The 57,671-nt window shown below is 60.7% G+C and carries 48 protein-coding genes, 1 pseudogene and 2 riboswitches (2 of these 51 running past the window's edge); of the genes and pseudogenes, 27 read left to right on the forward strand and 22 right to left on the reverse strand.

Annotated features, from left to right (window positions below):
• The 5 genes from AC5SEM_RS09300 to AC5SEM_RS09320 form a co-directional block, all read left to right on the forward strand.
• On the forward strand, positions 1-251 hold the final stretch of the coding sequence (locus AC5SEM_RS09300) for a Y-family DNA polymerase (protein WP_495472762.1). It extends 1,165 nt beyond the left edge of the window; 251 of the gene's 1,416 nt are visible here — the last part of the coding sequence; the start codon falls outside the window, past its left edge; it ends in the stop codon at positions 249-251.
• Positions 227-3,325, forward strand: a complete 3,099-nt coding sequence (locus AC5SEM_RS09305) for an error-prone DNA polymerase (RefSeq protein ID WP_495472763.1) — start codon at positions 227-229, stop codon at positions 3,323-3,325. Before AC5SEM_RS09300 ends, AC5SEM_RS09305 begins: the two co-directional genes overlap by 25 nt.
• A 265-nt stretch (positions 3,326-3,590) precedes the next feature.
• Positions 3,591-4,277: a CsgG/HfaB family protein gene (locus AC5SEM_RS09310; protein ID WP_161986630.1), complete on the forward strand. Its 687-nt coding sequence runs from the start codon at positions 3,591-3,593 to the stop codon at positions 4,275-4,277.
• 28 nt (positions 4,278-4,305) lie between these two features.
• A complete protein-coding gene (locus AC5SEM_RS09315) occupies positions 4,306-4,677 on the forward strand; it encodes a DUF4810 domain-containing protein (protein ID WP_077573180.1) in 372 nt (123 codons plus the stop codon).
• Entirely contained in the window at positions 4,674-5,333 is a 660-nt protein-coding gene (locus tag AC5SEM_RS09320) for a DUF799 domain-containing protein (protein ID WP_038368878.1), read from the forward strand. Before AC5SEM_RS09315 ends, AC5SEM_RS09320 begins: the two co-directional genes overlap by 4 nt.
• A 137-nt stretch (positions 5,334-5,470) precedes the next feature.
• Here AC5SEM_RS09320 and AC5SEM_RS09325 read toward each other — a convergent pair.
• Positions 5,471-5,626, reverse strand: a pseudogene (locus tag AC5SEM_RS09325) (flavin reductase family protein); the annotation flags it as partial.
• A gap of 128 nt (positions 5,627-5,754) precedes the next feature.
• On the opposite strand from AC5SEM_RS09325, the gene AC5SEM_RS09330 reads away from it, so the two are divergent.
• From AC5SEM_RS09330 to AC5SEM_RS09340, 3 genes are all read left to right on the forward strand, one after another.
• Positions 5,755-6,444 (forward strand): GntR family transcriptional regulator, encoded by a 690-nt coding sequence (locus AC5SEM_RS09330; protein ID WP_495472764.1) that lies wholly within the window; start codon positions 5,755-5,757, stop codon positions 6,442-6,444.
• 134 nt (positions 6,445-6,578) lie between these two features.
• Complete coding sequence (locus AC5SEM_RS09335) at positions 6,579-8,690, forward strand: hybrid sensor histidine kinase/response regulator (protein WP_495472765.1); 2,112 nt, start codon at positions 6,579-6,581, stop codon at positions 8,688-8,690.
• A gap of 31 nt (positions 8,691-8,721) precedes the next feature.
• Entirely contained in the window at positions 8,722-11,355 is a 2,634-nt protein-coding gene (locus AC5SEM_RS09340) for an excinuclease ABC subunit UvrA (RefSeq protein ID WP_495472766.1), read from the forward strand.
• 55 nt (positions 11,356-11,410) lie between these two features.
• On the opposite strand, the gene AC5SEM_RS09345 is transcribed toward AC5SEM_RS09340, so the two are convergent.
• Genes AC5SEM_RS09345 through AC5SEM_RS09370 form a run of 6 tightly spaced genes read right to left on the reverse strand, consistent with a single transcriptional unit; the run spans position 11,411 to position 16,838 of the window.
• The gene (locus AC5SEM_RS09345) at positions 11,411-13,354 is read right to left on the reverse strand and encodes a PAS domain-containing hybrid sensor histidine kinase/response regulator (RefSeq protein ID WP_495472767.1); all 1,944 of its coding nucleotides are present in this window, start codon (positions 13,352-13,354) and stop codon (positions 11,411-11,413) included.
• A complete protein-coding gene (locus AC5SEM_RS09350) occupies positions 13,344-14,219 on the reverse strand; it encodes a sensor histidine kinase (RefSeq protein ID WP_034155678.1) in 876 nt (291 codons plus the stop codon). The genes AC5SEM_RS09345 and AC5SEM_RS09350 overlap by 11 nt, the downstream gene beginning before the upstream one ends.
• The gene (locus AC5SEM_RS09355) at positions 14,212-15,222 is read right to left on the reverse strand and encodes an ATP-binding protein (protein WP_495473456.1); all 1,011 of its coding nucleotides are present in this window, start codon (positions 15,220-15,222) and stop codon (positions 14,212-14,214) included. The genes AC5SEM_RS09350 and AC5SEM_RS09355 overlap by 8 nt, the downstream gene beginning before the upstream one ends.
• Positions 15,219-15,623 (reverse strand): anti-sigma regulatory factor, encoded by a 405-nt coding sequence (locus AC5SEM_RS09360; protein ID WP_003225570.1) that lies wholly within the window; start codon positions 15,621-15,623, stop codon positions 15,219-15,221. Before AC5SEM_RS09360 ends, AC5SEM_RS09355 begins: the two co-directional genes overlap by 4 nt.
• Positions 15,620-15,982 (reverse strand): STAS domain-containing protein, encoded by a 363-nt coding sequence (locus AC5SEM_RS09365; protein ID WP_007912539.1) that lies wholly within the window; start codon positions 15,980-15,982, stop codon positions 15,620-15,622. Before AC5SEM_RS09365 ends, AC5SEM_RS09360 begins: the two co-directional genes overlap by 4 nt.
• Before the next feature lie 4 nt (positions 15,983-15,986).
• On the reverse strand, positions 15,987-16,838 hold the full coding sequence (locus tag AC5SEM_RS09370; RefSeq protein ID WP_495472768.1) for an STAS domain-containing protein: 852 nt from the start codon (positions 16,836-16,838) through the stop codon (positions 15,987-15,989).
• Positions 16,839-17,086: 248 nt separating this feature from the next.
• Between AC5SEM_RS09370 and AC5SEM_RS09375 the strand changes: the two genes are divergently transcribed.
• A complete protein-coding gene (locus AC5SEM_RS09375; RefSeq protein WP_495472769.1) occupies positions 17,087-17,350 on the forward strand; it encodes a hypothetical protein in 264 nt (87 codons plus the stop codon).
• A 398-nt stretch (positions 17,351-17,748) separates the two neighbouring features.
• Here the strand turns inward: AC5SEM_RS09375 and AC5SEM_RS09380 are convergent, their stop codons facing one another.
• Positions 17,749-18,270 (reverse strand): DUF4142 domain-containing protein, encoded by a 522-nt coding sequence (locus AC5SEM_RS09380; RefSeq protein ID WP_095047850.1) that lies wholly within the window; start codon positions 18,268-18,270, stop codon positions 17,749-17,751.
• Between the two features lie 205 nt (positions 18,271-18,475).
• Between AC5SEM_RS09380 and AC5SEM_RS09385 the strand changes: the two genes are divergently transcribed.
• Positions 18,476-18,718 carry a DUF465 domain-containing protein gene (locus AC5SEM_RS09385; protein ID WP_064387680.1) on the forward strand — a complete coding sequence of 81 codons (243 nt, stop codon included), beginning with the start codon at positions 18,476-18,478 and terminating at the stop codon, positions 18,716-18,718.
• A 96-nt stretch (positions 18,719-18,814) separates the two neighbouring features.
• Positions 18,815-18,979 (forward strand): hypothetical protein, encoded by a 165-nt coding sequence (locus tag AC5SEM_RS09390; RefSeq protein WP_007912545.1) that lies wholly within the window; start codon positions 18,815-18,817, stop codon positions 18,977-18,979.
• 148 nt (positions 18,980-19,127) lie between these two features.
• On the opposite strand, the gene AC5SEM_RS09395 is transcribed toward AC5SEM_RS09390, so the two are convergent.
• The 4 genes from AC5SEM_RS09395 to AC5SEM_RS09410 form a co-directional block, all read right to left on the reverse strand.
• Positions 19,128-20,204 (reverse strand): SMP-30/gluconolactonase/LRE family protein, encoded by a 1,077-nt coding sequence (locus tag AC5SEM_RS09395; protein ID WP_495472770.1) that lies wholly within the window; start codon positions 20,202-20,204, stop codon positions 19,128-19,130.
• Positions 20,201-21,346 (reverse strand): sterol desaturase/SRPBCC family protein, encoded by a 1,146-nt coding sequence (locus AC5SEM_RS09400; RefSeq protein ID WP_495472771.1) that lies wholly within the window; start codon positions 21,344-21,346, stop codon positions 20,201-20,203. Before AC5SEM_RS09400 ends, AC5SEM_RS09395 begins: the two co-directional genes overlap by 4 nt.
• A 110-nt stretch (positions 21,347-21,456) precedes the next feature.
• Positions 21,457-22,320 carry a LysR family transcriptional regulator gene (locus tag AC5SEM_RS09405; protein ID WP_095121024.1) on the reverse strand — a complete coding sequence of 288 codons (864 nt, stop codon included), beginning with the start codon at positions 22,318-22,320 and terminating at the stop codon, positions 21,457-21,459.
• Between the two features lie 254 nt (positions 22,321-22,574).
• Entirely contained in the window at positions 22,575-24,293 is a 1,719-nt protein-coding gene (locus AC5SEM_RS09410; protein ID WP_495472772.1) for a hydrogenase maturation protein, read from the reverse strand.
• 297 nt (positions 24,294-24,590) lie between these two features.
• Here AC5SEM_RS09410 and AC5SEM_RS09415 point away from each other — a divergent pair, with 297 nt between their 5' ends.
• From AC5SEM_RS09415 to AC5SEM_RS09460, 10 genes are all read left to right on the forward strand, one after another.
• A complete protein-coding gene (locus AC5SEM_RS09415) occupies positions 24,591-25,097 on the forward strand; it encodes a sigma-70 family RNA polymerase sigma factor (protein ID WP_034152323.1) in 507 nt (168 codons plus the stop codon).
• Entirely contained in the window at positions 25,094-26,041 is a 948-nt protein-coding gene (locus AC5SEM_RS09420) for a FecR domain-containing protein (RefSeq protein ID WP_495472773.1), read from the forward strand. Before AC5SEM_RS09415 ends, AC5SEM_RS09420 begins: the two co-directional genes overlap by 4 nt.
• A 91-nt stretch (positions 26,042-26,132) precedes the next feature.
• Positions 26,133-29,042 (forward strand): TonB-dependent receptor domain-containing protein, encoded by a 2,910-nt coding sequence (locus tag AC5SEM_RS09425; protein ID WP_495472774.1) that lies wholly within the window; start codon positions 26,133-26,135, stop codon positions 29,040-29,042.
• Positions 29,043-29,312: 270 nt separating this feature from the next.
• Positions 29,313-29,789 carry an antitoxin Xre/MbcA/ParS toxin-binding domain-containing protein gene (locus AC5SEM_RS09430; RefSeq protein ID WP_176091739.1) on the forward strand — a complete coding sequence of 159 codons (477 nt, stop codon included), beginning with the start codon at positions 29,313-29,315 and terminating at the stop codon, positions 29,787-29,789.
• Positions 29,786-30,289 carry an RES family NAD+ phosphorylase gene (locus tag AC5SEM_RS09435; RefSeq protein ID WP_077573163.1) on the forward strand — a complete coding sequence of 168 codons (504 nt, stop codon included), beginning with the start codon at positions 29,786-29,788 and terminating at the stop codon, positions 30,287-30,289. Before AC5SEM_RS09430 ends, AC5SEM_RS09435 begins: the two co-directional genes overlap by 4 nt.
• 118 nt (positions 30,290-30,407) lie before the next feature.
• Positions 30,408-33,062 carry a TonB-dependent receptor gene (locus AC5SEM_RS09440; RefSeq protein ID WP_495472775.1) on the forward strand — a complete coding sequence of 885 codons (2,655 nt, stop codon included), beginning with the start codon at positions 30,408-30,410 and terminating at the stop codon, positions 33,060-33,062.
• 226 nt (positions 33,063-33,288) lie between these two features.
• The gene (locus AC5SEM_RS09445) at positions 33,289-35,130 is read left to right on the forward strand and encodes an extracellular solute-binding protein (protein WP_495472776.1); all 1,842 of its coding nucleotides are present in this window, start codon (positions 33,289-33,291) and stop codon (positions 35,128-35,130) included.
• Positions 35,117-36,181: a microcin C ABC transporter permease YejB gene (locus AC5SEM_RS09450; protein ID WP_495472777.1), complete on the forward strand. Its 1,065-nt coding sequence runs from the start codon at positions 35,117-35,119 to the stop codon at positions 36,179-36,181. Before AC5SEM_RS09445 ends, AC5SEM_RS09450 begins: the two co-directional genes overlap by 14 nt.
• Positions 36,181-37,203: an ABC transporter permease gene (locus tag AC5SEM_RS09455; RefSeq protein ID WP_495472778.1), complete on the forward strand. Its 1,023-nt coding sequence runs from the start codon at positions 36,181-36,183 to the stop codon at positions 37,201-37,203. Before AC5SEM_RS09450 ends, AC5SEM_RS09455 begins: the two co-directional genes overlap by 1 nt.
• Before the next feature lies 1 nt (position 37,204).
• The gene (locus tag AC5SEM_RS09460) at positions 37,205-38,824 is read left to right on the forward strand and encodes an ABC transporter ATP-binding protein (RefSeq protein ID WP_495472779.1); all 1,620 of its coding nucleotides are present in this window, start codon (positions 37,205-37,207) and stop codon (positions 38,822-38,824) included.
• A gap of 143 nt (positions 38,825-38,967) precedes the next feature.
• Here the strand turns inward: AC5SEM_RS09460 and AC5SEM_RS09465 are convergent, their stop codons facing one another.
• Complete coding sequence (locus AC5SEM_RS09465) at positions 38,968-39,285, reverse strand: SCP2 sterol-binding domain-containing protein (RefSeq protein WP_495472780.1); 318 nt, start codon at positions 39,283-39,285, stop codon at positions 38,968-38,970.
• 50 nt (positions 39,286-39,335) lie between these two features.
• Positions 39,336-40,046, reverse strand: a complete 711-nt coding sequence (locus AC5SEM_RS09470; protein WP_495472781.1) for a histidine phosphatase family protein — start codon at positions 40,044-40,046, stop codon at positions 39,336-39,338.
• Between the two features lie 205 nt (positions 40,047-40,251).
• Between AC5SEM_RS09470 and sohB the strand changes: the two genes are divergently transcribed.
• Entirely contained in the window at positions 40,252-41,283 is a 1,032-nt protein-coding gene (sohB, locus tag AC5SEM_RS09475) for a protease SohB (protein ID WP_158956599.1), read from the forward strand.
• Positions 41,284-41,350: 67 nt separating this feature from the next.
• Here sohB and AC5SEM_RS09480 read toward each other — a convergent pair whose 3' ends face one another.
• Positions 41,351-41,845 (reverse strand): DUF934 domain-containing protein, encoded by a 495-nt coding sequence (locus AC5SEM_RS09480; RefSeq protein WP_038368934.1) that lies wholly within the window; start codon positions 41,843-41,845, stop codon positions 41,351-41,353.
• Positions 41,829-43,487 (reverse strand): nitrite/sulfite reductase, encoded by a 1,659-nt coding sequence (locus AC5SEM_RS09485; RefSeq protein WP_034152311.1) that lies wholly within the window; start codon positions 43,485-43,487, stop codon positions 41,829-41,831. The genes AC5SEM_RS09480 and AC5SEM_RS09485 overlap by 17 nt, the downstream gene beginning before the upstream one ends.
• Before the next feature lie 524 nt (positions 43,488-44,011).
• Here AC5SEM_RS09485 and AC5SEM_RS09490 point away from each other — a divergent pair.
• The gene (locus AC5SEM_RS09490) at positions 44,012-45,085 is read left to right on the forward strand and encodes an ABC transporter substrate-binding protein (RefSeq protein ID WP_495472782.1); all 1,074 of its coding nucleotides are present in this window, start codon (positions 44,012-44,014) and stop codon (positions 45,083-45,085) included.
• A 5-nt stretch (positions 45,086-45,090) separates the two neighbouring features.
• On the opposite strand, the gene AC5SEM_RS09495 is transcribed toward AC5SEM_RS09490, so the two are convergent.
• Together AC5SEM_RS09495 and metH are read right to left on the reverse strand one after the other, a co-directional pair.
• Positions 45,091-45,309: a DUF2970 domain-containing protein gene (locus AC5SEM_RS09495; protein WP_008080467.1), complete on the reverse strand. Its 219-nt coding sequence runs from the start codon at positions 45,307-45,309 to the stop codon at positions 45,091-45,093.
• Between the two features lie 180 nt (positions 45,310-45,489).
• A complete protein-coding gene (metH, locus tag AC5SEM_RS09500; RefSeq protein WP_495472783.1) occupies positions 45,490-49,200 on the reverse strand; it encodes a methionine synthase in 3,711 nt (1,236 codons plus the stop codon).
• Positions 49,201-49,354: 154 nt separating this feature from the next.
• Here metH and AC5SEM_RS09505 point away from each other — a divergent pair, with 154 nt between their 5' ends.
• The 3 genes from AC5SEM_RS09505 (at position 49,355) to nfuA (ending at position 53,510) form a co-directional block, all read left to right on the forward strand.
• The gene (locus AC5SEM_RS09505; RefSeq protein ID WP_495472784.1) at positions 49,355-51,661 is read left to right on the forward strand and encodes a fatty acid cis/trans isomerase; all 2,307 of its coding nucleotides are present in this window, start codon (positions 49,355-49,357) and stop codon (positions 51,659-51,661) included.
• A gap of 184 nt (positions 51,662-51,845) precedes the next feature.
• Positions 51,846-52,868 (forward strand): acyltransferase family protein, encoded by a 1,023-nt coding sequence (locus tag AC5SEM_RS09510; protein WP_495472785.1) that lies wholly within the window; start codon positions 51,846-51,848, stop codon positions 52,866-52,868.
• A 57-nt stretch (positions 52,869-52,925) separates the two neighbouring features.
• Positions 52,926-53,510 carry a Fe-S biogenesis protein NfuA gene (gene nfuA / locus AC5SEM_RS09515; protein ID WP_007912592.1) on the forward strand — a complete coding sequence of 195 codons (585 nt, stop codon included), beginning with the start codon at positions 52,926-52,928 and terminating at the stop codon, positions 53,508-53,510.
• Between the two features lie 200 nt (positions 53,511-53,710).
• On the opposite strand, the gene cobM is transcribed toward nfuA, so the two are convergent.
• From cobM to AC5SEM_RS09535, 4 genes are all read right to left on the reverse strand, one after another.
• Positions 53,711-54,457: a precorrin-4 C(11)-methyltransferase gene (gene cobM / locus AC5SEM_RS09520; RefSeq protein WP_212622232.1), complete on the reverse strand. Its 747-nt coding sequence runs from the start codon at positions 54,455-54,457 to the stop codon at positions 53,711-53,713.
• Positions 54,458-54,536: 79 nt separating this feature from the next.
• Positions 54,537-54,950, reverse strand: a complete 414-nt coding sequence (locus AC5SEM_RS09525) for a cobalamin biosynthesis protein (RefSeq protein WP_137219332.1) — start codon at positions 54,948-54,950, stop codon at positions 54,537-54,539.
• Complete coding sequence (locus tag AC5SEM_RS09530) at positions 54,947-55,645, reverse strand: CbtA family protein (RefSeq protein WP_137219333.1); 699 nt, start codon at positions 55,643-55,645, stop codon at positions 54,947-54,949. The genes AC5SEM_RS09525 and AC5SEM_RS09530 overlap by 4 nt, the downstream gene beginning before the upstream one ends.
• Positions 55,646-55,656: 11 nt before the next feature.
• The gene (locus AC5SEM_RS09535) at positions 55,657-55,854 is read right to left on the reverse strand and encodes a CbtB domain-containing protein (protein WP_034152302.1); all 198 of its coding nucleotides are present in this window, start codon (positions 55,852-55,854) and stop codon (positions 55,657-55,659) included.
• Positions 55,855-55,978: 124 nt separating this feature from the next.
• Positions 55,979-56,200: riboswitch (cobalamin riboswitch) on the reverse strand.
• Positions 56,201-57,196: 996 nt separating this feature from the next.
• Positions 57,197-57,407, forward strand: a riboswitch (cobalamin riboswitch).
• Positions 57,408-57,506: 99 nt separating this feature from the next.
• Here AC5SEM_RS09535 and cobW point away from each other — a divergent pair.
• A protein-coding gene (gene cobW / locus AC5SEM_RS09540) for a cobalamin biosynthesis protein CobW (RefSeq protein WP_077573145.1) crosses the window boundary here: on the forward strand, positions 57,507-57,671 show its 5' portion. It continues 909 nt past the right edge of the window; 165 of the gene's 1,074 nt are visible here — the first part of the coding sequence; it begins with the start codon at positions 57,507-57,509; the stop codon falls past the right edge of the window.

A 57,671-nucleotide genomic window follows, 5' to 3' on the forward strand; every position in this document is an offset into this window, starting at 1 on the left:
TCGACAAACAACGCTGCGCAGGCTTGCCGAGCGTGCACCGTCCGGGCTGGTTGCTCGGCGAGCCGCAAAGTGTGGCAGAAGGTTCGGCGCGGATTCTCTTGGGTCCGGAACGTATCGAATCCGGCTGGTGGGACGGTGACGATGTGCGCCGCGATTATTACCTGATCCAGAACCGCGCCGGCCAACAGGGCTGGGCTTATCGCGCGGTGGGCGAGGGCGGTCCGTTGTGGCTGCAGGGCTGGTTTGCATGAATGACGGTTATGCCGAACTGCACTGCCTGTCGAACTTCAGTTTTCAGCGCGGTGCCTCCAGTGCGCTGGAACTGTTTCAGCGCGCAAAAAAGCACGGCTATCAGGCGCTGGCGATCACCGATGAGTGCACGCTGGCCGGGATCGTCCGCGCCTGGCAAGCGGCAAAATCGGTTGAGCTGCCGCTGATCATCGGCAGTGAAATTCGCATCGAAAATGGTCCGAAACTGGTGTTGTTGGTGGAGAACCTGGCGGGTTATCAGGCCTTGTGTGGTTTGATCACCCGCGCCCGACGGCGCACGCAGAAGGGCCAGTATCAGGTGCTGCGCGAGGACTTCGCCGAGCCGTTGCCGGGGTTGCTGGTGTTGTGGGTGCCGGATTCACTCGATGACGTGGAAGAGGGCCGTTGGTTGCAGCAGACCTTCGCCGAATGCCTGTGGTTGGCGGTGCAATTGCATCGCGGTCAAGACGATCAGCAACGGCTGGCGAGCTTGTTGAGTCTGGCCGCCGAGTTGCAGATTCCGGCAGTGGCCAGCGGCGATGTGCACATGCACGCCCGTGGTCGCCGCGCCTTGCAGGACACCATGACGGCGATCCGTCATCACGTGCCGGTGGCTGAGGCGGGGTTGCGTTTGCATCCCAATGGCGAGCGGCATTTGCGCAGTGTCGAGGTCGTGCGCGAGTTGTATCCGCAGGCCTTGCTGGATGAATCGGTGAAGCTGGCCCGACGCTGCACCTTTGATCTGGGCGAGTTGCGTTATCAATACCCGAAAGAATTGGTGCCTGAGGGGCACAGCGCCAGTTCCTGGCTGCGTCATCTGACCGAAGAAGGCATTGCTTGGCGCTGGCCCCAAGGCCCGCAAGCCAAAGTGCTCAAACAGATCGACGATGAATTGCAGCTGATCGCCGAACTCGGCTACGAAAGCTACTTCCTCACCGTACACGACGTGGTGCGTTTTGCCCGTGAGCAAAAAATCCTCTGTCAGGGTCGTGGCTCCGCGGCCAACTCGGCGGTGTGTTTTGCCTTGGGCATCACCGAGATCGACCCGGATCGCACCACGCTGCTGTTCGAGCGTTTCATGTCCAAGGAGCGCAATGAGCCGCCGGACATTGATGTCGACTTCGAGCACGAACGCCGCGAAGAAGTCCTGCAATACGTGTTTCGCCGTTATGGCCGTGGTCGCGCGGCGCTGACAGCGGTGGTCAGCACCTACCACGCTGCCGGCGCCGTACGCGATGTGGCCAAGGCTCTGGGCCTGCCGCCGGATCAGATCAATGCACTGGCCGATTGCTGCGGCCACTGGAGCGATGAAACCCCGCCGCTCGCGCGTTTGCTCGAAGGCGGCTTCGACCCGGACAGTCCGGTGCTGCGCCGGGTGTTGAGCTTGACCGGGCAACTGATCGGTTTTCCCCGGCACCTGTCGCAGCATCCCGGCGGCTTCGTGATTTCCGAGCAGCCGCTGGACACGCTGGTGCCGGTGGAGAACGCGGCGATGGCCGAGCGCACGATCATCCAGTGGGACAAGGACGACCTCGACGCAGTCGGCCTGCTCAAGGTGGATATCCTCGCCCTCGGCATGCTCAGCGCAATTCGCCGCTGTTTCGACCTGCTGCGCCGCCATCGCAATCTGGACTTGAGCCTGGCGACGATTCCGGCTGAAGACAAACCGACCTACGAGATGATCAGCCGCGCCGACACCATTGGCGTGTTCCAGATCGAGTCGCGGGCGCAAATGTCGATGCTGCCGCGCCTGAAACCGGCGAAGTTCTATGACCTGGTGATTGAAGTGGCCATTGTCCGCCCGGGGCCGATTCAGGGCGGGATGGTCCATCCGTATCTGCGTCGCCGGAACAAGGAAGAAAAAGAAACCTATCCGTCGCCGGAGCTGGAAGTGGTGCTCAAACGCACCCTCGGCGTGCCGCTGTTTCAGGAACAGGTGATGCAGATCGCCATCGTCGCTGCTGATTACAGCCCCGGTGAGGCCGATCAATTACGTCGCTCGATGGCCGCGTGGAAACGCCACGGCGGACTGGAACCGCACAAGGAACGCCTCGCCGCCGGCATGAAAAAGAACGGTTACACGCCGGAGTTCGCCGCGCAGATTTTCGAGCAGATAAAAGGCTTCGGCAGCTACGGTTTTCCCGAATCCCACGCCGCCAGTTTCGCCTTGCTGACTTACGCCAGTTGCTGGCTCAAGTGCCACGAACCGGCGGCCTTCGCCTGTGCGTTGATCAACAGTTGGCCGATGGGTTTCTACAGTCCGGATCAGATTCTCCAGGATGCGCGTCGCCATCAGTTGCAGATCCGCCCGGTCGACGTACGCGCCAGTGACTGGGATTGCAGTCTGGAAACCACCACGGCGGCGCAACCGGCGATTCGTATGGGTCTGCGCATGATCAAGGGCTTTCGCGAGGAAGATGCCCGGCGCATCGAAGCGGCGCGGGCGCGTGGGGCATTTGCCGATGTCGCCGATCTGGGCGAGCGGGCGGTGCTCGACAGTCGGGCGCAGGCGTTGCTGGCCGATTCCGGGGCGTTGCGCGGCTTGGCCGGACATCGGCATCGGGCGCGCTGGGAAGTCGCCGGGGTGCAGAAACAGCTGGGCCTGTTTGCCGGGTTGCCGAGTCAGGAGGAGGCCGAGGTGATGCTGCCCAAACCCAGCGTTGGCGAGGATCTGCATGCCGATTACAGCACCGTCGGCACCACGTTGGGGCCGCATCCGTTGGCGCTGTTGCGCGGTGAACTCAAAGCCCGGCGTTGTCGCAGTTCGCAGGAATTGCTCGACGTCGAACACGGTCGGCCGGTGAGCGTCGCCGGGCTGGTGACGGGGCGCCAACGACCGGGCACCGCCAGCGGTGTGACGTTCGTAACCCTGGAAGACGAATTCGGCAACGTCAACGTGGTGGTCTGGCGCGATCTGGCCGAGCGTCAGCGGCAAGTGCTGGTCGGTTCGCAATTGCTCAAGGTCGATGGCCGCTGGGAGCGCGAAGGCGAAGTGCGCCACCTGATCGCTGGCCGGCTGAGCGACCTCAGCCCACTGCTCAATGGCATCCGCGTGCAGAGCCGCGATTTCCACTGATCCCAGCCAAACACAAAACCCCTGTAGGAGTGAGCCTGCTCGCGATAGCGGTGTGTCAGACAACATCACCGTGAATGACACACCGCTATCGCGAGCAGGCTCACTCCTACAGGGTTTTGTATGCGCTCAAGACAGCCAATTCATTGGCGTCAAAAAACTCTGTCACGAATGATGGCACTTTGTCATAATGCCGCCCCTTTTCAGCTCCCGCCGCGCATTGCCGCGCCGGGACATCCCCGTTTTTCAAAAGGAATACTCAGTGAGAATGATCTCCCGGATGCTGGTCTCAGGCGTCGCGATTGCTGTGCTCGGCACGATTGCCGGCACGCTCGCCGGTTGCGCCACCGAAAGCTCCCGTGCATTGCCGGTGGCCAAGGTTGAAAGCGCCACACAAGTCTGGACCGGCGTTCGCGTGCCAATGGCCGTGGGCAAGTTCGACAACCGCTCCAGCTACATGCGCGGGATCTTCTCTGACGGCGTCGACCGTCTCGGCGGTCAGGCCAAGACCATTCTCATCACTCACTTGCAGCAGACCAACCGCTTCAGCGTGCTGGACCGCGACAACATGGGTGAAATCCAGCAGGAAGCCGCGATCAAGGGCCAGGCCCAACGCTTGAAAGGCGCTGATTACGTGGTCACCGGTGACGTCACCGAATTCGGCCGCAAAGAGACCGGCGATCACCAGTTGTTCGGCATTCTCGGTCGTGGCAAGACTCAAGTGGCTTACGCCAAGGTCAACCTGAACATCGTCAATATCAGCACTTCCGAAGTGGTCTATTCGACTCAGGGCGCCGGCGAATACGCCTTGTCCAACCGCGAAATCATCGGCTTCGGCGGCACCGCTGCCTACGACTCGACCCTCAACGGCAAAGTACTGGATCTGGCCATGCGCGAGGCGATCAATCGTCTGGTTGATGGCATGAACGCCGGTGCCTGGAAACCGGGCAACTGATCGACGCCCATTGCAAGGAGCAACACCCATGACTCTGACTTTGTCGCGCTCGCTGATGGCGCTGACGCTGGCCGCCAGCGCCTTGCTGACCGGTTGTGCCCCCGGCCCGCAAACCCTGTACCAATGGGAAGGCTACGAACCCCAGGTCTACGAATACTTCAAAGGCGAAGAGCCAAAGGAAGCCCAGGCCGAAGCGCTGGAACGTGACCTGCAGAAAATCCGCTCCACCGGCAAAGCCGTACCGCCGGGCTACCATGCGCACCTTGGCCTGCTCTATCTGAGCATGGGCAAGGACGATCAGATGGTGCAGCAGTTCAACACCGAGAAAACCCTGTTCCCCGAGTCCGGCACGTACATGGACTTTCTGCTCAAGAACGCCAAGAGCGGAGACGCGAAATGATTGCGCGTACCTTGAAACTGCTGGCCGCCGGTCTGGCCCTGACTGTGCTGGGTGGCTGCGTTGCGCCCAAGACCGTGGATTACTCGGCCTACAAACAGGCGCGGCCGAAGACCATTCTGGTGCTGCCACCGCTGAACACTTCGCCGGACGTGAAGGCGTCGTACAGCCTGTTGTCGCAGGTGACGTTCCCGTTGGCGGAAGCCGGTTATTACGTGCTGCCGATTACGCTGGTTGACGAGACGTTCCGCCAGAATGGCCTGACCACCCCGGACGATATCCATCAGGCACCGGCAAACAAACTGAGGGACATCTTCGGTGCGGACGCGGCGCTGTACATCACCGTGACCGAATACGGCACGCGCTACATGGTGATCAGCAGCGAAACTGCGGTCACCGCGACGGCAAAACTGGTTGACCTGAAAAGCGGCACGACGCTGTGGACCGGTTCGGCGCGGGCGTCAAGCGAAGAGGGCGGCAACAACGGCGGTGGCGGTCTGATCGGCATGCTGATCACGGCGGCTGTGAAGCAGGTCATCAACAGCGCCACCGATGCCGGCTACCCGATCGCCGGCGTCGCGAGCAACCGTCTGCTCTCGGCCGGACACCGGGCAGGCCTGCTGTACGGCCCACGCTCGCCGAAGTACGGCACGGACTGAATTATCAGCTGCGGCAAAAACCCCCTGTAGGAGTGAGCCTGCTCGCGATAGCGGTGTGTCAGACAACACATCGACACCTGACACACCGCTATCGCGAGCAGGCTCACTCCTACAGGGGAGTGCTTTTCCCTGCTGGGTTATTTGGCGGTGGGCCAAAACCGCTCGCCACCGCCCGGCGCTTCCGGCCACGCTTGCAACGAGCGGGTCGGCAGATCGGAGTAATCGCGGGTTCGCGCATAGCCATGGCCACCCATGCGCCCGATCGCATCCAGGCCCAATTGACCGATGTTCAGCGCCATCCTCCGTCGGTATGCAATATATGAATGCAATTTGCCAAGGCCCGGATTAACCTGCGTCTGCCGCCCTTTTCCATGGCCAGGCATCGCCGGGGCTGGTTGCCTGACGCTAAAGGAGTGTTCGAATGACCGAGAAGAAACCGGAAACCACGGTCGACCGCGTCTACCAAGGGGTTTACGAGGCGATCAGCAAGCGCTCGTTGCGCCCGGGAATGAAACTGGGCGAGGCCTCGTTGGCCGAGTTATTCAATGTCAGCCGCACGTCGGTGCGCGCGGCATTGAAGCAATTGGAGGCCGATGGGCTGGTCACCACCGAGCCCAATAAAGGGGCATCGGTATCGCTGCCGAGCAATGAAGAGCTTCGCTCGCTGTTTGAAACCCGCCGGCTGATCGAGATCGGCATCGTCACCGAACTGTGCCGGCGCAAGGACGGCGCGGCGATGCAGGATCTGCGCGAGCACCTGCTGCTGGAAGATGAAGCCCACGCGGCGGGCGATCATGAACGCTTGATTCACCTGCTCGGCGCGTTCCATATCAAACTGGCGCGCAGCCTGAACAATCCGGTGTTGCTCGACTGGTTCCAGAAGCTGATCTCCCGCGCCTCGCTATACGCCGCCGCGCTGGACGACGACAGCCATGAAGTCTGCCGCGACAACGAACACCTGCGCCTGATCGAGTACATCGAAGCCGGCAATCAGAGCGCCGCCATCGAGCTGACCTGCACGCATCTCAACGGTATCGAGAAGGCCATTCTCGACGTCGCCGCGAAAATGAAAACTGGCTACCATCCGCTCAAACACCTGATCGGGGTGTAGGTTCCGGGCAGGGATTAAATCGGCTATACCTCATATGAAACCAATACGACTGCAGACGCTCGAAACAGACGGGCGTCGCGTCGTTATGGCGTCGCGATTTATCGGGCAATCACCACAGGACACTGAGTCAGTCGATGCAGTTTTTATCCGATAGCCATGGTTGTGACGGCTGGAAAGGCGAGATGGCCGGGCGCATCTGTGCGTTCGACTGGGGCCCTACTGAACTGGGTCCGCTGGACACCTGGCCCGCCAGCCTGTGCAGCGCCGTGCAATTGATGTTGGCCTCGCCGCTGCCGATGGTCATGCTCTGGGGCCGTCTCGGCTACATGATCTACAACGACGCCTATTCGATATTCGCGGGCGGTCGCCATCCGTACCTGCTCGGTTCACCGGTTGAGCTGGGTTGGCCAGAGGTCGCCGAGTTCAATCGACATGTGGTCGACACTTGCCTGGCGGGCGGCACCTTGTCTTTTCGCAATAAAGAACTGGTGCTGTTGCGTGATGGCGTCCCCGAAGACGTCTGGATGGACCTGTATTACAGCCCCGTCGCCAACGATGACGGCGTGCCGGCCGGGGTCATGGCAATGGTGGTGGAAACCACTGAATTCGTGCACTCCGAACGCCGGCGTCAGGAAGCCGAAAGTGCTTACCGCGCCGACAACGAACGGGTGCGTCTGGCGCTGAATGCCGGTGCCTTGCTTGGCTCGTTTGTCTGGGATGTGAAAAACAACACGTTGTCGGCAGACGAACGATTCGCCCGTACGTTCTCGTATCCGCCGGATCATGACCTGAGCAATCTCGCCCAAGACGTTGCCGAGTCGCGTATCCATCCCGATGACCACGCTTGGGTACAAGAGCGTGTCGCCCATTCCGTGCAGACCGGCGAGCCGTATAACGCCGAATATCGCGTCCGGCGCAGTGACGGCAGTTATCTGTGGGTGCTGGCCAGTGGCGGGTGCGAGTTTGACGAACACGGCAAACCGTTGCGCTTCCCCGGCGTACTGATCGACATTCATGAACGCAAGATTGCTGAAGAATCCCTGCTCAAATTTACCCGCAACCTCGAACAGCGCGTGGGCGAAGAGGTCGAGGCGCGGTTGGTGGCGGAAGAGCAGTTGCGCCAATCACAGAAGCTCGAAGCCATTGGCGGTCTCACCGGCGGCGTGGCTCACGACTTCAATAATCTGCTGCAAGTGATCGCCGGCAATCTGCATCTGCTCGCCCGCCACGAACCGAACAACGCCAACGTGCAGCGCCGGGTCAGCGCGTCGCTGGCGGCGGTCGAACGCGGTGCCAAGCTGTCCTCGCAGTTGCTCGCGTTTGCCCGGCGCCAGCCGTTGTCGCCGGCGGTGTGCAACCCGCAGCAGATTTTCGAAGGCGTTGGCGAATTGCTGCAACGGGCGCTGGGCGAAACCATTCAGATCGACGTGCAGTTGCCGCAGCAACCGTGGCACATCAACGTCGACCGCAATCAACTGGAAAATGCCATTCTCAACCTGGCGATCAACGCCCGTGATGCGATGAAGGGCGAGGGCACCATTGCGCTCAGCGCTGCCAATGTGCGACTCGAACGCGAGTTCTGTGCCGGTAAAGGCATCGTTCCCGGCGAATTTGTCCGCGTTGCGGTCAGTGACACCGGCGCGGGTATCCCGCCAGAGATCCTCGAGCAAGTATTCGAACCGTTTTTCACCACCAAGGCCGATGGCCAGGGCACCGGGCTGGGCCTGAGCATGGTGTTCGGCTTCGTCAAGCAGAGCGGCGGGCATGTCGAGATCACCAGCGCTTTGGGCGAGGGCACGCGGGTGCAGTTGTACTTCCCGCGCAGCCTGCGCCCGATGCTTGATGAGGCGCCCAATCTGCAAAGGCAGCAGAGCGGCGGCCACGAGACGATTCTGGTGGTCGAGGACAACGACGCCGTGCGTACTTCGGCGGTGGAATTGTTGCGCGAGGAGGGCTATCGCGTGTTGACCGCCGGCCACGGCGATGCGGCCATGCAAATGCTCCTCGAAGGTGTCGAGGTCGACCTGATTTTCACCGACGTGGTCATGCCGGGGCTGATCAAAAGCTCCGACCTGTTCGCCTGGGCCAAGGTGCAGACGCCGCCGGTGGCGGTGCTGTTCACCTCCGGGCACACCCGCGACATCATTTCGCGCAATCACCAGTTGAGCCCTGACACCCATTTGCTGAGCAAACCGTATAGCCCGGAAGCCATGTTGCAGATGATTCGGGTGGTGCTCGGTAGCTGAGCGTTGAACATTCCTTCACCAAGGCAGGTCGATGACTTCCAAACGCACCTCCAAAGCACCCACCGGCATGGTCCGGGTGCGCGGCGCCCGTGAACACAACCTGAAGAACGTCGATGTCGACATTCCTCGCGACGCGCTGGTGGTGTTCACCGGCGTGTCCGGTTCGGGCAAATCCTCGTTGGCCTTCTCGACCTTGTATGCCGAAGCCCAGCGCCGCTACTTCGAATCAGTGGCGCCGTATGCGCGACGGTTGATCGATCAGGTCGGCGTGCCGGATGTCGACTCCATCGAAGGCTTGCCGCCGGCCGTGGCCCTGCAACAGCAGCGCGGCACGCCGAGTACGCGCTCGTCGGTGGGCAGTGTGACGACGTTGTCGAGCCTGATCCGCATGCTTTATTCCCGCGCCGGCAGTTATCCGTCGGGGCAACCGATGTTGTATGCCGAGGACTTCTCGCCGAACACCCCGCAAGGCGCGTGCCCGGAGTGCCATGGCTTGGGGCGGGTGTATGAAGTCACCGAGGCGCTGATGGTGCCGGACCCGAACCTGACCATCCGCCAGCGCGCCGTGGCGTCCTGGCCGCTGGCTTGGCAGGGCCAGAACCTGCGCGACATCCTCGTGACCATGGGCATCGACGTCGACATCCCGTGGAAAAAGCTGCCGAAAAAGCAACGCGAGTGGATTCTCTTCACCGAAGAAACCCCGACCGTGCCGGTGTACGCCGGGCTGACCCCGGAAGAAACCCGCGTCGCCCTCAAACGCAAAATGGAGCCGAGTTATCAGGGCACCTTCACCGGCGCCCGCCGCTACATCCTGCACACCTTTACCCATTCGCAAAGTGCGCTGATGAAGAAGCGCGTTTCACAGTTCATGCTCGGCAGCCCTTGCCCGTTATGCGACGGCAAACGCCTCAAGCGTGAAGCGTTGTCGGTGACGTTTGCCGGGTATGACATCGGTGAGCTGTCGCAGATGCCTTTACTGCAAGTGGCCGAAGTATTACGGCCGGTGGCGGCGGCCAGTTACCTCGAACACGCAGAAGAAACCGGCGAGACCTTGAGCCACGCGCAAACCCGCGAGGCCCGTCAACAACGCGTGGCCCATGGTGCCAGCGGCCACGGCAGCGCGCCGGATGTGCGCCACACGCCAAATCTGTCGCTGGAAAAACGCCTGGCGGCGCAGCGTATTGCCGAGGATCTGCTGGAGCGGGTCAGCACCCTGACCGATCTGGGCCTCGGTTATCTGGCGCTGGAGCGCAGCACGCCAACCTTGTCGTCCGGTGAGCTGCAACGCTTGCGCCTGGCGACGCAACTGGGTTCGCAATTGTTCGGGGTGATCTACGTGCTCGACGAACCTTCCGCCGGTTTGCACCCGGCCGACGGCGAGGCGTTGTTCGAGGCCTTGCAGCGCTTGAAGGCTGACGGCAATACGCTGTTTGTGGTCGAACACGACGTGGAAACCATGCGCCGTGCTGACTGGCTGATCGACGTCGGCCCGGCGGCGGGCGAGCAGGGTGGGCAGGTGCTGTACAGCGGCCCGCCCGCCGGTCTTGCGGAGATCGAAGCGTCGCAGACGCGCGCCTACCTGTTTGCCGAAACACAGCGCCAGGCACGCACCGCGCGCAAACCGACGGCGTGGCTGAAACTCGAGGGCATCACCCGTAACAACCTGAACAATCTCAGCGCCGAATTTCCGCTGGGCTGCTTTACCTCGGTAACCGGCGTTTCCGGCTCCGGCAAGTCGAGTCTGGTCAGTCAGGCCTTGCTGGAACTGGTCGGCGCACAATTGGGCCGTCCCACGCTGGACAGTGAACCGGAAGAACTCAGCCTCGAAGATGACGCCCCGCAGGTCAGCAGCGGTCAGGTTACGTCCGGGCTGGAGTCGATCAAGCGACTGGTGCAGGTCGACCAGAAACCCATCGGCCGCACGCCACGCTCCAACCTGGCGACCTACACCGGGTTGTTCGACAATGTGCGCAAGCTCTACGCCGCGACCGACGCTGCGCGGGCCGCAGGTTATGACGCCGGGCAGTTTTCCTTCAACGTCGCCAAGGGCCGTTGCGCCACCTGCGAAGGTGAGGGGTTTGTCAGTGTTGAATTGTTGTTCATGCCCAGTGTGTATGCGCCGTGCCCGACCTGCCATGGCGCACGCTATAACCCGCAGACGCTGGCGATTCTCTGGGAGGGCCTGAGCATTGCGCAGGTGCTGCAATTGACCGTCGAGGAAGCGGTGACGGTGTTTGCCGGGCAACCGGGGATTCGTCGGTCACTGGAGGTGCTGCGCGATATTGGCCTGGGTTATCTGCGCCTCGGGCAACCGGCCACGGAACTGTCCGGCGGCGAAGCGCAGCGGATCAAACTGGCCACCGAGTTGCAGCGCAACCAGCGCGGCGCGACCTTGTATGTGCTCGATGAACCGACCACCGGGTTGCATCCGCGTGATGTCGACCGGCTGCTGGAACAGCTGGATACGCTGGTGACGGCGGGGCACACGGTGATTGTGGTCGAACACGAAATGCGCGTGGTGGCGCAAAGTGACTGGGTGATCGACATCGGCCCGGGGGCGGGGGATCAGGGCGGCAGGATTGTCGCTGCGGGCACACCGCAGAAGGTTGCGGCGAGCAAGAAGAGCCGGACGGCGCCGTTTCTGGCCCGGGCATTGAACCGATAGGTGGGTTGGCAGGCCTGACGTCTTCGTCGGAACGCCGCCCGGAGCAAGCGGTTGATCAGGCACCATCAAGGGTGCGGCGGACCTTGTCGAGCAGTTCGCTGATCTGGAACGGCTTGACCAGCATGTCCATGCCACTGCCCAGAAACACCTGGCGATTGATCGCTGTCTCCGCATACCCGGTCATGAACAGGATCGGCAGCCCCTCACGCCAGCCCCGCGCCACATCCGCCAATTCACGTCCACTCATGCGCGGCAGGCCCACGTCGGTCAGCAACAGGTTGATCGACGGATCATTCTGCAGGCGTTCCAGCGCTGTCTCGATATCCGCCGCCTGGGTGCAGCGATAACCGGCGTCTTCCAGTACTTCAGTGACAAACATGCGCACCGACGGCATGTCCTCGACAATCAGCACATGCTCACCGCTGCCTTGCGGATCGACCACCGGCGCGGGGATGTCGGCGCCTGTCGGGTCAGTGGTGGCCGGCAACATGATGGTCACTTCGGTGCCACGCCGCGCAACGCTGCGGATGTGCGCATCGCCGCCCGACTGACGGGCAAAACCATAGATTGTCGACAGTCCCAGCCCGGTGCCCTGGCCCAACGGTTTGGTGGTGAAAAACGGATCGAAGACCTTGTCGATGACGTTGTGCTCGATCCCTGTGCCGTCGTCACGCACCGACAGCGCCACGTAAGCGCCATCGGCCAGATTCGGGTCGCCATGGGAGTAAGCGGCGTACGTGCTGACCCAGATATTGCCGCCCACCGGCAGCGCATCGCGGGCGTTGATCACCAGATTCAGAACCGCACTTTCCAGTTGCACCGGGTCGACCAGGGCGATCGCCGGTTTGTTGGTCAGCTCAAGCTTGAGGCTGATGCGTTCACCGATGGTGCGCATCAGCAGTTCTTCCAGCGAACGTACGTGCTCGTTGATGTCCACCGGCCGCGTGTCCAAAGGCTGCTGGCGGGCAAAGGCCAGCAGGCGGTGGGTGAGCGACGCCGCGCTCATCGCCGAATTCAGCGCCGCTTCGCTATAAAACTGCACCTTGTCCAGGCGCTCGTCGGCGACCCGTTTCTGAATCAACTCCAGGCTGGTGATGATGCCGGTCAGCAGGTTGTTGAAGTCGTGAGCAATACCGCCCGTGAGCTTGCCCAGCGCATCCATTTTCTGCACTTGCAGCAACTGCGCCTCGGCGCGCACGCGTTCGGCGGTTTCCTTGGCCAGTTGCGTGGTGGTGTCGTCGAGGCGCGCCAGATGCGAGCGTTCGCGGTGGCGGTGCTCGGTAACGTCTTCGACGAAGACCAGACTCAGTTCGGGCGTGCGGTACGGGGAAATCTGCCATTCGGTCTCGCGAATCTCACCCTGCACACGCATGTTCAGCGTGCCTTTCCAGCGCTCGCCATCGACCAGACGCAGGCGCAGTTCATTGAGGATGGCGCTCTGGTCCTCGGCGAAGCATTCACGCAGGGCCAGTGGGTCTTGATTGTCGAGAATCAGTTGGGCGAAGGCATGGTTGCACTCATGCACCTTGAGGCTGGCATCGAGCACCGCGATCGGCGCCGACACATTGGCGAAAATCTCGCGAAACCGCGCCTCGCTTTCGCGCAGGGCATTTTCCGTGTCGCGCACCCGTAGCAACGTGCGCAGGGTGGCCAGCAGCACGTCGGGGTCGACCGGGTGAATCAGGTAGGCATCGGCGCCGGCGTTGAGGCCGGTGATGATATCGCCGGTCTGGATCGACGCCGCCGACACATGAATCACCGGCAGCAGCGCGGTGCGGCTGTCCGCGCGCAGAATCCGTACGATGTCGAAGCCGCTCATGTCCGGCAGATTGACGTCGAGGATCAACGCATCGAGCGCTTCACTGTCGATCAGCGCCAGCCCCTCGCCACCGGTGCCGGCCTCCAGCACCTCATAGCCGTGACGCTCCAGCCGTCGGCGCAAGGCGTAGCGGGTGGCGACGTTGTCGTCGACGATCAACAGGCGGATGTCACGTTTCATCGACGTTCTCCAGAGCGATCGCCAGCGGAATGATCACGTAGAAGGTCGAGCCGACCCCCGGCGCACTGTCCATCCCGACTTCACCGCCGAGCAGCGCGGCGAAGCGTTTACACAGTGACAGGCCCAGCCCGGTACCGCGCAGGCGTTTCTGCAACGGCGAGTCGACCTGGGAAAAGTCTTCGAACAATGCGCCATGCAGCTCGGCAGCGATACCTATTCCGGTGTCGCTGACGGCAAAGCGCACCTTGTCCGCCCCTTCGAGCCGCGCGGAAACCCGCACTTCGCCACGGGTGGTGAATTTCAGCGAGTTGGAAATGAAATTGCGCAGGATCTGCGCGAGTTTCTTGTCGTCGGTGTACAGGCGTGGCAAACCGACCGGTTCTTCGAAGATCAGATCGACCGCCGAGGCGTCGACGATCGGCCGAAACATCCCGCGCAGGGCGGAGAACAGGTCGAACATGTCGAACCACGCCGGGGAAATGCTGATGCGTCCGGCCTCGATCTTGGCCAGATCGAGCAGATCATCGACCATGTCGCTGAGTTCGCGCGCCGCCGTGCTGACGAAGGCCACTTGTTTGTGTTGCTCGGGACTGAGCGGGCCGTCGAGTTCATCGGCCAGCAGGCTGTTGATGCTCAGGATCGAACCCAGCGGCGTGCGGAATTCATGGCTCATGTACGACAGGAAACGGCTTTTCAGATCCGAGGCCTGGCGCAGTTCCTCAGCCTGTACATCGAGTTCGGCGTACAGCGCCAGCACGCCCTGATTGGTTTCATCGAGTTCTTCGCGCAGGGCCGCGGTTTCGCTCTGCAACTGCGCAATCAGCGCAGCCTGCTCGGCACTGCTCAGGATCGGCGACTCAGCCATGGGCGGCCTCCAGGGCAACGACCAGCACCGTTACATCGTCGCGCCCGCGACAGAAGTCGCGGTGCAGGACGCCGGCTATCACGGCGGGATGGCGGTGCACCAGACCGGGGTAGTCTTGAAGATTCCAACGGGACTGCAAGCCGTCGCTGTACATGATCAATAGATGTCCGTTCACGTGAGCATAGTCAAAGGGCCGGGCTTTCCTGTATTGCACGCCGACGATGCCCGGGTGCGAGGCGAGGCCACGGGATTTGTCGGCGTTGATCAGGCTGGCGCCGATGTTGCCGACACCGGCAAAGGTCAGGCTGTCGCGCCGCGCATCGAACCGGGCGAACGCGACAGCGCCGCCGCGAGTACCGATCATGTCGCGGTGCATGTCTTCCATCAGCATCACTGGCTCGGAAAAGGGTGTCAGGGCGAAGGTTTGCGCTCCGGCGCGGCCGGCGCGTTCGGCGTCTTCACCGTGACCGAGGCCGTCGATGATCAGCGCGCTGATGCTGCCGCTGTCATACGCCAGGTGCCAGACATCGCCGCACGCCGGATCGTTGTGCAACGAGTGCTGGCTGACCCCAAAACGCATGTCTGGCTCGCGATCCGTGCGTGGATAAAATCGGGCCAATAACACCGCGCCACGGGCATCGGCGTACACATCAAACACTTCGGCCTGGCGTGATATCGAGCCGAGGCCGATGCCTTGGGTACCGCCAGTAGAAAACCCGTCGGCCAGACAGGCCTCCAGATCAAACCCCTGCGCACGGTCAATGGCGAGCAATTCAATGCCAAAACCATTGGCGCGCGGCAGCACCCGCAGGTGCATTTCACCGTGGCTGGCGTGCTTGAGCACGTTGCTCGCCAGTTCCGTGGCGACCAGCGCCACGCGTCCGGCATCGCGTTCGTCAAAGCCATGACGTTCGGCCAGTTGTTGCGCCGTGCGCCGGGCGTGGCCGATCTGGCTGCTGTCCTCGATCAGTAAAACCTGGGTCATCGACCCGCTGATATTCATGTCCATCGGGTAATCGTTATGCGAGTGCCCTTGCCGGGCTCGGTGTCCAGTTCGAACTCTTCGACCAGGCGTTTTGCCCCGGTCAGGCCCAGGCCCATGCCGCTGCCGGAGGTCCAGCCGTCGGTCATCGCCAGTTTGATATCGGCAATGCCCGGGCCTTCGTCGCGGAAGGTCAAGCGCAGACCGACCTTGTGATCCTCATCGAGGATCTGCCAGTCCATGTCGCCGCCGCCACCGTAAACCATGGTGTTACGCGCCAGTTCGCTGACCGCTGTGACCATTTTGGTCAGGTCGATCAGGCGCATCCCGCATTCGGTGGCCAGTTTGCGGGCGGTCTGGCGCGCGAGCACGACATCCTGCTCGATGTGGATGGGTTGAGTACCGCTGCTGCGTACGGTCATTGCCGGTCTACTCGTTCCTGCAGCAGTTTCATCCCGCGCTCGACATTCAGTGCCGTGCTGACACCGGGCAGGGTCAGGCCGAGTTCGACCAGGGTGATCGCCACGGCCGGCTGCATGCCGACCAGCATGGTTTCGGCGTCCATGATTTTCGACAGGCCGGAGATCGTGCTGATCATCCGGCCAATGAACGAGTCGACCATGTCCAGCGCCGAGATGTCGATCAACACCCCGCGCGCCGAAGTTTTGCTGATGCGCTCGGACAAGTCGTCCTGCAAGGTGAGGGCGAGTTGGTCATGCATGTCGACCTGAATGGTCACCAGCAGGAACTTGCCCATTTGAAGAATCGGAATTCTTTCCATGGGTTCAGACCGCTTTGCCGATGCTGATGCCCAGGCGGGTCAGGGCCAGTTTCAACGCATCCGCCAGATTGGCTTTGGTGACCACGCCTTGCAGGTCGAGGCCGAGGTGAACGATGGTTTGCGCAATTTGCGGGCGCACGCCGCTGATGATGCAGTCGGCGCCCATCAGGCGGATCGCGGTCACGGTTTTCAGCAGGTGCTGGGCAACCAGGGTGTCGACGGTCGGTACGCCGGTAATGTCGATGATGGCGATTTCCGAGCCGGTGTCGACGATGCGCTGCAGCAGCGATTCCATCACCACTTGCGTGCGCTGCGAGTCGAGGGTGCCGATCATCGGTAGCGCCAGGACGCCGTCCCACAGCTTGACCACCGGGGTCGACAGCTCCAGCAGTTCTTCCTGTTGACGCTTGATCACCGCTTCGCGGGATTTCTGAAAGGTGCGGATGGTGTGCATGCCGAACGCGTCCAGCAGTTCGGACACTTCCCAGAGTTGTTCGGCGAGCAGCGCCGGCTGGTCGTGGTAATGGTTCTGGAGCAGGTTAAACAGCGGGCCTTTGAGGGCGAAGATGAAACTCGCGGTCTGCTGCGAATCCTGGCCGAGCAGGGCGCGGCTGTGGGAGAGCTTTTCGAGGAACTGGCGGGTGGCTTCCCAACCCGGTGCGGCGATGTTGGTGCCGTTGTCGTTCTCGATGCCACTGACCACCAGTTGCAGGAATTCGGTGGTTTGTTGCTGCAGATCGTGATCTTTCAGATTGCGCGTGGCGCCGCTGGCTTGCAGGCCATTGATCCATTCGCCCAGCAGTTGTGCTTGTTTGTTTTTCATCGCATCGAGTGTGCTGTTCTGCAGTGCTGCCATGTGCCTGTTGCTCCGTCGCGAATTGGGGGGCGGTCGTGAAAATGATCGCCGCGAAGTGATCGACATTTGCCGTTCGAAATAGTTGTTCGTTCGCGCACGTATATTTTTGCTCTGGCGCAAGGAACGTCCCGGTAACTCTAGTCGGCGTGGCCGGGCGCGGCGAAGTTTTGAACGTTGGCGCGGGGCAGGCTTCGAATCTTTGACACCCGGCGGATGTGCGCCGGGGGTGTTTGACCAACGAGGTGGCCATGAACGAGCAAACGAAGCAGAGCCAATCTGGCGAACCGATCAATCGCAATGATCCGGCGATCGACCCGCAGGTGCCGGGGCAACTAGCGCCGACGCAGCAGCAGGGCGAGGATGGTCAGGCGCAGAGTGGCGATCCGGCGGTGGATCAGAAGAACAGGCATACGGACAACGACAACGAGTTCAGCCCGGGCTTCGAACCGCAGCCGGATCGGGCGAAACCGGGGGAGGAGACGGATGCCGATATTGATACGGATGGGGGTTGATTTCGGCGGATATGACAAGGCCGCATCTATTGGATGCGGTCTTTTTTTCGCTGGAGTCTGGTGGTGTGGCTGAGATCGATCCCCCTCACCCCAACCCTCTCCCCCAGGAGGGAGAGGGGGAAGGGAGCCGATCTCGGTGCTTTTCAAAAATCAGGTTCAACTCGAGATTTCAAGTCGGTGTAACTTGAACATCCAACCCGCCCGAATCCCTCTCCTCAGAGGGGGAAAGGGAGCTGATCTCAGTGCCTTTCAAAAGCTCAGTTCAACTTGAGATTTCATATGGGCGGCTGTTCAGAGCCTGAGTTCGACGCAAGACTTTCAGGTCGGCGTAACTTGAACATCCACCTCGGTCGGCTCCCTCTCCCTCCGGGAGAGGGCTGGGGTGAGGGTAAGGCTTTTTACTTGCTCGGATGTTTGGCCTGCAGTTCTTTAGCGGCGGCGAGGTGTTTTTCCAGCGCCGGCAGCATTTTCTGCGCAAACGCTTTCAGTTCAGTCGCGCCTTTGACCTTGTCATCGGTCACGGTATTGGCTTGCTTCTTGAACAGCTCAATAGTCTCTTCGTGCGCCTTCACCTGATTGTTGGCGTACGCCGCGTCGAAAGATTCATCACGCACTTCAAGGATTTTTTCCTTGGCCTGCTTGACCAATGTTGTTGTGTCCGGGACTTCGATATCGTTGGCCTTGGCAATAGTCGCCAGCTCATCATTGGCCTTGCCATGGTCGGTGATCATCATATTGGCAAACGCCTTGATATCAGCCGATTGGCTCTTTTCCAAGGCCAGACGACTGGTTTCGATTTCGGCAATGCCACCGGCCGCAGCGTTATCGACAAAGTCATTGTCAGTCGCAGCAAACGCGCTGCCCATGCCGCTGCTCAAAGCGACAGCCAAAACCAGATGACGCAGGTTGAATCCGTCCATTGGTGTATCTCCACGCAGTTATTGTTGGTGTTAACCAATGGAGGCAATGCGGTGAATAAAGGTTTGATCGCATTTGCGACAGGGCGACGAACGGGCACCGCTGGTCTGACAGGTGGTCGACAGAACCCTTCAACCGAGGCCATTCTGATAACTGGCCAGCGCAATCGGTCGCGCTGGCCAGCCGATCAACTGACGGAGGTGTTCCATGCCGGTTCCCCATGACCTGTTTCAGGACTTGAGTTGCACGAAGGAAGAGATCCAGCAAAAACGCACCCAGGATCCACGATTGGATTCACTGATCAACAAGTATTCCCAAGCCGACGCCGATGTGGTCAAAGCCGAAACGGCCACTTCAGATGCCCCCACCGATGACGCATTGAAAAAGCTCAAAGAGAAACGCCTGAAGGTCAAAGACGAAATCGTCAGCCATTTGCAGGCTCCGTCCTGATCCGCCGACCTGCGGTCGCGGATTGACGGGAACGACAGCCACGAGCGGCACCTCGAATGTACAGAGTCTTCCATCCGACTCATTGCGAGGTGCCTTATGAACGATCCCAAATTCCCCAGTGAAGAGCAGGGCGCATTCGACCCGGTTCCCACGCATCCCGAACCCAACAGCCCGGCGCATACCACGGCCAATCCCGAAGAGCCGGATGAGGATCTGCCTGAAGACGAAGATCCGGACAAGTTCGACAAGTCCAGCAACTGACAGACCGCCTGCGTCGGAACGCCGGCCGGAGCAGGCTCGCTCCCACAGTAGATATCTGTTGGCCACAAATGCTGTGACCAGCAAATAACCCTGTGGGAGCGAGCCTGCTCGCGAAGACTTCAGCCCCTTCACCACAAAACTTTCAGGCTCACTTCAGGGCCGCATCCAACGGCATCCGCGCCATATGTGTGGCCTTCAACGAGCCAAAATACAACCACGCCCCATACTCACGCACCGTGGTAATCGGCGAATAATTGCCACTGCTCGCGTCCTGCAAATTGGCAATCACCTTGCCCTCCAGATCCAGCCCCAGCACAAACCCGCGCTTCTCCACCGGCTTAGGCAAAACCGTCAACGCCCGCACGATCATCTTGCGCACGAACGGATGCCCGGCGGTGCCATCAAGCAGAGTATTGCGCGGCGCGTACAACGCCACCCAGAACCGGTTACTGCCATTGAACGCGAGGTTATCCGGCAGCCCCGGCAGGTTGTCGATAAACACATCGTGAGTGCCGGCTTTCGACCCGGTCAGCCAGTAACGGCTGATGCGATAAGCGCCGGTTTCATTGACCAGCACATAGGCGTCGTCGGGGCCGAGGGTCACGCCGTTGGCGAACTGCAGTTTGTCCAGCAGCACACTGGTTTTACCGCTCTGAAAGTCGTAGCGCAGCAGACGTCCGTCACCGCCGTGCTCGATGATTGCCTCGCCGTCATGGCCATAACCCCAGCGACTGGAAGCATCACTGAAATAGGCGTAGTGCCCGGACTTGTCGATGGCCACGTCATCGGTGAAACCGAACGCCAGACCATTGGCCTCCGTGGTCAAAGGGATCAACTGACCTTGCGCATCAAGGGACAGCAAACCCTTCACCCCGTCGGCAATCACCAGCAAGCCGTTCGGGTGCCGGGCCAGGCCCAGCGGACGGCCACCGGTGTCGGCGAGTACTTTGCGTTGCTGGCCGTCGAGGCTGGTACGGATCAGTCGGCCGTCGTGCAGCCCGGTGATCAGGAAATCACTCTCCAGCAGCAAGGCTTCCGGCCCTTCGATGTCGCTCGGCCCGACCTGCGCTGCGGCTTTGAGTTTCTGATTCTCGGCGTAAATGCCTTCTGTCAGCGAAGGTGCTGGAGGCGGCGTCCAGGCCACGGGTTCGACTTTGGTCGGCATCAACAATAAAAACGCGATGACGATGAGGATCAGCAGCAACAACAGATGCCGTAGCTTCACGCGCTGGCCCTCGCCGAGGCCAGGTACTGGGCGGCCATGTCGCGCAGCGCCAGCATCGATGCGGCGGATTCGCGCTCGATGCGGCGTTTCAGCAGCAGGTGATTGGCGATGCGCATGCCCAGACCGCCGAAGCGATAATCCAGCGTGCGCACAAATCGCGTGCCGCTGCCTTCCGCGCTGCATTCATAGGTCAGCAGCAGCGATAAGCCATGATCGCCCTGCGCCCGCGCGCACCAGCGTCGGCCGGGCAAATACTCGGTGACTTCCCAGCTCAAATGGCCTTCGCGGCCGCCGGCATGAATGTCCTCTTCAAAGCGCGCGCCGGCGTGCAACGGGCCGTGTGGGCCGTCGATTTTCAGCGACGAGGGGTGCCACTCCGGCCAGCGCCCGACACTGGCGGCATAGGCAAGTACGGCAATCGGGTCGCCAGCGATATCAATGCTGTGCTGCATGCGGGTCATGGGCATTTTCGAATGGCTCAAAGGGGTGGTTTCCGGCTCCCGGTAAAGGGTACCGAACAGGTAGTCCATCAGCGGCAGGACGATGTTGAAATTGCGCTCCTGCATGCGCTCGCGGCGGTGATGCAACTCGTGCAGGCGGCGCATCTGGCGGATCCATGGCAGGCGTGCCAGAGGGTTGTCTGCCGGCAAATGCTCGCAGGCATGGAACACTTCGTAAGTCAGATAACCCAGCACCATGCAACCGCCGAACAACCCGGCAACGTTGGCGTTTACCTGTGCCAATAGCCACCACAACGGTACGGTGATCACTAGCGTATGAAGCACAATCAGCCAGGCGGGGAACAGAATCACCCGCCAGTCACGCGCACTGTCGTAGGTCATATGGCCGGGGGTGAAGAAGCTGTGATGATCGCCGGCATGCCGGGCGTAGAACATTTTCGCGAAGGCTTTTTTGTGGTGGCCGAGATGGCGATGGACCATGTACACGCCGAAATTGAACAGCAGCAGGGTCAACGGCACCGTCAGCCATTCCAGCAGGCTGACCTGCCGCACGCTGCCCCAGAACGCAGCGATGGCCAGCACGCCGAACAGCAGCACGAAGGCACCGTGCAGCCACGGGTTGTACAGCGGGTGAATGGCCGCGCGGTAGCGGCTGCGAAATGCCTCGGTGGTCTGCCTCACTGCATCACCTGCGGGATTGTTGTTATACCCGGCAGATTAGCCGATCCGGCCGTTTGTGCAGGCCGGACCTCGGTGTCACATGTGCCATGCTCCGGTACGAAGCTGCCGCTTCAGCTCAGCGGGTTCCAGCGTTGCGACCAGTCGTCATCGGTGCGGATCACTTCGCGCAGTAGATGGAAGGCTTGTTGCAGCGTTGCCGAATCGCGGTCGCGTGAGTAGACCAGGTAAGTCGGGTAGCCGAATTCCGGGGCTTTGGTCACTGCTTCCAGGGCGCCGCTTTCCAGATACGTGCGTACCACACGGGTGCGGAAGTAGCCGCTGCCACCGTGTTCGAGAATGTATTGCAGGGCCAGTGGGCCGAGGTTGAAACTCAGCGCCGCTTTGGCTTTTTCCGGCAGGGCGGCGTCATGCTGGCGGCGGAAGTCCGGGCCCCAGTCGATGTAGACGTAGGGATCGGGGCGCTCGGGCGCGCGCACCAGAATCAGTTTTTCTTCCAGCACTTGCTCGACCTGCAAGCCCGGCCAGTATTCCGGCTGATAGACCAGCGCCGCGTCGAGCACACCCAGTTCGAGCTGGCGCAGCAGGTTTTCGCCGTCGCGGATTTCCATGCGCAGGGCATGCCCGGGAATCTTTTCGCGCAGCTCCGCCGCCCAACTGAGCATCAACGGGTTGCACAGGCTGACTTCGCCACCGATGTGCAGCACGTTGTGATAACCCTCGGGCAGCGGCAGATCGCGGCGCGCGGCTTCCCAGGTCTGCACCAGTTGATTGGCGTAGACCACGAAGGCCTCGCCATTGGGCGTCAGTTTGGCCCCGGCGCGGTTGCGCACGAACAGTGTGCTGCCCAGCTGACTTTCGAGTTTCTGCACCCGGGCGGTGATCGCCGTTTGCGTGACGAACAGCTTCTGCGCGGCCGCGGCGAGGCTGCCGTGGCGGACGATTTCCAGGAAGGTGCGAGCGAGATCGATGTCCATGGGCGGGCCGGTGTTTGAGGTGTCGGGCATTGTAAAGGCAAAAGCCCCTCATCGGATCGCCGCCCGCCTAACCCTCTCCCGGAGGGAGAGGGGACTGATTGGGGGATATTGAAGAAATGCACCGACTTGAACGATCAGCGTTGAATCCATAATCGACACGTTTTTTCAGGTCGATGCAGGGCGCCAGACACCTCGGTCAGTTCCCTCTCCTTGGGGAGAGGGCTAGGGTGAGGGGAAAGCAGTCACCGCCAAAATCAACTGGCCAACTCGCTCAAACGCACCCGCGCCCACTCCTCAATCAACCGCGCCGGCGTGCCGCACACCTTGCGCTTGTAGACAAAATTTCGGCACTTCTCGGCAAACTGATTGCGGTTGTAGAGCATGTCTTCCTGCATCTCCTGCAACTCGGTTTCGCGGCACTGCTGGATCAACACCTGATCAACACGCGCCTTGCGCTCGCGCACCGCAGCATAAGTCGGATCGCTCACCACGCCGTTGGCCCGTTGCAGCAACCACAGGGAAAACTCGTCCGGGCAGCGCGGGCCGATTTCCTGAACCATGCCCAGTTGCCACGCCTGCACCGCGCTCACCGGCAGACAGGCCTGGGTCAATTGCTCGGCCATGGCCGGGCCGACGGCGCGGGGCAGGCTGTAAGTCCAGTATTCGGAGCCATACAAACCCATGCTCTTGTAATGCGGATTGAGCACGACATCGGCTCGGGCAAAGACAATGTCGGCCGCCAGTGCGAGCATCACGCCACCGGCGCCGGCGTTGCCAGTAACGCCGCTGACCACCAGTTGCCGGGCCGTCAGCAGTTCTGCGCAGACATCGTCGATCGCCTGAATATTCGCCCAGGCTTCGGCGCCCGGATCCTGCGCCGCCTGAATCACGTTCAAATGCACACCGTTAGAAAAGCTGCCGCGCCCGCCCTTGATCAGCAGCACCTGCGTATCACGGGATTTGGCCCAGCGCAGCGCGGCGACCATGCGCTGGCATTGCTCGGTGCTCATGGCGCCGTTGTAGAACTCAAAGGTCAGCTCGCCGACGATGCCGGATTCGCGATACCGCAGCGGTTGATACGCTTCGTCACTGAACGGCTGCGTGGCAATCGACCAGTCCAGCACCGGCACATCGTCCAGTTGCCCGGCCAACAGGTGCCGCGCCGGTTGCTTGAAGGTTTCCTCGCCGGGTTGCGGTTTGCGTCGCAGTGCGCCGATCCACAGGCTTTGATCTCCGGCCGCGACCAGTACGGCATCGTCATGCACCGCGAGAATTTCGCCGGGCACGCCGCTGCGCGAATCGAGGTGTGCGTCGTAAACGTAATACTGACCGCCGGCCAGGCTCGCCAGCACACCGGGCTGGCCGTCGGCGGCATCGATGCAGCGTTTGATGAAGCGCGCGCAGTCGTGCCAGCTGAAACTGCGGTCGACCTGCTTCATGTTCGGCTGCAAGCGCCCACGCACTTTCGCATTGGCATAGTCGAGGGCAACCGGTTCAAAACCTTCGATGAATTTCTCCACCACTTCGCGTATGCAGCGAATCGCCGCGTCACTGACCCGGCCGTTATACAGCTCGGATTTGCGCAGGCCCGCCGGCAGGTTGAATTCACAAGTGGCCCACACTGGCCCGGCGTCCATTTCCTCGACCGCTTGCAACGCGGTGACGCCCCAGTTCGGCAGTTCGTTGGTAATCGCCCAATCGAGGGCGCTGGCGCCGCGATCGCCGACGATACCCGGATGGATGATCACCACCGGCCGTTCGGTATTGCTCCACAGCGCCTGCGGTACGCGGTCTTTGAGGAACGGGCAAATCACCAGATCCGCGCCGCTGCGTTCGATCTGCTCGCACACCGCTTGTTCATCGGTAAACAGCACGACGCTGGGTGAGTGCCCGGCCTCGCGCAGTTCCAGCCAGGCACGTTGGGTCAGGCCGTTGAAGGCCGATGACAGCAGAATGATGTTGAGTGGTCGCATGCTTGCTCTTCCTTGAGTGAGTTCAGCCTCGGGCTCTCGGTGAGCCGTCCCTGGCTTTCGATGGAGCCGCGAGATTAATCAGTGGCCGGCCACGCGCCAGTGACCGAGGTCAACGTTGTGTCAGCCAATGTTTCTGCGGCGACGAAGCGGCTTATGCTCAATGGTTTGCTTGTGCTGATTTTTTATTACTTCAAATGTCTTCGAGGCTATTGCACAGTCGCGCCTGATCAGAGCCGGACGATCCCGGCAGAACGATGGTTTTTCGCAGCGGGTGGGACCCGTTTCAGGGAGCAAGGCATGGGTGGGTACAACCCGCATTACCAGATCATCGGGCAGATGTTCCAAAAGGACTATCGCTGGCTGTGTGCTGCCGTTGGCCGCACGCTGGGTTGCCCGCACAGTGCGCAGGACATCGCTTCGGAAACCTTTCTGCGGGTGCTGGCACTGCCTGACCCCACGGCCATTCGCGAGCCACGCGCGCTGCTCACCACCATCGCCCGGCGGCTGGTGTACGAAGGCTGGCGCCGTCAGGACCTTGAGCGCGCCTATCTGGAAAGTCTGGCGCTGGCGCCCGAACCGGTGCATCCGTCTCCGGAAGAGCGGGCGCTGGTGATCGAAGCGTTGCTGGCAGTTGATCGCTTGCTCAACGGGCTGTCGGCCAAGGCCAAAGCGGCGTTTCTCTACCATCAACTCGACGGTTTGACCTACAGCGAGATCGGCGAGCGCCTCGGGGTGTCCACCAGCCGCGTGCAGCAATACATGGTCGAAGCGTTCAAGCGTTGCTATCAGGCAATGCAGGCATGAGGCCGGACGACGCGGTGATCGACGAGGCGGCGCAATGGCTGGCGTTGCTGCAGTCGGGCGAGGCGGGCATGGCTGAGCGGGCCGCGTTTGAGGCCTGGCGGGTTGCCGATCCTAGGCATCAGCAGGTCATCGAACAGATGGGCGGCGGCCTGAATTTGCTGCGCAGCCCGAGCTTGCGCAACGTGCCGCGTAATAGCCTGCTGCACAGTCTCAATGCGCCGTCGAGTCGTCGACGCTTTATCAGCGGCAGTTTGAGTGTGCTGGGTGTTGCGCTGTTAGCCGGATTACTCGGACGGCGCTACGGCTGGCTGCCGGAGGCGGGGGAGTTGTCGACTGGGACCGGTGAACGACGTGACTTCACCTTGGCCGACGGCAGTGCGCTGACCCTGAATGCGCGCAGTCGTGTGGTGCCGTTGTTCGATGGCCAGCAACGCTTGCTCGCGTTGCGCAGTGGCGAGTTGCTGGTCGACGTGGCAAAAGAACCGACGCGGCCCTTCGTGGTCGAGACCGAACATGGGCGCATGCGGGCGCTGGGGACGAAGTTTGTCGTGCAGTACAGCGAAGATACGACGCGTTTGGTGATGCTCCATTCGCAGGTCGAAGTGGTTACGGCGGGTGGCGAGCGGCAAGTGGTGCAGGCCGGAGAAAGTCTGTTATTCAACGGCGCTGGAGTGCTGTCGCTGGAACGCAGCACCGGTCAGGAAAGTGCCTGGGTGCAAGGTCGCCTGGAAGTGCGTGACCGGCCGTTGTACGAAGTCATCGACAGCCTGCGTCGCTACCGTCGCGGCATCTTGCATCTGAGTCCGGAAGTCGCCGACCTGCGCCTCAGCGGCCTCTATCCGCTCGACGACAGCGATCGTACGTTGCAACTGCTGGAACGCTCGCTGCCGATCCGCGTGACCTGGCACACCCCGTACTGGGTCAGCATCGACGTGCGGTTATAAACCCATAACTTCTTGGCCTAATCGCCGCCCTATAAAAAGCGCCGGCCCGCTGCTCATTCCCTGCAGATGCCTTCAACAGGGAAACCCTTCGATGTTCTCGATCAAACAACAATTACCTCGATTGACCCTCGCCGCTGCGTTGGCGATGGGCATCAGTCCATGGGCGGCGGTTGCCCAGGAACCTGCTGCAGCGGTGTTTACCTTCGACATCGCCAGCGGACCGCTCGACGAAGTGCTGCTGGGAATCTCGCGGCAGAGCGGTGTACCGATTTCCTTTAGTCAGGAGCTGGTGCAGGGCAAACGCAGCGCGGCGGTGCGCGGTGCGTTGGGCGGCCGCCAGGCGGTAGAAAAAGCCTTGCTCGGCAGCGACCTGCAAGTCGAGCAAAGCGCTCAGGGCCTGACCGTTCGCGCAGCCGATGCGCCGGCGAAAGTCACTGCCGTGGCACCGGTCACCAGCGCCGATTACCGCATGGAAAAAGTCACCGTCACTGGCTCACGCATCGCCCGCGCGCAGAGCGATGGTGCCACGCCGGTCAACGTCATCACCCACGAGGAAATGGAGGCGCGCGGCTACAAAAACGTCTACGACGCCCTCGCGACGCAGACGCAAAACACCGGCATGACCCAAGGCGAAGATTACGGCAACACCTGGCAACCGGCGGCCAGCGCGCTCAACCTGCGCGGCCTCGGCCCGAACCATACGCTGGTGTTGATCAATGGCCGTCGCGTCGCCGACTACCCGACGCCGTACGACGGCAAGGTCAACTTCACCAACCTGGCGAACATTCCGTCGGCGGTCATCGAACGCATCGAAATCCTCAGCAGCGGCGCCTCGGCGATTTACGGTTCGGACGCGATCGCCGGGGTGGTCAACATCATCCTCAAGGACAAGATCAACGGCGTCGACGTCAACCTCAAGGGCGGCACCAGTGAGCGCGGCGGCGGTGACAACCAGCGTTTGCAGATCAGCGGCGGCGGCAGTTGGGGGGATTTTGACGGTTTGTTCGGTCTGGAACTGACCAACCGCGATCCGATCTGGGCCGATGACCGTGGCTTTATGCAAAACGGCCCGCTGGCGGACGTCGGTTACCGCCGCGACCTGAGCAACAGTCGTTATCTGGGACCGGGTTGCGGTGCTTATCAGGGCACCTTCGACAACAAACTGGTCAACAGCGGCGGGCGCTGCCGCACCGATCAGATGTACAACGATTACTGGACCGTGCAGACCCAGAAGGAAAACTACGACGGCTACACCCGTGGCACCTGGCATTTCAGCGACAGCGGCCAGGTCTTCGCCGATTTGATGTACGGCCTCGACCATATCCAGAACAACACGCGCGGGCCGACCTTCACCTCGCCGGATTTCATCAATCAGAACAGCGGCAATCTGGAGCGCTGGTATCGACGCTTCGGTGAAGAGGAAATCGGTGGCCGGACCAGCAACAACAGCAAGTGGCGCGACACCTCGTGGACCGGCACCCTGGGGCTCTCGGACAAGATCGCCGACACCGGCTGGAGTTACGATCTGGCAGCCAATCGCTCGGAATATCGCAGCGTCAGGACCACGCGCTACACGCCACTGGCATCGATTCAGGATTTCTACCTCGGCCCGCAACTCGGTGTCAGCGGCGGTTATCCGGTGTTCGCCCCGGATGCCTCTAGGCTGGACCGGCCGCTAACGCCGCAGGAGTGGCAGCAGTTTCGCGGCAACCTGACCCAGAGCAGCAAATCGGTGTCGACCAGTTACAACGCTTCGGTCAACGGTGATCTGTTCGACTTGCCGGCCGGCCCGGTGGGTTTCGCCGGTGTGCTGGAGGCGGGCAAGCAGGAGTATCGCGTTGACCCGGACGATGGCCTCAACGACGGCACGTTTTACGGCGTAAGCCCACAACAAAGTTCCGGGGGCTCGCGCAAGCGCTATGCGGCGGGTGGCGAGTTCAGCATTCCGGTCACCGACACGTTGTTGGCGACTGCCGCCGGGCGCTGGGACCAATACAAATTCAGCGGCCGCACCGAGCAGCAGAAAACCTACAACCTCGGGCTTGAGTGGCGCCCGGTCACCAGCCTGTTGCTGCGCGGCAGTTACGGCACCAGTTTCCGTGCGCCGGACCTGAATTACATCTACCAGTCCGACAGCAACGGCTACTACCCGGCGCAGATCGATTACTACGGTTGCAGCCAGGGCGTGGAGGGTGCCTGTGATCGTGGGCGAGTCGACTACACCCAGAGCGGCACCGCGAATCTGGAGTCTGAACGCGGCAAATCGTGGACCTACGGGTTTGTCTGGTCGCCGTCGCGCAACTTCGATTTCTCCACGGATTTCTGGCGCGTCGAGATCGATGATCTGCTGACCACCGTCGATGAAAACCGCTTGCTGCAACAAGAGAACGAGTGCCGCAACGGTACGCAGGACATCAATTCGGCCAATTGCCAGTCGACCCTGGCGCGCATCGATCGCAACGCCGGCAATGCCGCAGTCGATCCCAACCAGCTGAATCGCGTGCGGGTCAATGCGATCAACGCCGCCAGCGAGCGGGTCAGTGGTCTGGATTTCAAGAGCAATATCCGCTGGGGTGCCGGGCAGTACGGCGCGTTCAGTTCGGCGCTGGGCTACACCTTGGTGCTGTCGCATTACTACAAGGAGTCGGAAGAAGCACCGACGCAAGACTGGCGCACCTCACGCACCAACTACGACTGGCGCAGCAAGGTCAACGCCAGCCTGACCTGGGATTACCAGAAGGCCACGGCGACGCTGATGGGCATTCGTTACGGTTCGGTCACCAACGGTGCAGGAGACGGGCGCCTGTCGCCGTGGACGGTGTTCAACGCCAGTGCGCGTTACAAACTCAATGATCGGGCAAGTGTCGGGCTGACCGTGAACAACGTGCTCAATCAGGTCAAACACGATGATTCGGCGGGGTGGCCGTATTACCCGACCGGCAACTATGACCCGTACGGCCGGCAATGGTGGCTCGATGTGAGTTATCACTTCGGCGGCTGAGGGCAGGCATCTCGCGTTTACGTCCTACGGAAAATGGCAGGTTTTGCGATAAGCAGGGGATATTTCCGACGACCTTTTCAGGTTGGTCGTCGGAAGCGCGATCTATAGCATTGGATCTGACATTGAAGTCGCTGAGCAGCTTGAGCGCTCAGGCTCCCGGATAAAGGATCAATTATGCGTACCCCACTCATTGAGCATGAAACCTCTGTTTATTCCCTGCGCAACTTCTGGATCGACGATCGCGCCAGATGCCCCATGGAGGATGTCGCGATGCCCCAAGCAAAAGTGCCCCGGCTGACGGGGCTGAAGAAGGTCGCGGGCAAGCCTGTCGATCTGCTCGTGAACGGCCAGGACCTCGGTGACGACGCCATGCTGATTGTCCGCCTTACCGAGGAGGGCTTTGAGCTGAGCGACGTCGTCAACATGCTTTCGACTTCCGAAATGTACCTGCGCGAAGACATGGTCAAACGCATCACCGGCAGGTCTGTCAGAACCGTGCAGCGGCTGCTGAAGGAAGGCAAATCGATACGGCTTGACGCGCAGCAGAGTGTTGTCGCCTACCAATATGCGCTGGTGCTGGAGATGGCCACTCGTGCATTCGGGGGGCTGTCACAGGCGGAAATATGGATGCAGAAGTCCACCCCTTACCTTAACGGCTACGTGCCGTTGGAGTTGACCCACCATCCGCTCGGTTTCCAGATGGTCGAGCAGTACTTGTGTCGGGTTCTGTACGGGGGTTACCCATGAATCCCTTGCCCTGGGAAGGGCACTGGTATGGCTGGCGCCTTGATCAGGAGGCCTACGGAGAGACATGGGACAGCGGGATGGGTTCAAAACTGAAGGGCGGTCGATGGAATGCGCCTGGCCGGCGAGTCGTCTATGCATCTGTTGACCCGTCCTCGGCCATTCTGGAGGTGGCGGCCAATAATAGTTTTGATGCACTGGACAGAGAGCCATATGTGCTGACGTGCTTTGAAGTCATCCGCGATGCACGGGTCAAAGTCGTTCAGCCTGAAGAGGTACCGAATCCTTACTGGTTGAGTCCCGCGTGGCCGTCGCCCAATCAACAGCGGTTTGCCGACGCTTTACTGGATGAGCATCCGTTTGTCCTGATTCCCTCGGCGGCAACCCGCCACTCGTGGAATCTGCTGGTGAGCTGCGACCTCGCAGCGGGGCAGTTCAAAATGGTCTCTCAAGAACGTTTTGGCCTGGATACACGGTTGCTGAGGGAGATGGCATCGGCTTGATAGGGAGGCATGGCATTCTTTGCATAACCTCAGCACCCAACAGTCTAAGTCGCCCTCTATAAATCCTTATTCGTCATTGCACATCCCTGCATAAACCAAAACGCAGGGATGGCTGTTCATGATTCAGTTTTCACCCGTCAAATCACCTTTGAGCCTGGCCTTGCTGCTGGCAATCAACACGCTGCCGGCCATTGCCGCTGACAGCACGGCAACCGAACCGACCACTCAACTGCAGCGTGTCGAAGTCACGGGGACGGCAATCCGCCGGGTCGATGCAGAAACGGCGGTGCCGGTGACCATCCTGCGCGTCGAAGAGTTGCGCGAGCAGGGCGTCACCACCACCGAAGAGCTGGTCAGTCGCATTTCTGCCAACCAGTCTTCGGTCGGCTCCGGGCGTTCGGTTGGGTCAAGCAGTGGCGGTGCGTCTTATGCGGATCTGCGCGGCATCGGCGCCAACAAAACCCTGGTGCTGCTCAACGGTCGGCGCCTGAGCAACAACGCCACCAACGCGATCAACGGCTCCGGTGTCGATCTCAACACCATTCCGTTCGCCGCCATTGACCGTGTTGAAGTGCTGCGCGATGGCGCCTCGGCGCTGTATGGCACCGATGCGATTGGCGGGGTGATCAACTTCATCACCAAGACCAGCCTCACCGAAGGGCAGATCAGCACCAACTACGACACGCCAACCCATTCGGGGGGCGGTGAAAGCCGCAACTTCAGCGGCAGTTGGGGCTTCGGTGATTTGCAGGAGGATCGTTTCAACGTGTTTGGTGTGGTCAGTTACGACAAGCAGCAACGCTTGGCCGCTGAAGACCGCGGTTACACCTACAACTATCAGCCCAACCGCGGACTTGATTACACCTCAGGCACCGCCTCGCCGGCCAACTGGAGTCAGGGCAGTAACGCCACCAACCCTTTGGCCGGTTCTGGCTGCAACGCACCGGGTTTGCTGGCGCGCAACGGCATCTGCCGGCAGAGCCTGTGGAACTACCTCGATCTGGTGCCGGAAACGGAGAAGACTTCGGCTTTCGCCAAAGCCACCGGCAAGCTGTCGGACGATCACAACGTCAGCCTCGAATACTTCTGGGCGCAAAACGAAAACCGCACGCAAATCGGCCCCGGTACGTTGATGGGTAATCAGGTCAACCCCGGCACGGCGTTCTATCCGGGCAACGGCATCACCCCCGGGCCGAACGGTTTTGCCCTCGACCCGACGCAACCGGTCGACGTGAACTGGCGCGAAACCGCCGTTGGCGCGCGTCAGCACGAAGACGACAACACCAGTCAGCGCTTGCTGCTGAGTTTCGACGGCACGCTGGTCGGCTGGGATTACAACCTCGGTGCCTCGTACAACCAGAACAAAGTGGTCAACAGTATTCAGGACGGTTACGTCAACGACCGCGCCGTCAGCGCCGGCATTGCCAATGGCGTGATCAACCCGTTCGGTCCGCAGACGGCTGCCGGTTCCGCGCTGTTGGCGGCCAACGCGGTGGACGGTGATTACGCCACGGCGGTAGGGCGGGTGAAGGCCATCGACGGGCGCATCAGTCGTGAAATCGGCGACTGGTTCGGCGCCGGTCCTTCGGCATTGGCACTGGGCGGCGAGTATCGCAAGGAGGACTTCCATCAGGATTTCGCGCAATTTGCCGGCGACGTGCAAAGCCTTGGTGTTGATCCGAACGGCAGCGTTGCCGGGGATCGCAGCGTCTCGGCCGAGTACGCCGAGGTCAATGTGCCGGTGCTCGACAGCCTCGAATTGTCCGCGGCCGTACGCCACGACAAGTACAGCGACTTCGGCAGCACCACCAATCCGAAATACTCGTTCCGCTTCCAGCCGTTCAAGGAGTTGGTGGTACGTGGTGCCTACAGCGAAGGGTTCCGTGCGCCGTCGTTGTATGAGCTGTACAACCCGACCTTCACCAGTTTCACCAACGCCAACTACAACGATCCACGCTTGTGCGCTGGCGGCAATCCGAGCAATGGCGGCATCGCCAACCGCGACTGCGCGCAGCAGTTCAATCGCACCAGCGGTGGCAATACCGATCTGAGCCCGGAAACCGCACGCAACGTCACCCTTGGCTTTGTCTACCAGCCGTTCGAACGCCTGAGCGCCGGGCTGGATTTCTGGTGGATCGACATCGCCAACCAGATTGCCGAATTCCCCGAGTCGGCGGTGTTCGAGAACCCTGAGCTGTATCCGGATCGCCTGGTGCGCAAGCCGGATGGCTCCATCGATCACATCGTCACCGGCCTGGCCAACCTCGGCAAGATCAAGACCAATGGGGTCGACGTCAGCTTCGATTACCGCTTGCCGAGCACGCCGTACGGCAATTTCGGCATCGGCCTGCAAGGCACTTACGTCACCCGTTATGACTACCAGCAACAGCTCAAGGGCGACTACATCGACAAGCTCGGCGATTTCCGTGGCGGTGACTTTGCGTCGGCGGGTGCCGTGGCGCGCTGGCGCCACAGCCTGACCGGCAGCTGGAACTACGGCCCATTCGGCGCGGCCCTGACCAACCGCTACACCAGCGGTTACCACGACTCCGATCGCGACACTCACGACTATGTCGGTTCTTACAACGTCTGGGATCTGGCCGGCACCTACACCTGGCGCAAGACCCTGAGCGTGACCCTCGGCGCGAAAAACCTGTTTGACCGCGAACCACCGTTCAGCAACCAGACCTACACCTTCCAGAGCGGCTACGACCCGAAATATGGTGACCCGTTTGGCCGGACGCTGTACACGCGGGTCAGTTACAAGTTCTGAAAATGCTCAGAGATGGCGGGTTTTAGTCACCTATTGATCTAAAGCCTGCCCTATAAAAATCGCCGGCCTGTTGCACATCACAGGTAGGCAGGAAGAGTGGTGACTGTTCTGGCCTTATCGCGAGCAGGCTCACTCCTACAGTGGATTTGTGTTCACCGCAGACCCTTGTAGGAGTGAGCCTGCTCGCGATGAAGCCAGTAGCAGCACCGTGTAAAAGGATCTGCCCATGTTCTCCAGGCTCATTTTATTCAGCGCTTTCGCGCTTTTAACGCCGTTCAGTTGGGCCGCCCCGCAACCGGCGTTAACGGTCTACGGCGAACCCGCCAAATACGCCCCCGACTTCCAGCACCTGGCCTACGCCAACCCCGACGCGCCGAAGGGCGGCAGCCTGCGCCGGTCTTCGCTGGAAAGCGGCCCGTTCGACCACCTGATTCCTTACACCGACAAAGGCACCGGCGTGGCCGATATCGATGGCTGGCTCTACGCGCCACTGGCCTATCGCAGCAAGGACGAACCCTACAGCGTCTACGGTCTGGTGGCGCAGCAGATGGAGCTGGATCCGGATCGCCGCTGGATACGCTTCTACCTGAACCCGAAGGCGCGTTTCGACGACGGCACACCGATCACCGCCGAAGACGTGCGTTACACCTTCGAGCTGTTCACCACCCAGGGCAGCCTCAAATACCGTCAGCAGTTTCGCGATGTCGCTGAAGTCGTCGTGGAGTCGCCGACGCAAGTGCGCTTCCTCTTCAAGAACAACGACAGCCGCACCTTGCCGCTGGACCTGGCGACACTGCCAGTGCTGCCCGAGCATTGGTGGCGCACCCGCGATTTCGCCGAGGGCGGCGGTTTCGAAATTCCGCCGGGCAGTGGCCCGTATCGCATCAGCGCGGTGGATGCCGGGCGCAGCGTGAAATTCCAGCGGGTGCGGGACTGGTGGGCCAAGGATCTGCCGATCACTCGCGGCCTCTACAACTTCGATCAACTGAGCGTGGAGTTCTTCGCCGACACCGACGTGTCGCGGCAGGTGCTCAAGGCTGGCGGCTTCGATTACAACCGCGAATTCTCTGCCACCAGTTTCACCATCGGCTACGCGGGAGATGCGTTGAAACAAGGCAAATTGCTTCGTGAACATCTCGCACCGGGTGCCGCACAAGGCGCGCAGGGCTTTGTGTTCAACCTGCAGAAACCGCCGTTTCAGGATCGCCGGGTGCGCCAGGCGATCGCCATGCTCTGGGATTTCGAATGGAGCAACCGGCAAATGATGCGCAGCATGTACCTGCGTCAGCGCAGCTTCTTCTCCCACAGCGCACTGGCGGCTACTGCATTGCCGGATGCCGAAGAGCTGAAGATTCTTGAGCCGTTGCGCGGGCAGATTCCCGATGAAGTGTTTACCACGGTGTTTGAAGCACCGAAAACCGACGGCAGTGGCAATATCCGCGCGGAACAATTGCAGGCACTGAAACTGCTGGAGGCCGCTGGCTGGAAACCTCAGGGCGATCAGTTGGTGAACGCCAATGGCGAGCCGCTGCACTTCACGTTTCTCAATGGCCAAAAAGGTTTCGAACGGCTGTTGTTACCGTTCAAACGCAACCTGGCGCAGATCGGCATCGGCTTCGATATCCGCCAGGTCGACACCGCGCAATACACCAACCGCGTGCGCAATCGCGACTACGACATGATCGTCGCCGGTTACCCGGTGAGTCAGGCACCGGGGCGCGAGATGTTCAATTACTTCGGCTCCGACGGTGCCGCTGATCCCGGCTCGAACAATTACATGGTGCTGCGCGATCCGGCCGTCGATGTCCTGCTCGAAGGGCTGGTGCAGTCCGACAATCGCGAGAGTCTGCTGCGCCATGCTCATGCGCTGGATCGGGTGTTGCAGTGGGGCTATTACTGGGTGCCCAACTATTACCCGCCGGGAATTTCCACGGTGTGGTGGAACCGCTTCGGCCGACCGGCGATTGCCCCGCTGTATGACGCCGGCCTCGACACCTGGTGGGAAATCAGCCCGACCGCACTGACCACAACGCAGATGCACAAGGAGTACGCCCATGTGGGGTTATAGCCTGCGGCGTCTGCTGCTGATCGTGCCGACCTTGCTGGCGATCCTGCTGGTCAATTTCGTTATCGTGCAAGCCGCGCCCGGTGGCCCGGTCGAGCAGGCCATTGCGCGCTTGCAGGGAATCGGCGTGGGCGCGGCGGTCGGTTCCAGCCACGTCGAGACCGTCGGTGGCGAATCCCGCGCGACCCGAGGCCTGGACCCGAAACTGGTGGCCGATATCGAGCGTCAGTATGGCTTCGACAAACCCGCCAGCGAGCGCTTGTGGCTGATGCTCAAAAGCTATGCGCGACTGGACTTCGGCCAGAGTTTTTTTCGCGGTGCCAGCGTCACCGAATTGATCTGGCAGAAGCTGCCGGTGACCTTGTCGCTGGGCGTCTGGGCGACGCTGATCACCTATCTGGTGTCGATTCCGCTGGGCATTCGCAAAGCCGTGCACAACGGTTCGCCGTTCGATGTCTGGAGCAGCGTGGCGATCATCATCGGTTATGCGCTGCCGGGATTTCTCTTTGCGCTGCTGCTGATCGTGGTGTTTGCCGGCGGCACCGCGCTGGACTGGTTTCCGGTGCGCGGGCTGGTCTCGGACAACTTCGCCGAGCTGTCACCGTGGGCCAAGGTGGCCGACTATTTCTGGCACCTGGTGTTGCCGGTGACTGCCTTGGTCATCGGCGGTTTCGCCACGTTGACCATCCTCACCAAGAACAGCTTTCTCAACGAGATCTCGCGGCTGTACGTGGTGACCGCGCGCGCCAAGGGACTGAGTCAACGGCAGGTGTTGTACGGCCATGTGTTTCGCAATGCGATGCTGCTGGTCGTCGCCGGTTTGCCGCAAGCGTTGGTGACGGTGTTTTTCGGCGGCTCGTTGCTGATCGAAGTGATCTTTTCCCTCGATGGTCTCGGCCGTCTCAGTTACGAAGCAGCGGTCGCGCGCGACTATCCGGTGGTGTTCGGTTCGCTGTTCATCTTCACCTTGTTCGGCCTGCTGATAAAACTGCTCGGCGACCTTTGTTACACGCTGGTTGACCCGCGTATCGACTTCACCGCGAGGGCTGCCTGATGCTGACGTTATCTCCAATTGGCCAGCGCCGCTGGGCGCGCTTCAAGGCAAATCGGCGCGGCTGGTGGTCGTTGTGGCTGTTTCTCGCGCTGTTCGGCCTGAGCCTCGGCGGTGAGTTGGTGGCCAATGACAAACCGCTGCTGGTGACGTATCAGGGCGACTGGTATTTCCCGGCCTTCAAGCGCTACACCGAGCAGGACTTTGGCGGTGAACTGCCGTTTCAGCCGGACTATCGCAGCGCGCAGGTGCGGCAATTGATCGAGGGGCAGGGCGGGCGAATGTGGTTTGCGCCGATTCCGTTCGCGTTCGACACGGTCAATTACGACCTCACGGAGCCGGCACCGAGTCCGCCCAGTGGCGACAACTGGTTGGGCACCGACGATCAGGCGCGCGACGTGCTGGCACGGGTGATATTCGGCACGCGCATATCGCTGTTGTTTGCCTTGGCGCTGACCGCGGCGAGTGCGCTGATCGGCATCGCTGCCGGGGCATTGCAGGGTTATTACGGCGGTTGGGTCGACCTGATCGGTCAGCGCGTGCTGGAGGTCTGGTCGGGGCTGCCGGTGTTGTATCTGCTGATCATTCTGTCCGGGTTTGTCGAGCCCAACTTCTGGTGGTTGCTGGGGATCATGGCGCTGTTTTCCTGGTTGAGCCTGGTCGATGTGGTGCGTGCCGAGTTCCTGCGCAGCCGCGGTCTTGAGTACGTGAAAGCCGCACGAGCGCTGGGTGTCGGTGATGCGCAGGTGATCGTTCGACACATTCTGCCCAATGCCATGAGCGCCACGCTGACCTATCTGCCGTTCATTCTCACCGGCGCGATTGCGACCTTGTCAGCGCTGGATTTTCTCGGTTTCGGCATGCCGGCCGGCAGTGCTTCGCTGGGGGAGTTGATCGGTCAGGGCAAGAGCAATCTGCAAGCGCCGTGGCTTGGTCTCACCGCGTTCTTTGCGTTGGCGCTGATCCTTTCACTGCTGGTATTCATCGGCGAAGCCTGCCGCGATGCGTTTGATCCGAGGATTTGAGATGCCTGAACATCTGATCGAAATACGTGACCTGCGCGTCGCGTTCAATGGCCAGCCCGTGGTGCATGGCATCGACCTCGATATCCGCCCCGGCGAGTGCGTGGCGCTGGTTGGGGAATCCGGCTCCGGTAAATCGGTGACGGCGCACAGCATTCTGCAATTGCTTGACCCTGCCATCACGCGAATTGACGGCAGCATTCGTTATGCCGGCGCGGAGCTGCTTGGCGTGCATGAACGCTACTTGCGGCAATTGCGTGGCAACCGCATCGCAATGATTTTTCAGGAGCCGATGAGTTCACTGAACCCTTTGCACACGATTGAGCGGCAGTTGGGCGAAAGCCTGGCGCTGCACAAGGGGCTGGCTGGGGCGGCGGCGCGCCAACGGATTTTGCAGTTGCTGGAGCTGGTGGGCATTCAACGCCCGCGCGAACGGCTCAAGGCCTATCCGCATCAACTGTCGGGCGGACAACGGCAACGGGTGATGATCGCCATGGCGCTGGCCTGCGAGCCGCAGTTACTGATCGCCGACGAACCGACTACAGCGCTGGACGTAACCGTGCAACGCAAGATTCTGCTGTTGCTCAAGGAGCTGCAAGAACGGCTGGGCATGGCCCTGTTGATCATCAGTCATGATCTGAATCTGGTGCGCAACATCGCTCAGCGGGTGGCGGTCATGCGTGGCGGGGTGATTGTCGAACAGGCGTCGTGTGAACAGTTGTTCAGTGCGCCGCAACATCCTTACAGCATTGAGTTGCTCAACGCCGAACCGGGTGGCGAGGCGTTGTGTCGGGAACCCGCTGAGGATTTGCTGGAGGTGCGCGATCTCAATGTGCGTTTCCGTTTGGGCGGCGGATGGCTGCGCGCGAAGTCGTACTTGCACGCGGTCAATGGCATTGATTTGAATCTTCAGCGCGGCAAGACCTTGGGGATAGTTGGCGAGTCCGGTTCCGGCAAGTCGACGTTGGGACAGGCGATTCTACGGTTGATCGATGCCCAGGGCAGCATCCGCTTTCAGGGCGAGGCGCTGGAGCACTTGAACGGCAAGCAACTCCGGCCGCTGCGCAAACGCCTGCAAGTGGTGTTTCAGGATCCGTTTGGCAGCCTCAGTCCGCGCCTGTGTGTGGAGCAGATCATCGCTGAAGGTTTACAGGTGCACAGCGATCTGACCGCCAGCGAGCGCGAGAGGGCAGTGATTGAGGTGCTGCGTGAAGTCGGCCTCGATCCGGCCACCCGCCATCGCTATCCCCATGAGTTTTCCGGCGGGCAGCGGCAACGCATCGCGATTGCCCGGGCGCTGGTGCTCAAGCCCGACTTGATCCTGCTGGATGAACCGACCTCGGCACTGGATCGCACGGTGCAGAAGCAGATCGTGGCTTTGCTGCGGCGTTTGCAGCAAGAACATGGCCTGACGTACCTGTTCATCAGCCACGATCTGGCGGTGGTACGCGCGTTGGCGCATGACCTGATTGTGATGAAGGACGGCGAGGTGGTGGAGCGAGGTGAGACAAATGCGCTGTTTCATGCCGCGCAGCATCCGTATACCCGAGAGTTACTGGCCGCTTCGTTTACTGACGACCCCGTATCAAATGTGGGAGCGAGCCTGCTCGCGAATGCGATGTGACAGGCAACGGTGATGTCGACTGAGTTGACGCCTTCGCGAGCAAGCTCGCTCCCACAGGTCTTGAGTGCGAGCAGTAATTCTCAGCGCTCAAATGTAAAAATCCCGCCATGAAGGCGGGATCTTTGTGTCACTGGACGTCGCTATTACGTCGGGAACAGCTCGGACAGTTTCATCGACAGCATCATGTCGCCTTCAACGCGCAGCTTGCCGCCCATGAACGCCTGCATGCCGTCGGTTTCGCCGCTGACGATACCTTTCAGGGTTTCGCTGTCCAGCACCAGCGTGCAGTTGGCGTCCGGGTTTTCGCCTTCCTGGATGTCGCAAGTGCCGTCTTTGACGATCAGCGAGTACTGCTTGTCTTCGTCGGTGATGTTGAAACCGAAAACCAGATCCAGACCGGCAGCAGCGGCTGGGTTGAACTTGGCTTGCATTGCTTTTACGGCATCGGCTACGGAGGTCATGGTTCGATCCTTATGAGGTTGATTACAGCAAGGTTCACAGCTAACCGGACTCAGCGAAAAGTGATGAGTTCCGGAGCCTTCAGCAGTTGCAGATGTGCATGACTGTTGAAGGAGGCCAAAGCCACCTCGCGACCGCGGAACTTCAGCTGGTTGAGCGAGGTGTTGACGATTTGCCAGTTCAATTCAAAGGCCTGTTTTGCAGGCATTTGCGTAATGAGGTGGAGCAGGGCAGTGATGGTGCCGCCGGAGGTGAACACGGCGATTTTCTGGTTTTTATCGGCCAGATCAAGAATCCGATGTAGCCCGGCCTGAACCCGTTCGACGAAACCCAGCCAGCTTTCCAGGCCCGGTGTGTCGTAAGTGCCGGCCAGCCAGCGCTCGATGATCAGGGCGAAAATACGTTGGAATTCGCCACGGTTCTGCGCGGCGTTGCGCAGGATGTCGAGAGCTTCCGGCTCGTCTGCCAGCATGTCCGGGAGCAGGGCGCGGATCACCGCGTCGGCATCGAACTCGTTGAAGGCGGAATCGGTTTCCAGCGTCGGTACCGGCAGCCCTTTGGCGGTGAATTGCGCCAGCGCGCTGGTGGCCGTGTGCTGCTGGCGACGCAGGTCACCGGCGAGGCAGCGATCGAAGCTGATACCCAGTTCAGCAAGGTGCTGACCGAGGATTTCTGCCTGGCGCACACCGGTCGGCGACAGGACGTCATAGTCGTCTGCACCAAAGGAGGCCTGGCCATGTCGAATCAAGTAGATGCTGCCCACGTCCGCGTCATCCCGGTACGTTGAAGGTTGTGGCGAGGTTATGAGGATGACGGGTAGCTGTCAATGAAAAAACATACGCTTGTTTGAAATGCCCGTTACAGGGGTGTTGCCAGAGGTTTCACGGCTGGCCGATGAGCCAGCGCATGGGTATGCTGGAGCCATCCCGCGTGTGTTTCACATCCACGCACTGTTCTAAGGAGTCTCTGTGGAGTTTTTCACCGAATACGCCAGTTTCCTGGCCAAGACCGTTACCCTGGTGATCGCCATTCTGGTGGTGCTCGCCAGTTTTGCTGCATTGCGCAGCAAGGGCCGGCGCAAATCGGCCGGTCAGTTGCAGGTCAGCAAACTCAATGATTTCTACAAAGGCCTGCGTGAGCGCCTGGAGCAGACCTTGCTCGACAAGGATCAGCTCAAGGCTTTGCGCAAGGGTGAAGCCAAGTCCGAGAAAAGCGCGAAAAAGCAGAAGAAGCAACCTGAAGCCAAAGCCCGCGTATTCGTCCTCGATTTCGATGGCGACATCAAGGCGTCCGCCACTGAAAGCCTGCGCCATGAAATCACCGCGCTGCTAACCTTGGCCACGCCAAAAGACGAAGTGGTTCTGCGTCTGGAAAGCGGTGGCGGCATGGTCCACAGCTACGGTCTGGCGTCGTCGCAACTGGCGCGTATTCGCGAGGCCGGCGTGCCGTTGACGGTGTGCATCGACAAGGTTGCGGCCAGCGGCGGCTACATGATGGCGTGCATCGGCGAGAAGATCATCAGCGCGCCGTTTGCGATTCTCGGCTCGATCGGCGTGGTTGCGCAGTTGCCCAACGTCAACCGCTTGCTGAAAAAGCACGACATCGACTTTGAAGTCCTCACCGCCGGTGAGTACAAACGCACCCTGACCGTGTTTGGCGAAAACACCGAGAAGGGCCGCGAGAAGTTCCAGGAAGACCTCGACATCACCCATCAACTGTTCAAGAACTTCGTGGCGCGCTATCGCCCGCAACTGGCGATTGACGATGTGGCTACCGGTGAAGTCTGGCTCGGCGTCGCGGCGCTGGATAAACAACTGGTCGATGAACTCAAGACCAGCGATGAATACCTGGCAGACCGGGCGAAAAAGGCCGAGGTCTATCACCTGCACTATGCCGAGCGCAAAAGCTTGCAGGAGCGGATTGGCATGGCCGCCAGCGGCTCGGTCGACCGCGTACTGCTGAGCTGGTGGAGTCGCCTGACCCAGCAGCGCTTCTGGTAACTCGAACAGGCATAAAAAAACGCCGGTCACATGACCGGCGTTTTTTTTCCGCGCTAAACCTGAAGACTTAGCGGCGACGGAACAGCGGCAGCGGTTCGTCAGTGGCAGCCTGATAGGTCACCGAGAAGTCCTTGAGGCCTTCCAGCGCTTCGTACGGGTCTTTGTCCGCGCGAATGGCAAAGGCATCGAAACCGCAGCGATGCATATAGAACAGCTGATCGCGCAGCACATCACCAATCGCCCGCAGTTCGCCTTTGAAACCGTAACGGTCACGCAGCAGGCGGGCGTTGGAGTAGTTGCGGCCGTCGGTGAACGCCGGGAAATTCAGCGCGATCACCTGAAACTCAGCCACGTCTTCACCGATTTCTTCGGCTTCTTCGTCAGCGTCCAGCCACACACCCAGGCCACCGTCGCGGGCCTTGAGCATGCGGCTGTGTTCGCGCCACAGCTGCAGTGGAACGATCAAGTCGTCGCAGTTGCTGATCTCGTCGATGTTGAAATCCTTGGGCAGCAAGTGCCAGGTTTCGTCGACGACCTCGTTGTTCTTAATGATTCGCTGCATAGACGCGTTCCTTGAAGAGGTCGATGCCAATACGCTGGTAAGTGTCGATGAAGCGCTCGTCTTCGGTACGTTGTTCAACGTACACGTCGATCAGCTTCGAGATCACGTCAGGCATGGCTTCCTGAGCGAAGGACGGGCCGAGGATCTTGCCCAGGCTCGCATCACGGCTGGCGCTGCCGCCGAGAGAGACCTGATAGAACTCTTCACCTTTCTTGTCGACGCCGAGGATGCCGATGTGGCCGACATGGTGGTGACCACAGGCGTTCATGCAACCGGAGATGTTCAGGTCCAGCTCACCGATGTCGAACAGGTAGTCGAGGTCGTCGAAACGGCGCTGGATCGATTCGGCAATCGGGATCGACTTGGCGTTGGCCAGCGAGCAGAAATCACCGCCAGGGCAGCAGATGATGTCGGTCAGCAGGCCGATGTTCGGCGTGGCGAAACCGCCTTCACGCAGTTCGCCCCACAGGGTGAACAGCTGGCTTTGCTCGACGTCGGCGAGAATGATGTTCTGCTCGTGCGAGGTGCGCAGTTGACCGAAGCTGTAGCGATCGGCCAGATCGGCGACGGCGTCGAGCTGCTTGTCGGTGATGTCGCCCGGGGCAACGCCGGTCGGCTTCAGCGACAGGGTCACGGCGACATAACCCGGCTTCTTGTGCGCCAGAGTGTTGCGGGTACGCCAGCGGGCGAAACCCGGATGCTCCTTGTCGAGATCGGCCAATTGCGCGGTCTGGTTGTCCAGCGCCTTGTAGTCCGGATCGACGAAGTGCTTGGCGACACGCTGCAGCTCGGCGTCGGTCAGTGTGGTCTGGCCACCGCGCAGGTGCTCCATTTCCGCATCGACTTTCTGCGCGAACACTTCCGGCGTGAGGGCTTTGACGAGGATCTTGATCCGCGCCTTGTATTTGTTGTCGCGACGGCCGTAGCGGTTGTACACCCGCAGGATGGCGTCGAGGTAGCTCAACAAGTCCTGCCACGGCAGGAATTCGTTGATGAACGCGCCGACTACCGGGGTACGGCCAAGGCCACCGCCGACCAAGACACGGAAACCCAGTTCGCCAGCGGCGTTGTGCACCGGCTCAAGGCCGATGTCGTGGACTTCAATGGCGGCGCGGTCAGCGGTCGAACCGTTGACGGCGATTTTGAACTTGCGCGGCAGGTAAGCGAATTCCGGGTGGAACGTAGTCCACTGACGGACGATCTCGCACCATGGGCGCGGATCGATCACTTCGTCGGCAGCGACACCGGCGAACTGGTCGGTGGTGACGTTACGCAGGCAGTTACCGCTGGTCTGGATCGCGTGCATCTGCACGGTGGCCAGTTCAGCCAGAATGTCCGGGATGTCTTCCACCGCCGGCCAGTTGAACTGCACGTTCTGCCGCGTACTGATGTGGGCGTAGCCCTTGTCGTAGTCGCGGGCAATCTTGGCCATCATGCGCGTCTGACGCGAAGTCAGTTGGCCGTAAGGCACCGCCACCCGCAACATCGGCGCGAAGCGCTGGATGTACAGGCCATTTTGCAGGCGCAGGGGGCGGAATTCTTCTTCGCTCAGCTCACCTGCCAGATAGCGTCGGGTCTGATCACGGAACTGCTTGACGCGGTCCTCGATGATCCGCTGATCGTACTCGTCGTATACGTACATATAAGTCCTGTTCTCAGGCTTGGGCTACTCGGAAAACGCTGCGTTTTCGCGTGCTGGAGTCCGATTTTGCCTCTGCAATTCTGCGCGCACGGCCGCGCACTCCCTAGAGGAGCCGGGGCAATATACCCGTTTGCAGTTATGCGCAAAAGTGATGTTTGAGTATATGTAAAGAACCAAATCGCCTAACGAGAATGGCTGTCAACTAACCCACATTTGTCGTGCGGACAATCATCGTCTTAACTGTGGTCGAGTCTTTCTGCAATCACCGATAAAACCGACAAGAGGCGATGCAATGAGCAACCCGACCAAGGCAAGAAAAAGCGACAGCAGTGTCGATGCGTGGGCCATTCTGTTCCTGATCATTCTCGTAGTAGGGACAGCGGTATTCTGGGTCAGCCATCAGTAAACGACCCATCCGGGCCCGTGCCCGACGAATTGTCGGACAAAAAGCGGGATCAGGCATCAATAGCCGGTAGATCGAGGGCTATAATGCGCGGCCATTTTTCCTTGGGCCCGGATGTTTCATGTTCAAGTTTTTCCACCTCAGTCTTCTGTTGTTCGGCGCGCTGTTCCAGGCCGGCGCGCGGGCGGAGTCTGTGCTGTTTTTGAATCCGGGCTCGACGCAGGAAGCCTTCTGGGTCAGTTACTCGCAATTCATGCAGGCGGCCGCCCATGATCTGGGTATCGACTTGCAGATCCTCTATTCCCAACGCCAGCCCGAACTGACCCTGGCGCAGGCGCGCCTTGCGTTGCAGGGGCCGAATCGTCCCGAGTACCTGATTTTCGTCAACGAACAATACGTCGCGCCGCAAATCCTGCGTCTGGCCGAGAACAGTGGCGTAAAACTGTTTATGGTCAACGCCGCGCTGACCCCGGACCAGCAGGCGTTGGTCGGTGAGCGTGACGACCGCATCGGCAGCCTGGTGCCGAACGACGAGGAGGGCGGTTACTTGATGATGAAGGAGCTGATCCGTCTGCATCCGTCGGCGGCAAACGCTGAGCCGATTGAAGTGTTGGCGTTCTCCGGCCTGAAGGTCACCCCCTCGGCGCAACTGCGCGAGCGCGGCATGCAGCGGGCGTTGGCCGAACATCCGCAGACCCGCTTGCGCCAGCTGGTTTACAGCGGCTGGACCCAGGAACGCGCCTATGAACAGGCCAAAAAGTTGTTTGCGCGTTATCCGAAAGTGTCGCTGGTGTGGTCGGCCAATGATGAAATGGCCTTCGGCGCAATGCGCGCGTATGCCGAGACGGGCAAGGTCCCCGGCAAAGATGCCTTGTTCAGCGCGGTCAATACGTCGCCGGCGGCCTTGCAGGCACTGGTCGACGGACGCCTGAGCGCGTTGGTCGGCGGGCATTTCACCTTGGGTGGCTGGGCGTTGGTCGAGTTGCATGACGTCGAGCAAGGCGTCGAACTGAATCACTACGGCGGCCGCGACCGGCAGATTCCCTTGCTGCAACTGATCGACAAGCCGCACGCTCGACAAATGCTGGCCATGGGCAAGTCGCCGCACTACGGCGTGAATTTCCGCAAGCTCTCAGCCAAGGGGCAGCCGGATTCGTATCGTTACCCGTTCACCCTGCAAACCCTGATGCGCTGATTTCGTCAAACCCCGGCGAAATGCAGCACCAGTTTGACGATGGCAAACAGCGTCAACGCAAACACAGCCGTAAACAGAATCCCCAGCACCACGAAATGGCTGGGCTTGCCATGGGTGAAGTCCCTTGCCCGGTTCTTGCCGCTCTGCACCCCGAACGCCGCCGCCATCACGCTGTGCAGCATCTGCCAGAAGGTCGGCGGTTTGTTGTCGACTGGATCGTCCATAAATCCCTCGTCTGCCGTGTGTGTCAGACAAGCATAGCCAACCCTCTCAAGAGCACCGCAAAACAAATGTGGGAGCGAGCCTGCTCGCGAAGAGGCCATCAGCTTCAACATGAGTGTTGGCTGATAGACCGCTTTCGCGAGCAGGCTCGCTCCCACAGGGGGTGATGCGTTGAAGCTGGATTAGTTGTCGTAACCCAGGTTCGGCGCCAGCCAGCGCTCGGTCACGCTCAACTCCTGGCCTTTGCGCGAGGTGTAGCTGGCGACCTGATCCTTGTCGATCTTGCCCACGGCAAAGTACTGCGCCTGCGGATGGGCGAAGTACCAGCCGCTGACCGCTGCCGCCGGGAACATCGCGTAGTGCTCGGTGAGGAACACGCCGCTGCGACCGGCGCGCATCTCTTCAGCTTCCGGATCGAGCAGGGCAAACAACGCTGCCTTCTCGGTGTGATCCGGGCACGCCGGGTAACCTGGAGCAGGGCGGATGCCGCTGTATTGCTCTTTGATCAGCGCGTCATTGTCGAGCACTTCGTCCTTGGCATAACCCCAGTGCTCTTTACGCACTTGCTGGTGCAGCCATTCGGCGCAAGCTTCGGCCAAGCGGTCGGCCAGGGCTTTGACCATGATCGAGTTGTAGTCGTCGCCGGCGTCCTGATAAGCCTTGGCCACTTCTTCGGCGCCGATACCGGCGGTGGTGATGAAGCCCCCGACGTAGTCAGTCACTTCGCTGTCTTTCGGTGCCACGAAGTCGGCCAGCGAGAAGTTTGGTTTGCCATCGGTCTTGATAATCTGCTGACGCAAGTGATGCAGTTTGGCCAATGGTTGACCGTCATCGCCGTACAGCTCGATGTCGTCGTCATGCACCTGATTGGCCGGCCAGAAGCCGAACACCGCACGGGCGCTGATCAGCTTCTCGTCGATAAGCTTGGCGAGCATTTCCTGCGCGTCCTTGTACAGCGCGGTGGCGGCTTCACCGACCACTTCGTCTTCAAGGATGCGCGGGAACTTGCCGGCCAGATCCCAGGAGATGAAGAACGGCGTCCAGTCGATGTATTCGGCCAAGACCTTGAGGTCGATGTTGTCCAGCACCTTGCTGCCGGTGAAGGTCGGTTTGACTGGCTGGTAATTCGCCCAGTCGAACTGCGGCTTCTTGGCGATGGCGGCGGCGTAGCTCAGGCGCTCGGTGCGGGCACTGCGGTTGGCGGTGCGTTCGCGTACATCGACGTATTCCAGGCGCGTCTTCTCGACGAAACCGGCCTTCAATTCTTTCGACAGCAACTGTGTGGCAACGCCCACCGCGCGGGAGGCGTCGGTCACATAAACCACCGCATCGTTGCTGTACTTCGGCTCGATCTTCACCGCGGTGTGCGCTTTGGAAGTGGTCGCGCCACCGATCATCAGCGGCAGGTGGAAATCCTGACGCTGCATCTCGCGAGCGACGTGAACCATTTCATCCAGCGACGGCGTGATCAGGCCGGACAGGCCGATGATGTCGCACTTCTGCTCTTTGGCCACCTGCAGAATCTTCTCTGCCGGGACCATCACGCCGAGGTCGACGATGTCATAGCCGTTGCAACCGAGCACCACGCCGACGATGTTCTTGCCGATGTCGTGGACGTCGCCTTTCACGGTTGCCATGAGGATCTTGCCCTTGGCTTCTGGCTTGTCGCCCTTTTCCAGTTCGATGAACGGGATCAAGTGGGCCACGGCCTGCTTCATCACACGGGCGGATTTCACCACTTGCGGGAGGAACATTTTGCCGGCGCCGAACAGGTCACCGACGATGTTCATGCCGGACATCAGCGGGCCTTCGATCACTTCGATCGGGCGGGCGAACGACTGACGGGATTCTTCGGTGTCTTCAACGATGTGCGTGGTGATGCCTTTGACCAGCGCATGTTCCAGACGCTTGTTGACCTCCCAGCTGCGCCACTCTTCGGTCTCGGCTTCCTTGACGCTGCCGTCGCCCTTGTACTTGTCGGCGATGGCGAGGAGGGCGTCGGTGCCTTCCGGGGTGCGGTTGAGGATCACGTCTTCGACGGCGTCGCGCAGCTCTTGCGGGATCTGGTCGTAGATCTCCAGCTGACCGGCGTTGACGATGCCCATGGTCAGGCCCGCGCGGATCGCGTACAGCAAGAACACCGAGTGGATCGCCTCGCGCACCGGGTTGTTGCCACGGAACGAGAACGACACATTGGACACGCCGCCCGAGGTCAGCGCATACGGCAGTTCGTCGCGGATGTAGGCGCAGGCATTGATGAAGTCCACAGCGTAGTTGTTGTGTTCTTCGATACCGGTGGCGACGGCGAAGATGTTCGGGTCGAAGATGATGTCTTCCGGCGGGAAGCCGACTTCATTGACCAGAATGTCGTAGGAGCGTTTGCAGATTTCTTTCTTGCGCGCTTCGGTGTCGGCCTGGCCAGCTTCGTCGAACGCCATCACCACCACCGCCGCGCCGTAGCGCTTGCACAGTTTGGCGTGGTGGATGAACTGCTCGACGCCTTCTTTCATGCTGATCGAGTTGACGATGCCCTTGCCCTGAATGCACTTGAGGCCGGCTTCGATCACTTCCCATTTAGAGGAGTCGATCATGATCGGTACGCGCGAGATGTCCGGCTCACCGGCGATCAGATTGAGGAAGGTCACCATGGCCTTCTTCGAATCGAGCATGCCTTCGTCCATGTTGATGTCGATCACCTGCGCACCAGCCTCGACCTGTTGCAGGGCGACTTCCAGCGCTTCGGTGTAGTTGTCTTCACGGATCAGACGGGCGAACTTGGCGGAACCGGTGATGTTGGTGCGCTCGCCGACGTTGACGAACAGCGAGCTGCGATCGATGGTGAACGGCTCCAGACCCGAGAGGCGGCAGGCCTTGGGGATGTCCGGAATCTGCCGTGGCGCATAACCGGCGACGGCTTTGGCGATGGCTTCGATGTGGCCCGGCGTGGTGCCGCAGCAGCCGCCGACGATGTTGAGGAAGCCGCTCTGGGCGAATTCTTCGATGACCTTGGCGGTTTCCGACGGCAGTTCGTCGTACTCGCCGAATTCGTTCGGCAGGCCGGCGTTCGGGTGCGCGGAAACGTGGGTGCTGGCCTTGTTCGACAGCTCTTCCAGGTATGGACGCAGCTCACTGGCGCCGAGCGCACAGTTGAGGCCGACGGAAATCGGCTTGGCGTGCGCCACCGAGTTCCAGAACGCTTCGGTGGTCTGGCCCGACAGTGTGCGGCCGGAGGCATCGGTGATGGTCCCGGAAATCATGATCGGCAGTTCGATGTGCAGCTCTTCGAACACGCCTTGCACGGCGAAGATCGCCGCTTTGGCGTTGAGGGTGTCGAAAATGGTTTCGATCAGGATCAGGTCGGCGCCGCCCTCGATCAGGCCTTTGGTGGCTTCGGTGTAGTTTTCCACCAATTCATCAAAGGTGACGTTGCGGTAGCCCGGGTTGTTGACGTCCGGCGACAGCGAGCAGGTGCGACTCGTAGGACCGAGCACGCCGGCGACAAAACGTGGCTTGTCCGGGTTCTCGGCGGTCTTGGCGTCGGCGACCTTGCGCGCCAGACGTGCGCCTTCTACGTTTAGTTCGTAGGCCAGTTCTTCCATGCCGTAGTCGGCCATGGAAATGCGCGTGGCGTTGAAGGTGTTGGTTTCGAGGATGTCGGCGCCGGCATCCAGATAGGCTTTCTCGATGCCGCCGATCACGTCCGGACGGGTGATCACCAACAGGTCGTTGTTGCCCTTGACGTCACTCGGCCAGTCCGCGAAGCGTTTGCCGCGATAATCCTGTTCTTCGAGCTTGTAGCTCTGGATCATCGTGCCCATGCCGCCGTCGAGTATCAGGATGCGCTCTTTGAGTGCTTGCTTGAGAGCTTGAAGGCGGACGCTGCGATCGGACATTTGGACTACTCGGAAAGACCATTACGAAGGAGCGGGATCATAGCAAACCTGTGCGCTTTTGGAGCATGTGGGGCTTTTGCATGAATATCGCTCATGTTGGTACGGGCGTCATACTGTAGAATCGCGGCGTTTTTTTACAATCGGGATCAGCAGCATGTCTTACCGCGTCATTGGTTTTGTGTTGCTGTTTCTCAGCTGGGGCGCCGTGGCGCAAGAGCCAGCGACTGTGCCGGGCATTTCTCAGTCGATTTCGTACGTCCGCGACATCCAGCCAATCTTCACCGAGAAGTGCGTGGCCTGCCATGCGTGCTACGACTCTGCCTGTCAGCTCAACCTGGGCAGTGGCGAGGGCGCGGCCCGTGGCGCCAGCAAGATGCCGGTTTACGATGGCGAGCGCACACAAGCGGCACCGACCACTCGGCTGTTTTACGACGCCTTCGGCAAACGTGCCTGGCAGCAGAAAGACTTCTATTCGGTGCTCGATGCCCAAGGCAGTCAGGCGGCGCTGATGGCGCGCATGCTCGAACTCGGGCACAAGACGCCGCTGACGCCCAACGCCAAACTCCCGGAAGAGATTGTGCTGGGCCTGAACCGCGAGAACATGTGCTCGCTGCCGGCCGAGTTTGAGGGCTACGCCGGTGCCCATCCGAAAGAAGGCATGCCGCTGGCGGTGACCGGGCTGACCGATCAGCAATATCAGACGCTGCAGCGCTGGCTGGCCTCGGGTGCGCCGATTGACGAACAAGGCCTGGCGCCGAGCGCGAAAGAGGCGCTGCAAATCGTCCAGTGGGAAAATCTGCTTAATACTCCCGGCGCCCGGCAGAGTCTGGTCGGACGCTGGCTTTACGAGCACTTGTACCTCGCGCACATCTATTTCAAGGATGGCGAGCCGGGGCATTACTTCCAGTGGGTGCGTTCGCGCACACCGAGCGGGCAGCCGATCGACCTTATCGCCACTCGCCGCCCCAACGACGATCCGGGCACTCAGGTGTATTACCGTTTGTGGCCGGTGCAGGGTGTGATCGTGCATAAAACCCACATCACCTATCCGCTGAGCGCGGCGAAGATGGCGCGGGTGAAAAGCCTGTTCTATAGCGGCAACTGGCAGGTTAATGCGCTGCCCGGTTACGGCCCGCAGAGCCGTGCCAATCCCTTCGCGACGTTCGAAGCGATTCCGGCGCAGGCGCGTTACCAGTTCATGCTCGACAACGCCGAATACTTCGTCCGCACGTTTATTCGCGGCCCGGTGTGCCGTGGACAGATTGCGACCGACGTGATCCGCGATAACTTCTGGGCACTGTTCCAGGCACCGGAACACGACCTCTATATCACCGACCCGAACTATCGCGGCCAGGCCACGCCGCTGTTGGCCATGCCGGGGCAGAACGACGATGTCGGCAGCGTGTTGAGCCTGTGGCGCAACTACCGCGACAAGCGCAATGAATATGAGGCTCTGCGCCGCGACAGCTACGCCGATCTCCCCGCGCCGAGCTGGTCGACCCTGTGGGCCGGCAATGACAACGCGCTGCTGAGCATTTTTCGCCACTTCGACAGCGCTTCGGTGACCAAAGGCCTGATTGGCGAGGTGCCGCAGACGATGTGGTTGTTTGACTATCCGCTGCTGGAACGCACCTATTACCAGTTGGCGGTCAACTTCGATGTGTTCGGCAACGTCTCCCATCAGGCGCAAACCCGTCTGTATTTCGACCTGATCCGCAACGGCGCCGAGCAGAACTTCCTGCGCCTGATGCCCGCTGATTCGCGCGAAGACTATCTCGACGATTGGTACCAGAGCGGTGGCCAGTTCAAGATGTGGCTCGATTACGAGGCGATTGACGACGATAAGCCGACCGCGTTGAAGCTCGATGAGAAAGACCCGAAATACGACTTCGCCATGCAATTGCTGGCGCGTTACGGCGATCTCAATGCGCGGCCCGATCCGATCAACCGTTGCGATGGCGCTTATTGCTCGCGGCCGAATATCGACCTGGCGCTGCAAAATGCCGAACAGGCGTTGAGCCGACTGACTTCGCGCCCGGCCGCCGGTTTGAAGGTGATTGATCAGCTCCCGGAAGCGACGATGCTGCGCATTGAAACCGCCAGCGGCAAACGCGAGGTCTACAGCCTGTTGCGCAACCGCGCGCACAGTAACGTGGCGTTCCTGCTCGGCGAGTCACGGCGTTATCAGCCCGGGCTGGATACGCTGACCATTTACCCGGGCGTGCTCAGCAGCTATCCGAACTTCATCTTTAATGTCCCGGCCGATCAGGTGCCGGCGTTTGTCGATGCAATGGAAAACGCCAAGGATGCGAACCGCTTCGAGAAAATCGTCGAACGCTGGGGGATCCGCCGCAGTCATCCGCAATTCTGGTTCTATTTCCACGATTTGAGTCAGTACATCCACGAAACCGAACCGGTGGAAGAGGGCGTGCTGGACATGAATCGCTACGAGAATCTTTGATCGTTTGAGGCGAGGCTGCTGTCCCAACTTCAAGCGACACTGCAAAACCCCTGTAGGAGTGAGCCTGCTCGCGATAGCGGAGAATCAGGCACTGGAGATGTTGAATGTGCCGCCGCCATCGCGAGCAGGCTCACTCCTACAAGGGATCTGCGGTGGTTTCAGGAATTGTGGACGGGAGCGGCCGATGTTGATTTCAGTGCAAGCCCTGCGTGCGCTGGCCGCGTGGACGGTGGTCTGCCACCACTTCATGCAGATTTTCTTTGACTTCAAAGCACGCGGGCCAATCGGGCAGCTGTTCATCGACAAGGGCGCGGTAGGCGTCGATATCTTCTTCGTCATCAGCGGTCTGGTGATTTTCCTCTCGACCGAGAACAAACCGCTGCCGCCCGCGCGTTTTCTGTTGTATCGGCTGTTTCGCATCGTCCCGGCGTATTGGCTGTACACGCTGTTGATGGCGCTGCTGGTGGTGTTCGCCCAGCCGTTGCTGCCGGATCAGTCTGTGGACTGGAGCCATTTGCTGCTGTCGTTGCTGTTCATTCCGACTGAGAACCCCGGCGGCTACGGCCTCTATCCGACGCTGAATGTCGGCTGGACGCTGAATTACGAAATCCTGTTTTACGTGTTGTTCGCTTGGGCGTTGCTGTTCCGTCTGCAGGTGCGCCTGCTGGTAGTCGCGGCGCTGCTGTTTGCGGTGAGTCAGGCCTGGACCGGGTTTGGCTGGATCAGCGAGTTTTATCGTTCGGACATTGTTTATGAGTTTCTGCTGGGGATTGGCATCGGCATGCTCTATCGCCGGGGCTGGATTGGCGCGGGACTGTGGCTGCCACTGGCAGCCATCATCGCGGCGTTGCTGGCGATTTATCATTGGGCACCGGCGCCCAGGCTGCTCAACTGGGGCGTACCGAGTGCGGTGCTGGTGATGGCGTGTATTTCACTGGAGCGTTATGTCGAGCGCAGCCGGGTCCTGAAACTGCTCGGCGATTGCTCGTATTCGGTGTATCTGATGCACGTTCTGGTGCTGTCGGCGGGCGGTTATCTGGCCCGGCGCTACGCTATCAACCCGTATTTGTTGTTTGTCGTGTGTGCGCTGGCCATCGGCGTTGGCTCCTGGTTGAGCTACGAATGGGTGGAAAAACGCAGCTATCGTTGGCTCAAGGCGCGGATCGACGGCGGGGCGGACGAGAATCTTTCCCGACAAAAATACTAGGACTTTGTCCGGCGCAACGATTGGCGTAAACTGCGCCCAAGCCTGCGAGGAGTTTCCATGACCGCTATTACCATTACCGACGCCGCCCACGATTACCTGGCTGATCTGCTCTCCAAGCAGAACACCCCGGGCATCGGCATCCGCGTCTTCATCACCCAGCCTGGCACCCAGTACGCCGAAACCTGCATTGCCTACTGCAAGCCGGGCGAAGAAAAACCTGAAGACACCGCGCTGGGGCTGAAAAGCTTCACCGCTTATATCGATCACTTCAGTGAAGCGTTTCTCGATGACGCCGTGGTCGACTACGCCACCGACCGCATGGGCGGCCAACTGACCATCAAGGCGCCAAACGCCAAAGTGCCGATGGTCAACGCCGACAGCCCGGTCAACGAGCGCATCAACTACTACCTGCAAACCGAAATCAACCCGGGGCTGGCCAGCCACGGCGGTCAGGTCAGCCTGATCGATGTGGTTGAAGACGGCATCGCCGTGCTGCAGTTCGGCGGCGGCTGCCAGGGCTGCGGCCAGGCGGACGTGACCTTGAAGGAAGGCATCGAGCGCACCTTGCTCGAACGCATCCCTGAACTGAAGGGCGTTCGTGACGTGACCGACCACACGCAGAAAGAAAACGCCTACTACTAAGGTGTTCGCTGCGGACATGAAAAACGGCGCCCCGTGAGCGCCGTTTTTTTATGGGTGAAATGTACTGACGCCTTCGCGAGCAGGCTCGCTCCCACCTTTGGAATGCGATCAAATGTGGGAGCGAGCCTGCTCGCGAAGGGGCCTTTGATCGTTCCCACGCTCTGCGTGGGAATGCAGCCCGGGACGCTCCGCGTTCCAATTTATGGTCTGTAGAGGTGAGCATGCCCGGCGCGATACAGCGATGACTCGCTAAACACCTCACTGCCCAAAACGCGACCCACCAGAATCAACGCCGTACGCCGAAACCCTTTGGCCTCGACCTTCCCAGCGATATTCGCCAGCGTCCCCACCACCCAATCCTGATCCGGCCACGTCGCCCGGTGAATCACCGCGATCGGGCAATCCGCGCCGTAATGCGGCAACAGCTCCGCCAGAATCTTCTGCAGATGGTTGACGCCCAGATGAATCGCCATGGTCGCGCCGTGCTGCGCCAGACTGCCGAGTTCTTCGCCTGCCGGCATGGCGGTCTTGTCGGCGTAACGGGTCAGAATCACGCTTTGCGAGACGTCCGGCAACGTCAGTTCCGCGCCGAGCAACGCGGCACAGGCTGCCGTCGCCGTCACCCCGGGAATGATCTCGAACGGAATATTCAGCTCACGCAGGTAACGAATCTGCTCACCAATCGCACCGTAGAGACTCGGGTCGCCGGAGTGCACCCGCGCCACATCCTGGCCCTTGGCATGCGCGGTCTTGATCAGGTCGATGATCTGCTCCAGATGCAGTTCAGCGCTGTTGACCACCGTCTCGGCTTGATGGCCGTCGAGCACCGCCGCCGGCACCAGCGAGCCTGCATAGATAATCACCGGGCAACTGCGGATCAGCCGCTGGCCTTTGACGGTGATCAGTTCCGGGTCGCCGGGGCCGGCGCCGATGAAGTAGACGGTCATCTTTAAATCCTTGGAAAAGAGGCGCAGCAACGCTTCAGATGAAGATTGCTCATGATCGATGGCGGGGATTATCGGGACTTTACGCCGCGCCGGCCAATGCCAACGTGGCCTGAGCGTATTTTTGCCGGGAAATCAGCAGTTTTGCCGGTGCCTGAATCAGCTGTTCGGCGAGTGCCAACGCTGCACTTTCTGCCACGCCGTAGCAACCGGTGCGTTCGTAGGCGATCTGCGAATGGTGGCTGAGTCGTTGCTGATAACTGGCCAGTTCTTCACTGCTGAAATACAGCAAGGGCAAAGCCAACTGAGTGGCAAGTTCTTGCAGGCCCGGCTCGTCGCGCTTGAGGTCGATGCTGGCCAACGCCTTGACCGTTTCAAGCTCTATGCGGTGCGCCTGTAAGGCTTGGTCGAGTAACGCGCGCAGCGTGCTGGCCGGACAGCCGCGCTGGCAGCCCAGACCGACCACGAAGGTCGGCGCTGCGCTGTCATCGGTCATGCGTGGTATTGGCCAGCGCTTTTGCGGCGGAACAACCAGGCGCTGATCAGGCCCAGGGCCAGCCAGAACGCCACGTTGGTCAACTGCGAAGCGATTTTGAACTGGGCTTCCAATGCCTCCGGCGCGAGCATCGAATGCACTTCCGGCTGCGGTGCGCCGATCACGTGCGGCACGGCGAGGATGGCCACGCCGAGGATTTTCATCAGCCAGTGGCGGCTGAATGCAATCAGCGACAGGCCGACAGCGGTCGAAGCGGCGGTGCCGATCCACCACATCTGGCGTGAAGCCAGATCAGCAGCGGCAGTGCCCGGCAATTCGGGTGGCAGGCCCATCGTCGGTGCCAGTACGAATGTCGCGTAACCAGCCAGGCCCCAGAGCAAGCCTTGCGAGGTTTTGGTCGGTGCGCGCAGGGTGTAGAGGCCAGCGAGCATCAGGGCGAAACCCACCGCAACCACCAGATTGCCGCCTGTGGTCGAGACCACGCGCTGCCAGCCGTCTTCCGGCTCCCAGGCTTCGGCGTCGTGGGTGTGCGCAGCCACGCCAGCGGCGTGTTCGTGAACCGCCACCGGCTCGGACTTCTCGAAGGTTTCCGCCTGCAGAATCAGCGGCGAGACCCAAAAGCTTTGCAGCAGGGTGAGGAGCAGGGCGGCCAGCAGACCGGTGAAACCTGCGGTTTGCGCAATACGCTTGATCATGTCGACAGGTCTCAGTGGCACGGGAACGCGGCGCTGTGGCGGGTATCGTGGGCGGCGTTGTGCACCGCTTCGATGTGCGAGAAACCGGCGAAGTAGACCAGGCTGGCACCAAGGATCGACGCGAAGATCGCGGCGCTCAGGCGTTGGCTCAGGGTGGCGGTGCTGGAAATTTTGTCCGTGTTGCTGCCGGTGCTGCTGATGATCGACATGGCGCTTCCCTCTGGAATGTCAGTGGGTGAATCGAGCGCATGAAAACCCCTGCGGGTCGGGCTCGCAGAGGTTCGAACAGCGCCCGCCCACCGCGGGTTTGTTATGTTCAGCGACGCACGAGGTGCGGGCTGTGTGTTGCGGGCCGGTCTCCGGGCTCACGAGGGGTTGGCGTCAGGCCGACCTGCAAGCGTCACCTTCCCATGTCTTGCTGACACAGTGGTTTTGACGCTTCGCTCGCTTACCGTTGCGGGGGCAGCACCGGACTGACATGGGCTTGAGTAAAGCACATGATTCACCGGTTTCCCGTTTCACCCTGTGAAGGGCACCCGTAACAAGTTGTGTAGGAGAGCATGGGTTGGGGATTTTAGTCAATTTTGTGGGGGGGCTTATCCGTTGCTGCGGGTGTTGCTGATTACGGTTCCGCCCTTACGGCGGGTCACTTTTGGCAAACGCCCCAAAAGTAACCAAAAGGTCTTCGCCCTGACGTTCGGCCCGCTCGCTAAAGCTCGGGGTTCCTTCGCTCCGGGATCGATCCGGGCGCAGCGTCTCCGGTTTGCTTCGCTGCACCTACTCCCGCTGTGTTTGGCTGCGCCAAACGGTCGCTGCGCTCCCACCCCCGGATCAATCCCTCCACTCAGCCTGCCGACGGGCTCCAAGATCAAAAGCAGGCGAGCTGACACTCGGCCTATTGAGTGGTGAGGAGCGGGTGTTGGACTTTGGTTTTGTGGTGGATTTGCCCCTCACCCCAGCCCTCTCCCGAGGGAGAGGGAGCCGATTTGTGGGCTTTTCAAAATCTGAGTTCGACTCGGTATTGCACGTCGGCGTAGCTCTCCCAAACACCCCGATCAGTCCCTCTAACCTCATGGATAGGGGCCCGATTTTTTTGCTTTTTTGAGCCTGAGTTCAACGCGGTATTGCACGTCGGCGTAACTCTCCCAAACACCACCGTCAGTCCCCTCTCCCTCCGGGAGAGGGCTAGGGTGAGGGGCTCTTGATCTGGCTCTTGATCTTGCTTCGGCTTTTGATCTTTTGCCCCTTCGGTAGGCCGAGCGTAGGTGTTCATCCGGGGGTTAGGCGCGTAGCGCCGTGCGGCGAAGCCGCATTCATCGAGAGGAGGTGCAGCGAAGCAAACCGTAGGCGATGCCCCCGGATGGACACCGTAGCGAGGGAACACTGAGCCTCAGCGAAGTGCCGTACGCCGGGGCAAAGCCTTTTGCTTACTTTTCGGCGTCTGGAAAAGTGAGTCGCTGTAAGAGCGAAACCGGCAGCGGCGGCACCCGCAGCAACGGATATGCCCCCATAACCAAACCCCAACCCCATTGACCCATAACCACCCGATGCGTAGCCTTGCGCTTTCGAGGTTCTTCGGCCGTTGCCGAAGCTAAGAAGGGAACGCGGTCAATGCCGCGGCTGCCCCCGCAACTGTGAACGGTGAAGTTCGCTGCCACGCCACTGCCAGCTCAACCCATGAGCCCGCGGGAAGGCGCAGCCAACGCCAGGCTCATACCTGAACACCGTCAGCCAGGAGACCTGCCTCGTCACAGATTCTCACTACAACCGGGCGGGGTGATCCGGTGGCGAATGCTTCCGGCGCGCACGCGCGTTGCCGGTTCTCGTCCCGTATGCCCGCCGCTTGCCAAAGGGCATACCGATGAAAACACTGGCCAAACTCCCCGTCACCATCGTCACCGGCTTCCTCGGCTCGGGCAAGACCACACTGCTGCGGCACATGCTCGACAACGCGCAGGGCCGTCGCATCGCGGTGATCGTCAATGAGTTTGGCGAATTGGGCATCGACGGTGAAATCCTCAAGCAG

Source organism: Pseudomonas sp. CH61, from assembly GCF_059429415.1.

Coding starts and splice junctions, on each gene's coding strand:
- AC5SEM_RS09455 (WP_495472778.1), top strand. CDS start 36,181: ATGCTGACGTTATCTCCAATTGGCCAGCGCCGCTGGGCGCGCTTCAAG.
- AC5SEM_RS09375 (WP_495472769.1), top strand. CDS start 17,087: ATGAACGAGCAAACGAAGCAGAGCCAATCTGGCGAACCGATCAATCGC.
- AC5SEM_RS09340 (WP_495472766.1), top strand. CDS start 8,722: ATGACTTCCAAACGCACCTCCAAAGCACCCACCGGCATGGTCCGGGTG.
- AC5SEM_RS09450 (WP_495472777.1), top strand. CDS start 35,117: ATGTGGGGTTATAGCCTGCGGCGTCTGCTGCTGATCGTGCCGACCTTG.
- AC5SEM_RS09495 (WP_008080467.1), bottom strand. CDS start 45,309: ATGGACGATCCAGTCGACAACAAACCGCCGACCTTCTGGCAGATGCTG.
- AC5SEM_RS09425 (WP_495472774.1), top strand. CDS start 26,133: ATGTTCTCGATCAAACAACAATTACCTCGATTGACCCTCGCCGCTGCG.
- AC5SEM_RS09335 (WP_495472765.1), top strand. CDS start 6,579: ATGCAGTTTTTATCCGATAGCCATGGTTGTGACGGCTGGAAAGGCGAG.
- AC5SEM_RS09330 (WP_495472764.1), top strand. CDS start 5,755: ATGACCGAGAAGAAACCGGAAACCACGGTCGACCGCGTCTACCAAGGG.
- AC5SEM_RS09525 (WP_137219332.1), bottom strand. CDS start 54,950: ATGACCGATGACAGCGCAGCGCCGACCTTCGTGGTCGGTCTGGGCTGC.
- AC5SEM_RS09345 (WP_495472767.1), bottom strand. CDS start 13,354: ATGAAACGTGACATCCGCCTGTTGATCGTCGACGACAACGTCGCCACC.
- AC5SEM_RS09420 (WP_495472773.1), top strand. CDS start 25,094: ATGAGGCCGGACGACGCGGTGATCGACGAGGCGGCGCAATGGCTGGCG.
- AC5SEM_RS09505 (WP_495472784.1), top strand. CDS start 49,355: ATGTCTTACCGCGTCATTGGTTTTGTGTTGCTGTTTCTCAGCTGGGGC.
- AC5SEM_RS09465 (WP_495472780.1), bottom strand. CDS start 39,285: ATGACCTCCGTAGCCGATGCCGTAAAAGCAATGCAAGCCAAGTTCAAC.
- AC5SEM_RS09360 (WP_003225570.1), bottom strand. CDS start 15,623: ATGACCGTACGCAGCAGCGGTACTCAACCCATCCACATCGAGCAGGAT.
- AC5SEM_RS09380 (WP_095047850.1), bottom strand. CDS start 18,270: ATGGACGGATTCAACCTGCGTCATCTGGTTTTGGCTGTCGCTTTGAGC.
- AC5SEM_RS09530 (WP_137219333.1), bottom strand. CDS start 55,645: ATGATCAAGCGTATTGCGCAAACCGCAGGTTTCACCGGTCTGCTGGCC.
- AC5SEM_RS09535 (WP_034152302.1), bottom strand. CDS start 55,854: ATGTCGATCATCAGCAGCACCGGCAGCAACACGGACAAAATTTCCAGC.
- AC5SEM_RS09370 (WP_495472768.1), bottom strand. CDS start 16,838: ATGGCAGCACTGCAGAACAGCACACTCGATGCGATGAAAAACAAACAA.
- AC5SEM_RS09445 (WP_495472776.1), top strand. CDS start 33,289: ATGTTCTCCAGGCTCATTTTATTCAGCGCTTTCGCGCTTTTAACGCCG.
- AC5SEM_RS09430 (WP_176091739.1), top strand. CDS start 29,313: ATGCCCCAAGCAAAAGTGCCCCGGCTGACGGGGCTGAAGAAGGTCGCG.
- nfuA (WP_007912592.1), top strand. CDS start 52,926: ATGACCGCTATTACCATTACCGACGCCGCCCACGATTACCTGGCTGAT.
- AC5SEM_RS09440 (WP_495472775.1), top strand. CDS start 30,408: ATGATTCAGTTTTCACCCGTCAAATCACCTTTGAGCCTGGCCTTGCTG.
- AC5SEM_RS09485 (WP_034152311.1), bottom strand. CDS start 43,487: ATGTACGTATACGACGAGTACGATCAGCGGATCATCGAGGACCGCGTC.
- AC5SEM_RS09315 (WP_077573180.1), top strand. CDS start 4,306: ATGACTCTGACTTTGTCGCGCTCGCTGATGGCGCTGACGCTGGCCGCC.
- AC5SEM_RS09405 (WP_095121024.1), bottom strand. CDS start 22,320: ATGGACATCGATCTCGCTCGCACCTTCCTGGAAATCGTCCGCCACGGC.
- AC5SEM_RS09480 (WP_038368934.1), bottom strand. CDS start 41,845: ATGCAGCGAATCATTAAGAACAACGAGGTCGTCGACGAAACCTGGCAC.
- AC5SEM_RS09410 (WP_495472772.1), bottom strand. CDS start 24,293: ATGCGACCACTCAACATCATTCTGCTGTCATCGGCCTTCAACGGCCTG.
- AC5SEM_RS09435 (WP_077573163.1), top strand. CDS start 29,786: ATGAATCCCTTGCCCTGGGAAGGGCACTGGTATGGCTGGCGCCTTGAT.
- cobM (WP_212622232.1), bottom strand. CDS start 54,457: ATGACCGTCTACTTCATCGGCGCCGGCCCCGGCGACCCGGAACTGATC.
- metH (WP_495472783.1), bottom strand. CDS start 49,200: ATGTCCGATCGCAGCGTCCGCCTTCAAGCTCTCAAGCAAGCACTCAAA.
- AC5SEM_RS09510 (WP_495472785.1), top strand. CDS start 51,846: ATGTTGATTTCAGTGCAAGCCCTGCGTGCGCTGGCCGCGTGGACGGTG.
- AC5SEM_RS09350 (WP_034155678.1), bottom strand. CDS start 14,219: ATGGCTGAGTCGCCGATCCTGAGCAGTGCCGAGCAGGCTGCGCTGATT.
- AC5SEM_RS09460 (WP_495472779.1), top strand. CDS start 37,205: ATGCCTGAACATCTGATCGAAATACGTGACCTGCGCGTCGCGTTCAAT.
- AC5SEM_RS09365 (WP_007912539.1), bottom strand. CDS start 15,982: ATGGAAAGAATTCCGATTCTTCAAATGGGCAAGTTCCTGCTGGTGACC.
- AC5SEM_RS09415 (WP_034152323.1), top strand. CDS start 24,591: ATGGGTGGGTACAACCCGCATTACCAGATCATCGGGCAGATGTTCCAA.
- AC5SEM_RS09310 (WP_161986630.1), top strand. CDS start 3,591: ATGATCTCCCGGATGCTGGTCTCAGGCGTCGCGATTGCTGTGCTCGGC.
- AC5SEM_RS09320 (WP_038368878.1), top strand. CDS start 4,674: ATGATTGCGCGTACCTTGAAACTGCTGGCCGCCGGTCTGGCCCTGACT.
- AC5SEM_RS09385 (WP_064387680.1), top strand. CDS start 18,476: ATGCCGGTTCCCCATGACCTGTTTCAGGACTTGAGTTGCACGAAGGAA.
- AC5SEM_RS09490 (WP_495472782.1), top strand. CDS start 44,012: ATGTTCAAGTTTTTCCACCTCAGTCTTCTGTTGTTCGGCGCGCTGTTC.
- AC5SEM_RS09355 (WP_495473456.1), bottom strand. CDS start 15,222: ATGAATATCAGCGGGTCGATGACCCAGGTTTTACTGATCGAGGACAGC.
- AC5SEM_RS09390 (WP_007912545.1), top strand. CDS start 18,815: ATGAACGATCCCAAATTCCCCAGTGAAGAGCAGGGCGCATTCGACCCG.